Consider the following 57671-nt stretch of genomic DNA (forward strand, 5'->3'; position numbering starts at 1 on the left):
CCCAGATCAGCTTCGACCGATTTCATGTGATCGCCCTGGCTAACGAGGCGATGGATGCCGTCAGGCGCGACGAGATGCGTGACCAGCCGCGCGTCGTGCGGGCAGCGATGGGAACGGACCGTAAGGCACTCAAGGGCATGCTCTGGGGCATGCGCAAGGATCATGCTGACTGGAGCGTCGATCAGATCAACACAATGTACCGGCTGCAGCGTTCGAACCTCAAGAGCGCACGCGCGTGGCGCCTGAAGGAAGGGCTGCGCTCGACTTACGCCGCCGGCGTGACGAGCAACTGCCCGCAGCAGGCCGAGGCCGCCTTGAAGAGCTGGATCTCGTGGGCACGGCGCAGCCGGCTCGATCCATTTAAGAAGCTCGCCACCACGCTCAAGGAACGCCTGGCCGGCGTCGTGCGCGGCATGCTCGATGGGCGCAGCAACGCCTATGTCGAGGCGATGAATGGCATGCTCCAGCAGACCAAACGGGCCGCGCGCGGATTTCGCACCGTGAAAAACTTCGTCGCCATCGCCTACCTTCGCATGTCCAAACTAAAGAACTTGCCCATCAATCCGATGCAACCGGCCGCGCCGATCCGATCTACCATCTACCGCGCCGGACGTCCATTTCCACTGAAAAGGGCGTAGAGCCGGAAATAGCGCATTGGATGTTCACCTATTTGATGAAGGTGCTGCAGCGTTTTCGCCAACCAATATGAATATTTATGGGACACATGATGAGAAAGCGTTTATGGCTGCGCTGGACGCAAACAACGGTATTGTTGTGAGTTTAACCAAGGTTTCAGGTGCGGAAGGAATGACGACAATTCGATACCAACTGCCCAATAAAAATATTGCGACAAAGACTGTCTTCGATCCCGTAATTTATCCACGCGCAGAAATGACGAAAATGGCACAATCTGCCTCCCAATCCGCAATTAACCAATACATTAAGTCTGGGGCTACCGTGCCGGATTTACTTCTGGTTAATGTTGGTGGAATCCAGTGGAAAGTGGCTGTTGCGCCAGGCCCCGGCGGAATTCCGAATGTTAAAACAGCTTATCCAGCAGGAGCAGCACCATGGCCTTGATAAATTTTAAATTCGCTAACACTAATGAAAATCTGAATACCTTGTTAAATTACGCATTGAAAGATATTGTTCGAAGCGATTTTGGCCTTTTCGATATACCGGGCATGGCCTCAAACTTGGACCTTTTGTATTCGTATCGCGGGTTACGGTACGAAGATGAGGTAGAGTTTTATCTTTTGCCGCACGGCAACGGGGCGAAGGATGCACCTGTTGACTTTGTGGTCATCAGTGACCTACTGTTCAATCCTGGTGAAGCAGGCCTATATGCATATAATGAGTTTGCACGGGGTCTTTATGCAGAGCTAATGAGGCAAAGTGAAGGAAACGAAGCACGCCGAGAAAAGGCAGCAACGTTAATTCAACGTTACAACCTGCAAGAATATGCAGATATGTGACGTGTAGGACTCGGTGTTAATCGATCAACAACGACGGTAACTCGTGGGCACCTCGAAAAACCTACCCAGCCGTGGCATCATAGCGGCTTAGTGTTACCGCCCCAATTTCATGATCAAAACAAGCCTGTTTGCCAACCAAGAACGCGAAGCCAAGCTGAACAAGCTTGGTGATGCGCTGAAGGTGATGGAGCAGCATGTCGACTTCGTCGCGCTTGCCGATGCTGTTGATAAAGCGGCTCCACGCCCCAGCCGCGAACGCGGCGGCCGTCCCCCATTTCCGACCGAACTGATGGTTCGCGTCTGCTGATCCAGCAGTTGTTCAATCTGAGCGACGAGCAAATGGAATTCCAGTTGCTCGACCGCCTGAGCTTCCAGCGCTTTGTCGGATTGCGTGCCAGCAGTCAGATACCGGACCGGACGACGATCTGGACGTTCAAGGAGCGCTTGATCAAGGCAGGCGCCAGCGAGAGCATCTTTGACGCGGTCAACCGTCAGCTTTCCAGGCACGGCTACATTGCGCGTGGCGGCCAGATGATCGACGCGAGCATCGTGCAGGCCCCGAAGCAGTCGATGAGCAAAGAGGAAAAGTCGCTCGTTGGCGAAGGCGCCATGCCAGTCGACTGGAAGCCTGCGAAGCGCCGGCAGAAAGATATGGATGCGCGCTGGACCAAGAAGCACGGCAAGTCCTACTTCGGCTACAAGGTATCGGCTAACGCGGACAAACGCTACAAGCTGGTACGCAAGATCAAGGTCAGCACCGCCAGCGAGCACGACACGCTGCACTTCGAGGATGTACTCGATCCGGCTAACACGAACCGCAACATCCTGGCCGACAAGGGGTATGTGGATGGCGAGCGCGAGGACAGGCTGACCCGGCAGGGCTGGCGCATTCACATCCAGCGCAAAGGGAGCAAGGACAAGCCCATTTCGGAGGCGCAAAAGCGTCGTAACGCACGCATCGCCAAGACCCGCGCCCGGGTAGAGCATGTGTTTGCCGGCCTCGCCGAGATGGGCGGCAAGGGCCTGCGCACAATCGGGCTGGCGCGCGCCACGCTCCAGCTCAACTGGAAAGTCGCTGCGTACAATCTGCGGCGTCTGGTCTACTTGAGGGAGGCCAGGGTCGAGGCCTTCTGACGCCCGCAGTCCGTCCGGACTGCGCAAAATGAGGTTGAGCGCCTGTAAACGGGTACGAAACAGCTCGGCCTGGCATCAAAAAACGCATCCGCCGGCATCGCAAGCGGCAATTACGCGGAATTTGCCAGTAATTCGAGGTGCCCTTCAGTAGTTGAACTTCCACGTACACCTCTTTTATGTATAAGGGGACGCCTTTGGGTACGCTCCGCCACAATTGTCCGGATCGCTCGCATTTATGAATTTACAAAGAAACTTGCATTTTGATACCCGCAAATAGTTTATGACTGCGGATGAGCTTATTAATCTTCTAAAAAAGTGAGAATTGGGAGGCGTCATGTCGGATTCTGCGAGAATTATTGGGAATATATTCTGTCCAGGTTGTCACGTCAAAATCCTGAACTCGGCTCGTTTTCAGTGGGGCGCCGTATCTGGGATAACCTATGAAATTGGTGAAGATGTAATTTGGCTGCGAGACGATGGGGGAGCGATTGCTCCATCATTTAGGTTATATTCTTTGCAGCAAGGCGCTTTGCACTGGAACTGTGGCGATTCACAGGTTAAGAATGTAATTTTGTTTGATGAAGATGTTTATACGAAGAACCACATTCTTGAATGCCCACACTGTCATGAGGTATCGGCGGCCCTAGTTGCGATAGTTAAGAATGGGAAAATTGATGCTCTCACAGCGTTGCTGGAAAAAGAGGTCGATCAAATTCTTGGACACAATCGTGATAATGCACATATTGTAGTTGTCCGTGACGATGGCACCTATTGGCCGAGAGTGGACTGGTATGATCATCCAATTGAAATAATTCTGACTCCTGATTCCGTATTCCGAATCTGATCATGGATCAGTCCAGGGGAGTGCCAACAAACGGAGGCCCACTTAGCAATGATGGCGGGATTTTTTTACTGTGGCAACATAAGGTGCTGCTCTATCCCATTCGTATGCCGCCCTATATTGAAAATAGTGATTTGGCAATTCGAAATATATCATTTGGCGCTCCTCGTGTAAATATTGAGTGTGGGAGTTTAAACACGAAAATGAGGAATTTCAATTCGAAAGGAATTCCTGAGACTATTACTGGTTTGTATACGCGGTGACGCATGGTGTTTGTGAAAATATTGAGTATATCTATTAATTTGTAAATGCAATATTTTTTTGCTTTGTATGAATATGAAAAATTTGACTCCAGATCTATATGAAAAGGCTTGTTTAGTTCTTGCTCGAGATATTTCTTTATCTGAGGAGGAAAGTGTGAATTCATTTTTTGAATTCTCAGATTTAGATATCCGTGAGTTTCAGCTTCTTGGTGAAAAGAGCAGTATATTGGTAGTGTCGTATATTAGATTTAGGCTGCAAGGAAACGTTGCATTGAGTTCGGTGATGTCTTATTGTTCCTCGGTTGTCCAAAAAGGCATGCCTGTTTCTGAATGGTATGCCTTGTTAGAATAGCTTGGTTTGCTCTGGTCGCCGGAGCAAATTGCGCGCAAACTCAAGCTCCTTTGGCCGAAAATCCAGAAAAATCTGTGTCCCACGAGACCATCTACAATGCCATCTATCTGCATCCGTGTGGCAAGTTCAAACGTGAGCTGATCAGCTGCCTGCGCCATCACAAGCAAGTGCGCAAACCGCGCAGCCGGGGCACCGACCGCCATGGTCAGATCCAAGAGATGCAGAGCATCCATATCCGCCCTCCAGAGGAACGGAGGTTAGTTCTACGAAGTTTCCCGGTCCCAATGGATTTTATGAAGTGAAATATAGCCTTCTTGGGAAAGCCGAGACTACCAAAACTGTATTTGATCCCAAGGTTATACTCCGACTGACGTGGCAGGCATGGCACACTCAGCTAGAGTCCCACCGGTATGAGTTCGTTGATTGCTCCTTGGCTCGATGAGGTTTCAAATCGCGTTCCAGAAGGTACATTATCACAATTTGAAAATGAATCATTCGTGTCTGCAACAGCACAAAGCATAACTAACGGCGTCACTGAAGCTCAGATGGTCAAGGAGATTGGTGAGTGGTCGAACGCTGAGACTCTTCCAAAACAGCCGAACGCATGGAAAGCAAACAATGCGGTCTGGGGTGGCGGAATGGTATCGGAACAGAATACCGTATTGTTAGCGAATAGAGGTATTATTGGAGCGGAATTGCAAGTGCCTAGGCAAAAAGCTCATATGGTCGCTATTGAATCAATAGCTGGGGCGCTTGGTCAATTTCGTATTTTAGATGCCGGTATTGGTGCCACCTATACCGTCAACAAAGCTTGGAAAAAATACGTTTCAAAGTGATTTTCACTAAATGATTGATTTAGAGGTATTTTTTCAAAGTAAAGGAAGGGAGATTAAAAATTTTGTCTTTTTATGAGCTTGAATCTATTTCTTTTTATAGGAAAAATTGTTATTTTATAAAAATAGAAAGATGTGGTGAATATATTGAAACAATTTGTGAGGTCAAACGAGTTGAGGCAGGGCAAAGTGGACCGATTGAAGTCCTGGAATTCACCTCTGTGCAATTTAATGAACTATGTACTAGCGGGGAAATATATTTAAGGCCGATAGGTAAAGTGGTTTTTGCATTTCATGAGTGCCGCTGCTTGGCAGGTGTTAATTAATATAAACAATGTCGGAATTCGGTAGGGCTTTCTGATATTTTAAGCAAGCGCCTATTTGAACGTCCCTTGGATTGCAAGCGTGAGGTGTGGCGACTCGTGGGATCATGTACCCATCCGTAGCTGGTCAGCGTACACTTGGAAATCGTCAGGCGTAGTACGGTACACTCCAACTTGAGACCTTGTGTCAGAACCAGTTTTACTGCATCTTCCCGAAGCTCCACGGTAGAGGTTTTTGAGCGTCTCATAAAGTTTCTCCAGTTGGTGGATTAAAATATCAAATCTTGCAGAGCTTAGATATACTCAGACGCCATCGAAATTTCTGAGGCGTGGCGCTATGGCGTGGGAAATATTTGTCGATATGCATAGTCCATACTTGAATATAGACTTATAGCGAGGTGGACATTATGATTAAAGCAATTCCCAATGATTATTTTAGCTTGCTGGGGATTTCTTATTTGGAAGAGAATAAGATCTTAACGGTAGAATTCGGAGGTAAGACGGGTGATATTCACATTAGAAAATATGGGCTGGTTGATCTCTGCTTGCCCGATGTGTGGATTGTTTCTGATATGGATATACTTAATATATTTGGGGGTAGATACATGCCATATTTATGTGTATTTTTTAGGAATTTGGAGCAATTCTGTTTTGTGAATAGGATTCAATTGCCTTTGAAAAAAATAGATTTGCGTGATATTGGTAGGTATGATTTGGATGGGCGCGCCTACGATGAGCTAATCGGAGTTGTTGTAGCAGCTCGCTAAGACATTTTGCTAATCAGGTTTATCCACTTGGGGGAGTGGCTTGTCGAGGTGGGCTAATCGCTATCTGAAGAATTGATGGTTGATTTTTAACCGTTCAGCCTGAGTGGCAATGCGATTATATGCTCTGTCTCATCGCATAAGTAGCGCTCAATAGTAGTTGAGTTTGTGAATAAAGGTGGACAGCGTGCTATTGGAGCGAATTCAGAAAAGTTGCCGATTAACATGGTTATTGAAGTGAATAAGTGATGGCAAAAATCGTGTTGGATGGATGGGAACCTGGTTTCAATAAAGTCGGCTTGAATCAACTGTTAAGGCAGAGGTTCGAGTATTCGCTGGGGGCGGCAAAACGGGTTGTTGACGAGCTACTGGAGAATCGGCATATAGTTATCGAGGTGGCCGATGCAATTTTGATAGAGATCGGCCTGAGATTGAAGGTTCTGGGAGTGCGATTCAGGTATTAGGAGACTGAAGTTTTTCCGCGAGTAGCTGGAACGGTGTCAGATAAGCTAACTGTTCGTTTGCTCAAATGCTGGCTGTTTGCAGCGGCACTGTAATCAAGACTGCCGCCGGCTTCATTATGCCGGTCGCTTGCAGGGCTGAACCGGCGTAAGATGCATGGCTCTATATCGGGAATGCCGTGCCCGCATGGCGAAAGACGATGTCGAACAAACGCATGCAGTTGGTGTCCGAATGTGGTTGACGGCATTGCCGGCTACAATGCGGACGAACCAAGTCAACTCGAACGCCTCTACGAATTTCGTGCTGCGTTCGACCTATTGCGGAGAGAAGATGAGAACCTGCGAGATGTGCGGTACCGACATGGCGTCCGGACAGAGTCGCTGTCTGGGCTGTGGCGGTATCGTTTCCGATCCGCCAGCGGGAACCGACCGTTTGATCGGCAATGCGACATGGGGACGCATTATCGTGGACCTTCGCTCCGTGGGCGACAGTAAAATCCCGTTCTTGAGCTTAATCCAGGCAACATGGAAGAGCTTTGAAGAACGTTCCGCCCAGCGCTTGTATCCGGGGCAGGCAGATTCTGTCGACTTCCAAGCCGCCACCATGACGCTGTATGGCCCCCTTGAATCGTTTTTCCGGCTCAAGGAGGCACTGGAGGCGTCCGGCTATTGTCCGGCTCCCATCGTATTCGATCCGGTTGCCCTCGATGAGCTATACGCCATTCGTGACGGGAGCCCAATGGTGACACGTCATCTCGATGAGCCAGTGCCGGCGGTCGGCAATCCGGTGTGATGGGCTGGTTGTGCGGTTGCCGGATGTTGAAACATAGATGAATCGGGGGGCGACACATGTATGATTTTCTTAATGATGAATTCCCAGATGGACAAAGAATCCCCTACAAGCTGATCCGGTATCAATTTTTGCGGTGCTATTACATCTACTGTAGCAGTAAGTTCAGCGTATCTAAAAGAATTTTCGGCGAGTGGGTGGGGAATGAGCACGAAAGTGCCTTTGCTTATGATAACCTGGAATTGTCCTTTGAATTGCCGATCGAAAACCTGATGCTGGAGGTTATATCTACGATCATGGCTGGTGGGCGCCAATCTGCGCAATTCGAACAGCACACCCAAAAACGAATCGTAAAAATACTTGATGGAAGAAAGATAGGCGACTTGCTGGGAACCCTGGATGGCGATGAATTGGCGGAATTCCGGGCCGATCTTGCTTTGTTGAGGTTGATGTAAGGTGATCTGCCAAATAGAATGAAAATAGGCGAATCGCATCGAAAAAGGACTTGAATGTGTATGATTTTGCAAATGACACCTGGCCCGACGGCGAACGGGTTCCCTACAAGCTGATTCATTGGCGTTTTCTGGATCATCTGTATCAGTACTCCAGAATTCCCGGCAATTTCAACAGTGACTGGGGCACTGGCTGGGACAGATACGAGCAGCAAAGTGAATTTGCTTACGAGAAGATTGTGCCATCACTTCAGCGACCGGTCGAAAAATTGATGATCGAAATTGTGGTATTGCTCCTGGCTGCTGGGAGGCAATCGCCCAGCTTCGATGAATTCCACCGCAATAAAATTGCTGCGATCCTTGACGATTCCGCCCTGGAAGACTTAATGAGCATGCTTGGACATGATGAGCGGCGCGAGTTCAGGGATGACCTGGCCATTGTGCAAACATAGCCGGAATTGAAAAGATGAAAAACGATAAAACATGGCTGATCATGGCGAAGGAGCAGTTCGATGCCCAAGGCCTTGGCGGCGCTGACTTCTATTATTTGATCGAGACAATGTTGGACAGTGGAAAAATGTCCTTCCCCCAGCTTGTCGTTGATGCCGCCAACGGGCATGGCTGCACCGTCCGTGAAGGCTTGGGCTATGTATTGGATCAGGATTGGGAACCTTCAACCCTTTTTGATGAAGTAAGTTTTTTCATCGGCGAGATGGAAGGTCCGGGATTGAGCATCGGCGAATTCGTCGCCCTGGTACAAGTCGCATCCGAGGCGTATTGCGCCAGTTTTCCCACCGATGCGGACGCGTTGAAACGCAATGTAGAGAAATTGATTCATCGGTATCAGCGATGACAGACTTCCCGGACGATGCGCCCGACAAGTCAAAGAGGGGGCGCGCAAGGGGAACCTTGAGAAGGCCGCTTCAACGCGCCCATGGCGGGCTCGAAGCTGCCCGCCACGGCGTCCCATGCATGCGGCTCAGGACAATCGCCTCGCTCAGAACCCTTGCACCGCGCTGGTGGTATGAAAAACCCGCGGCGGCGCGCTGAAGAAACCACCCACCAAGCGGCGCCATTCCTGGAAGTCCTCGCTCTCGCGGAAATGCACCATGTGGTCCTCGATGGTTTCCCACTCGACGAACAGCATATAGCTTCCCGGCTCCTCAACCGAGCGCTCCAGGCGCATGCCATGGCACCCTTTGGCGCGCTTGAACAGTTCGACGGCTTGCTGCACGCCTGCTTCGAACTGCTGCTCCGTTCCCGCAGCGACCTTCAATTCCGCGACTTCCCTGAACATGTTTTCTCCTGTTGATGCCGGCCTTTGCCGGCGTGCCCATATTCTATCGGGTCGCACGCAGGTCTGCCTGCTGCGATAAGATGCGCTAACGGAGGAATCATGACACAGCAAATCGATTACGCATCTCAGGAAGCTTGGATCAAAGCCTGGCGCTTCGCCGCCGTGGCGCACGCACAGCAGAAATTCCCAGGCACCGAGATGCCTTACCTGGTCCATCTGGGCATGGTCGGCATGGAGCTGCTCGCCGCCCATGCGCAGGAGCCGATCGACGGCATCGGCGTGGCCATGACGTGCGCCATCCTGCACGACGCGATGGAAGACCAGGAGGTCGCGCACGCCACGCTGGTGACCGAATTCGGCCTGGCCGTGGCCGAAGGCGTGGCCGCCTTGTCGAAGGCGCCCGACTTGCCGAAAGCCGACGCCATGGCCGACAGCCTGGCGAGAATCGTGCAGCAGCCCAAGGGCATCTGGTGCGTCAAGCTGGCCGACCGCATCTGCAACCTGGAAGCGCCGCCGCATTACTGGCCGCCCGAAAAGGTCAGCGCCTACGGCAAGGAAGGAAGCCTGATCCTCGACACCCTGGGAGTGGCGCACGGCTTCCTGGCGCAGCGCCTCGCGGCCAAGATCGCCGCCTATCCGTCCTGACGGCCACCCGCCAGGTTATCGGCCAGCATATTGCAGAACATTGCACCCTGTTCGATGGCGTCGTCGAGCGCCACATGCGTATGGGGCAGGGGATCGAACCAGTGCTTGGGCATGTTGCGCTTGGTGCTGTCGCGATAACCGCGCTTGAGCACCGCCATGGCGTACGACTTGATGTCGAGCGCCGAGTGGCTGAATGGGCTTTCGCCGGTGAAGCGGATCAGGTACCAGTACACGAACAAGAAATCGAAGCCGGCGGGGTAGGCCACGAACACCGGTTTTCCGGGCAGCGACTTGACCCATGCCAGGTAGCGCTGCATGGCCGCCTGCGGCGCTTCCAGGTTGGCGCGGCAGGCGGCCCAGGCCTCGGGCTGGGTCAGCCACCACGCGGCGGTGTCCGGGTGCGCCGCCGCCTCCGGCAGGCATGCCAGGTTGGCGCTGAAGGTGGAGAGGCAGGTTTTGTCGGCCAGGTAGGCGGCCGATCCGATACTGAGCATCGAATGCGGACCCGGAATCGGGCCGTCGGTTTCGATGTCGGTGCTGATGTAGATTTCCGGTTTCATTGTTGTCCTGATTCGTCAGTGGCGCGCGCGGGTCAGGCACGCGGCGCCCGCGCTCATGGGCTGTTGTGCAGAAAATCGTCGAACACGGCCTTGATCTCGGCGCGCGTCATGGCGTCGGACTTGAGGATGGCTTGCAGTTCGGTTTTCGTCAGCGGATAGTCGCGCAACGCGCGTTTCAGTTCATGCGCTTCGATCGCCTGCGCCCGGATCGGGGTGATCCGGGTCGGATCGTCGAGCTGCTTCAATTTCAAGATGTTGTGGTCGAGGTTGACGTACACCCTGTAGCGCTCCACACCTTCCGGAAAGCCCTGGTCGTAATACAGGGTCGTGCCTTTGGGGAGCAAGTGCAGGTTCTTGTCCCTGCTGTCGGCAGCGAGCAGCATGGGGGCGTCGAGCACGTACACGTGCACCGGTTTCGCCGCGCTCCAAAAAAAACAGGCGGCGGCCAGCATCAGCGCGCCGGCTGCGGCGCCGAGCGAAAACCAGGCGACCGGTTTCACTCGCCGTGTCCCCGAACATCGCCGCGCCGGACTGCCGATGGCGCCGGCGCGCCGAACCAGTTCATGACGATGATCCGGTCCGGGCGCGGCGTCACGGCAAGGTAATGGTCAGGTTGGCGGCGCGCGGCGCCAGCTTGACCACGTCGTTGTACGCGCTCATGCGTTCATCGGTGCTCTTGTTGAGCGAGGTGCGCAGGCCGATGTAGCCGAGAATGCAGATCAGCCCGAACACCGAGCACAGCACCCACAGCGGCAGGTCGCTGCGCAGCTTGTGCACGATCTGGTCGGGACGGTCGGCGTGCGGCGCGAAGCCGCCGCGGCGGCCCTTCATGTTGGCGATTTCGTCGCCCAGGCGCGCGGTCAGGTAGTTCAGCTTTTCCGACCCTTCCAGGATGTAGCGGCCCTGGAAGCCCAGCAACAGGCACATATGGAACACTTCCAGCGCCTGCAAATGGGTGCTGCCGCGCGTGCGCAGCGATTCGAGGCGGTGATAGAAATTCTCGCCGGCCAGCTGGTCGCCGAACAGCACCAGTTGCAGCGGGCGCCGTTCCCATTCGTCGCGGATCGAAAAGTTCGAGCGCAGGATGATTTCGTCGACCGCCGCGCAGAACGCGTACTTGGAGGCGTCGATGTCGTCGGCCGAGGCGCCTTGCTTCTTGGCGCCGCGCGTGAAGTCTTCGAGGAACTGGGTGGTCTTGCGCTGGAAATCGGCGTTGTTCTGCGGGCCGCTGCCGTTCTTGAGCATGAACAGCGCGTAAAAGCCTTCGTACATCAGGTCGAGCAGCGTTTGCGGGGTCGCTCCCGCGGCGGGCGCAACAGGCCCGCCGGCCATCAGGGAGGGTGCGGTGGTAGTCATCTGGGCAATTCCTTGGGTCAGGAGGTTACGGCAATCAGTTCCAGGGACAGCTCGCGCAGGCCTTCAGGAACATAAATCGAAATCGACTGCGCCTGCATCATGCGTTCGTACATCTGGCCTTTGGCCTCGATCGTGAAGTAGACCGTGTCGGGGCGTACCGGCACCGCCGGCGGCACCTGCGGCGCGTGCTGCAGGCGCACGCCCGGCATGGCCGAGAGCACGAATTTCTCGACGTCGTCGGGCGCGCCGATCTTGAAGCGCAGCGGCACCACGTCGACCAGTTCGATGGCCGGCAGGTTGGCCGACACCGCCAGGAAAAACACCGTCTTGTCGTCGATCTTGCCGGACTCGAGCGAGCCCAGATAGTAGGACGGCTTGATTAGATCGAGCGCAATGGCGAAGTACTTCGACGAGATTACAGTGTCCAGCAGGTCGCGGATGATCATGTTCAGTTTCGCGAACGCCGGTCCCGGATCGGCATGCTGGTAAGGCGGCAGGTCGGCCAGGGTCCAGCTCTTCGAAAACGTCATCAGGGCGCCCGCCACGCCCAGCAACGCTTCGTACAGGCGTTCCGGATGCAGCGCCGGGTGATGGAAGTAGTGCGTCAGCGAGGCATACGCACTACTGGCCGTGTGCAGCAGCCAGAACGAGGACATGTCGCCGGAGCGGAACTCGATCACATTCTTGCTCGGTTCGCGGTGGTGCCCGTACAGGGCGCTGACCTTCGCCTGCAGGGCGTCGATCAGGCGGCGCAGCTGCAGGAACAGGATCGGGGCGCTGCGCACCGACATGCTCGGCGGCACGAAGCCCGGGTCCATCTCGAAGCCGCCGGTGGCCACGCGGCGCAGGCGCAGCAGCGGGAAGTGGGTGTACGAGTCGCGCGGCTCGAACTCGGAAATGAGGCGCACGCTTTTGGTCAGGTAGGTCAGCTGGGCTTGCGCGGCCTGGGTGTACAGGTCGGGCGTGTCGGCGTTGGCCTGGACGAAGCGGGCCGCGTTGGCGGTCTGGCCGAGCGGCGCGAAGTTGCCGCCGAACGGCTTGAAGGCGGGCAGGGCGGCGTAAAACGTGACGGTTTGCTGCGATTGCAGCAACTGGCTCAGGTCGACCGTCTCGGGCAGCGCATCGGCCCCCGGCGCGTCGACCAGCTCGCCATCCTGGAAGCGCAGCGACAGTTCCAGCACGCGCAGGGCGTTGTTGGCCAGCGCGTCGCGGTCAACCTGCAGCGTGTTGACGCCCCAGGCGTAGGGATGGACTGCCTTGACGCTCTCGTGCAGGCGGTGCTCGTGGTACTGGTCCTGCTGCTGGAAATGCTGGGGGCGCAGGAACAATCCTTCGCCCCAGAGGACTTTACTTGACATGCTGTTGGCACCCTTCGGAAAATTTTGCGCGAATTTGAAAAACTAATTAGCGGAACAATAACATTTATGAGAAGATTTGTCTGCCGTTCCTAATGTAACGTGCGCGCTTACTACAAAGTGAGAATGTGTGATTTTCAATTGAACGCTGTTAAATTTCAAACTCTGCTAACGTTGTTTCAGTAATAAGTGTTACAATATACACATTACTTTTTTGTCACCGCTTTTGAGGATACCGCATGACCACTTTTCCCGATTTCAAGTACCTTTGTGGCGTCCTTGCTTGCGCCGCGGCATTGGCCGGCTGCGAGACCTCGAAGCCTGTGATGCCGAAGGGCCCCGCCCCGCTGGCCGAGCTGCTCAACCAGGGTACCCAGGCCTCGGCGGCCGGACGCAAAGAAGAAGCGATTGGCTATTGGAAGCAAGCGAGCGACGCTTACAAGGGCGACAAGGCCCCGTGGGCGAATATTGCCCAGAGCCGCTATGATACCGGCCAGTATGGCGAAGCCATCGTCAACGCGCAGGAAGTTTTGTTGCGTGATCCCAACGATAAGGCCGCCAGCGCCATCATCGCCGCAGCCAGCCTGCGTCTCGCGAACCGCGCTTTGGGCGACCTGAGCCGCCAGAACGTGCTGGCCGGGCAAGTGCGCGCCGATTCCCAGGATCAGATCAAGCAGTTGCGCGATCACATGGGCGATGGCCCGGCGGCGTCCGCGCCGATCCGCAAGACCACGGCGGTGACCCCCAAGCAGAGAGACAACAACCCGCTCGGTGCGCTCAGGGACACTACCAAGGTTGACATCGACAAACCTGTACCCAAGGTCCGCGAGCCAGATGCCAAAGCGGGTCCGTTTGACGCGCTCAACAATCTCAGGGATACCGGCAAGTAGACTGCACGTCCCGCTCTCACATTATGTAGAAGGAATTACCATGTCAAAGAAACAAAGTGTCCAGAAGAAGCTGCAAAAAGTGCGGCCACCACGCATCCAGATGACCTATGACGTCGAAATCGGCGATGCGATCGAGAGCAAGGAACTGCCGTTCGTGATGGGCGTGGTGGGCGACTTCGGCGGTACTTCCGAAGTCGAGAAAAAACGCCTGAAAGACCGCAATTTCGTCGGCATCGACCGCGACAATTTCGATGAAGTCATGAAGGGGATCGAACCGCGCGCCGCTTACCGCGTGCAGAACACCCTCACCGGCGAGGGCGGCAAGTTCGCCGTCGACCTCAAGTTCCGTTCGATGGAAGATTTCCGTCCGGAGTCGGTGGTCCAGCAAGTCGAGCCGCTGCGCAAGCTGCTCGAAGCGCGCACCAAGCTGGCCGACCTGCGCAACAAGCTTGCCGGTAACGACAAGCTCGAAGACATCCTCGCCGACGTGCTCACCAACACCGAGAAACTGGCCCAGCTCGGCCAGCAAGCTACCAAGAAAGACTGACCATGTCCGCTCAACTGAACCAAGCCGCCGGCGCCGCCGCGACCCATGAAACGGCCCTGCTCGACCAGATCGTCGAACAGAGCAAGGTGGCTAAATCGAGCGTCGAGCACGCCCGTGCCAAGGACCTGATTTCGGAACTGGTGCACCAGGTGATGGACGGCACGGTGATCGTGTCGGACAACCTGTCGGCCACCATCGACGCCCGTGTCGCCGAACTGGACCGCATTATTTCGGACCAGCTCTCGGCCGTGATGCACTCGCCCGAATTCCAGAAGCTCGAAAGCAGCTGGACCGGCCTGCATTACCTGGTGAAAAACACCTCGACCAGCACCACGCTCAAGATCAAGATGTTCAACGCGACCAAGCGCGAACTGGTCAAGGACTTCCAGACCGCGCTCGAGTTCGACCAGAGCTCGATGTTCAAGAAGGTCTACGAAGAAGAATTCGGCACCTTCGGTGGCGCGCCGTTCGGCTCGCTGCTGGGCGACTACCAGATCACGCGCCAGCCGGAAGACATGTATTTCGTCGAGCAGATGTCGCACATCGCCGCCGCCGCCCACGCGCCGTTCATCACCTCGGCCTCGCCCGAGCTGTTCGGCCTGGAAAGCTACAGCGAACTGGGCAAGCCGCGCGACCTGGCCAAGATCTTCGACACGGTCGAATACGCCAAATGGAAATCGTTCCGCGAATCGGAAGACTCGCGCTACGTCGGCATCACCCTGCCGCGCTTCCTGGGTCGCCTGCCGTTCCATCCGGCCGACGGCGCCACCACCGAAGGCTTTAACTTCGTGGAAGACGTGGACGGCACCGATCACCACAAATACCTGTGGTGCAACGCGGCGTACGCCTTTGCGACCAAGCTGACCGGCGCGTTCGACGACTTCGGCTGGTGCGCGGCGATCCGCGGCGTCGAAGGCGGCGGCCTGGTCGAAGACTTGCCGACCCATACCTTCAAGACCGATGAAGGCGAAGTGGCGCTCAAGTGCCCGGCCGAAATCGCCATCACCGACCGTCGCGAAAAAGAACTGTCGGACCTGGGCTTCATCTCCCTGGTGCACTGCAAAAACACCGACTACGCGGCCTTCTTCGGCGCCCAGTCGGCCCAGAAAGCGAAGAAATACAACACCGATTCGGCCAACGCCAACGCGGTCCTGTCGGCCCAGCTGCAATACATCTTCGCCGTCTCGCGGATTGCCCACTACATGAAGGCAATGATGCGCGACAAGATCGGTAGTTTCGCTGCCGCATCGAACGTCGAAGACCACCTGAACCGCTGGTTGACCCAGTACGTGTTGCTGGACGATAACGCGAGCCAGGCCCAGAAAGCCCAGTTCCCGTTGCGCGAAGCGTCGGTGCAAGTGTCGGAAGTTCCAGGCCGTCCGGGCGTGTACCGCGCCGTGTCGTTCCTGCGTCCGCACTTCCAGCTCGACGAGTTGTCGGTTTCCCTCCGTCTGGTCGCGGAACTGCCACCATCGACCAAATCGTAAGCACGACGTAGTCCCTGCAAACCAACGAAAGGAACACTATGGCAATCGACGTTTACCTCCAAATCGACGGCATCAAGGGCGAGTCGACCGACTCGTCGCATAAAGACTGGATCGAATGCCAGTCCGTCAGCTGGGAAGTGCTGCAGCCTAAATCGGCTACCGCATCGACCGGGGGCGGCCATACCGCCGAGCGTACCGAGCACCGCGACATCGTGATCGCCAAGCTGGCCGACCTGGCAACCCCGCTGCTGTTGCAGAACTGCTCGTCGGGCAAAACCCTGGGCAAGGCCAAGATCGAGTTCCTGCGCGCCGATGGCCAGGGCGAGCGCATCAAGTACTTCGAAATCGAACTCGACAACGTGCTCATTTCCAGCGTCGCTCCCACCGTCTCGCAGGGCGACATCCTGAGCGAACACCTGTCGCTCAAGTATTCCAAAGTCAAATGGAAATACACGCAGCAAAAAGTCGGCGGCGGTGCGGGCGGTAATACCTCCGGCGGCTGGGACCTGGCGACCAACAAAACGGCGTAACGCGGCAGGTCGCAGCAAGTTAATAACGTAGCAAAGTATCGGGGTACCAATGAAGGGTTTTACGCCAGGTTTGTTTGACCGGTTGATGGATGTGCCGGTCAATGGTTCCTCCAGCGGCACTGTCACCCGGATGTCGATCGAGGACATGAAGGACTCGGTCGCACGCGATCTCGAGGCGCTGCTCAACACGCGCACCGTGATCCCGGAGCTGTTGCTGCAACGGTACCCCGAATGCGGTCGCTCGATCGTGACGTTCGGCCTGAACGATTTTGCCGGCCGCTCGCTCTCGAGCACCGATGACCGGGCCTATATCTGCCTGTGTCTCGAAAAAGCCATTGCGCGCCATGAGCCGCGCCTGCGCAACGTCAAGGCTTCGCTGGAAGTGCGCGAAGACTCGGTGAACCGCCTCAATTTCGCCATTACGGCACTGCTGGTCGTGAGCAGTTCCCAGGAACCCGTCAACTTCGACGCCATCTTGCAGCCATCGAGCCTGCATTACACTATCAGCAAGGCGCGTCGCGCTCTTGGGGGAGCCTGAGTTGGAAGACCTGTTACCGTATTACGAACGCGAACTTGGATTTTTGCGCCGCTACTCGCGCGAATTCTCCGAGCGCTATCCGAAGATCGCCGGGCGCCTCTTGATCGCCGGCGAGGTGTGCGAAGATCCGCACATCGAACGCATGATCGAATCGTTCGCGCTGCTCAATTCCCGCATCGCCAAGCGGCTCGACGACGACTATCCCGAATTTACCGAAGCCCTGTTCGAAGTGCTGTACCCGCACTACCTGCGCCCGTTTCCATCGTGCTCGATCGCGCACATGGATTTTTCGGGCGTGGCCGCGCAGCTGACCACCGCCACCGCGATCCCGCGCGGCACCCAGCTGACCACGCGCCCGGTGCGCGGCGCTTCCTGCACCTTCCGCACCTCGTATCCGGTGACGGTGGCGCCGGTGGCCCTGTCGGGCGCCTCGTTCGCACCGATCATCGACACGCCCGAAGCGATCCGCCCGCCGGTCGGCGCCACTTCGAGCCTGTCGCTGACCATCACCAGCATCTCGGACCAGGTTTCGCTGGCCAACCTGGGCCTGGCCAAGCTGCGCGTGTTCATCGACGGCGAGCCCTCGTTCTGCGCGGCGCTGCGCGATGCGCTGTTCATGCGCGGCGTGGCCGCCTACGCCGAAGGCGACAACAGCGGACGCTGGATGGCGCTGCCGGCCATTCCGATTTTGGCGGCCGGCTTCGAGGAAGACGAATCGCTGATCGACTTCGAAGCGCGCTCGCACTCGGCTTACCGCCTGCTGACCGAGTATTTCTGCTTCCCCGAAAAATTCAATTTCTTCGATATCGACCTGGCCGCGCTGACCGCGGTGCTGCCGATGGGTTGCCGCTCGATTACCTTGCACCTGGCGCTGTCGGGCATGCGCACCGACTCGAACGCGGCGCGCATGCTGGGCACCCTGACCACCAACAACGTGCTGCTCGGCTGCACCCCGGTGGTGAACCTGTTCCGCCAGCGCGGCGAACCGATCCGCCTGACCCACACCACCGCCAGCTATCCGGTGCTGGCCGACGCGCGCCGCGCGTTCGCCTACGAAGTGCAGTCGATCGACTCGGTCAAGCTGGTGCGCCAGACGCCGCAGGGCGAATCGATCGTCGACTTCCGCCCGTTCTATTCGCTCAAGCACGGGCAAACGCCGGAAAAGAAGGGCCACTACTGGGTCATGCGGCGCGACGAAATCATCGCCGAGAAGAGCCCCGGTTTCGAGACCGAGATTTCGATCGTCGACATCGACTTCGATCCGGCCGAAGTGGAAACCGACACCCTCAGCCTGGAGCTGACCTGCACCAACCGCGACCTGCCGTCCTCGTTGACCTACGGCCTGCGCGGCGGCGACCTGTTTCTGGAAGGCGGCTCCACGGTGCGCCAGGTCAGCTTCTTGCGCAAACCGACGTCCTCGCACCGCTTCGAGCGTGGCCGCGGCGCCCACTGGCGCCTGATCTCGCACCTGTCGCTGAACCACCTGTCGCTGGCCGACGGCGGCCTGGACGCCTTCCGCGAAATCCTGACCCTGTACGACCTGCCACGCTCGCCGTCTTCGCAGCGCCAGATCGGCGGCATTGCGGCGGTCGCCTACAAGGCGGCCAACACCTGGCTGCCGGGGAACCCGTTCGCCTGCCTGGTGCGCGGCATGGAAGTGCGCCTGACGATCGACGAAGAAGCCTTTGTCGGCTCCGGCATCCACGCCTTTGCCCACATCATCGACCGCTTCCTCGGCCTGTACGTGCATGCCAACAGCTTCACCCAACTGGTGATCGTATCAAATAAGAATGGAGAAGAGCTATTGAAATGCTTGCCACGAAGCGGCGATTTGAGCCTGCTGTAATCGAGCGCCTGTTCGAGGAACCGTACCGCTTCCAGTTCTTCCAGGCGGTCCGCATGCTCGAGCTATGGCTCAAGCGCCACGGCTCGCCCCAGCAAAGCGCGATCGCCAATTTCCTGCGCTTCCAGAACTCGACCTCGCTCGCGTTTCCGCCCAGCGAGCTCGAAAAGCTGGAGCCGGTCCCGCGCGAACTGCCGCGCCAGGCCAAGTCGCTGGGCGAAGCGCTGCAATCGAATACGCTCAAGTACATCCGCATCACGCCGGCCTTCATGGGCCTGTTGGGCGTGGCCGGCGCGCTGCCGGCCCATTACACCGACCGCATCTCGGCGCACATCATCTACAACAAGGATGAAGGGCCGCGCGCGTTTCTCGACACGTTTTCGAGCCGCTCGGTGGCGCTGTTTTTCGAAGCCTGGCGCAAATACCGGCTCGAACTCAAATACGCGATCGACGGCAAGGACAGTTTTTTGCCGCTGCTGCTGTCGCTGGCCGGGGTCGGCAACGACAGCTTGCGCCATCGCCTCAACGATGAACTCGGGGGCGGGGTGCTGGACGAGTCGCTCGGCTACTTTGCCTCGGCGCTGCGCCACCGGCCGCCGTCGGCGGTGCAGATCTCGCGCGTGCTGTCGGAGTATTTCGGCAAGCGCGTCAAGGCCGAGCAGTTCATCGGCTGCTGGTACGAGGTGCCGACCAGCCAGCAGACCATGCTGGGCGCGGCCAACTCGATGCTCGGCGCCGGCGCCATGGCCGGCGAGCGCGTATGGCAGCGCGACCTGCGCCTGCGCCTGGTGGTCGGTCCGCTCGACCACGACAGCTTCAACTCCTTCCTGCCGGGCGGGAAGGCGGCGCGCGCGCTCAAGAGCATGATCACCATGTTTACCGGTGTGTCGCTCGAATACGAAGTACAACTGGTGTTGCGCGGCCCCGACGTGCACGGCATGCAGATGGACGCCACGCGCACCGGCGGACGCCTGGGATGGGACAGTTTTTTGGTCACCAGCCCGCTCCAGGAAGACCGCAACGATGTCCGCTACGATATACACGCGCTGTGATTGACAAAACGAACACCAATAAAAGGAACCCTGCATGAGCATCAACCTGAAAACGCTGATCGGCAAACTCAACGAAACCAGCCGCACCGCCGCCACCCGCGCGGCCAGCATCTGCGTCTCGCTCGGCCAGTACGAAGTCGACATCGAACACCTGTTCCTGGCCCTGCTGGAGCAGCCCAAGAGCGACTTCGCGCTGATCTCGCGCCAGTGCGGCATCAGCGCCGGCATGCTCGAAGCGGACCTGCAGGCCGAAGTCTCCCGTCTCAAGGCTGGCAACTCGCGCACGCCGGTGTTCTCGGTGCGCCTGCCCAAGCTGTTCGAAAACGCCTGGCTGATCGCCTCGCTCGATATTCAATCCGGGCGCGCAGCCGAAATCCGCAGCGGCCATTTGCTGCAAGCGCTGCTGACCGATCCGGAACTGGCGCAGCTGGCCTTCCGCGGCTCCAAGTTGTTCGGCAAGTTCGACGTTGAACAGATCAAGCATAACCTCGACAAGCTGGCCGCCGGCTCGCAGGAAGCGGTGGCCGCGCAGGCTGCCGGCGCCGCCCAGGACGGCGAGGGCCACGACCCGGTCGGCGACATGGCCGCCAAGGCCGCGTCCAAGACCCCGTCGCTGGACCAGTTCACCACCAACCTGACCGAGCGCGCGCGCGCCGGCAAGGTCGACCCGGTGATCGGGCGCGACACCGAAATCCGCCAGGCCATCGACATCCTGATGCGGCGCCGCCAGAACAACCCGATCCTGACCGGCGAAGCCGGCGTCGGCAAGACCGCCGTGGTCGAAGGCCTGGCGCTGCGCATCGCCAGCGACGACGTGCCGGACGTGCTCAAAGGCGTGGAAATCCACACCCTCGACATGGGCCTGTTGCAGGCCGGCGCCAGCGTCAAGGGCGAGTTCGAGAACCGCCTGAAAAACGTCATCGACGAAGTCAAAAAGAGCCCGCACGCGATCATCCTGTTCATCGATGAAGCGCACACCATGATCGGCGCCGGCGGCGCCGCCGGCCAGAACGACGCGGCCAACCTGTTGAAACCGGCGCTGGCGCGCGGCGAACTGCGCACCATCGCCGCCACCACCTGGGGCGAGTACAAGAAGTACTTCGAAAAAGACGCCGCGCTGGCGCGCCGCTTCCAGGTGATCAAGGTCGAGGAACCAAGCGAAGAACTGGCCTGCGCCATGTTGCGCGGCATGGCGCCGCTGATGGAAAAACACTTCGGCGTGCGTGTCTACGACGAAGCGATCACCGAAGCGGTGCGCCTGTCGCACCGCTACATCATGGGCCGCCAGCTGCCGGACAAGGCCATCAGCGTGCTCGATACCGCCTGCGCCAAGGTCGCCCTGGGCCAGAACGCCACGCCGGCGCTGATCGAAAACCTGGCGCGCAAGCTCGAACGCATCGACATCGAAGCGGGCGCCTTGCAGCGCGAAGAAAGCGCGGGCGGCTCGCACGCGGCGCGCCTGAAGGAACTGAGCGCGCAGCGCACGGCCGCCGCCGAACAGCACACCGCGCTGGCGGCGCGCTGGGAACAGGAAAAGCAGCTGACCGAAAAAATCATGGACGGGCGCCGTACCCTGGAAGAATCGGGGCAGAAGGATGCCAGCAAAGGCAAGGACATCCAGGCCTTGATGACCGAACTGCGCACCCTGCAAGGCGAAACGCCGATGGTGCCGGTGCAGGTCGACGGCCATGTGGTGGCTGAAATCGTCGCCGGCTGGACCGGCATCCCGCTCGGCAAGATGGTCAAGGACGAGATCAAGACTGTCCTCAAGCTGAAAGACTTGCTGGAAGAGCGCGTGCTGGGCCAGTCGTACGCGATCGAAGCGGTGGCGCAGCGCGTGCGCACCTCGCGCGCCAACCTCGATGACCCGAACAAACCGAAAGGCGTGTTCCTGTTCGTCGGCCCGTCCGGTATCGGCAAGACCGAAACCGCACTGGCGCTGGCCGACGTGCTGTACGGCGGCGAACGCAAAATGATCACCATCAACATGAGCGAATACCAGGAAGCGCACAGCGTCTCCGGCCTGAAAGGCTCGCCGCCGGGCTACGTCGGTTACGGCGAGGGTGGCGTGCTGACCGAAGCCGTGCGCCGCAATCCGTACAGCGTGGTCCTGCTCGACGAAGTCGAAAAAGCCCACCCGGACGTGATGGAGCTGTTCTTCCAGGTGTTCGACAAGGGCGTGATGGACGACGCCGAAGGGCGCGAGATCGACTTCAAGAACACCATCATCATCTTGACGTCCAACGTGGCATCGAGCGCGATGATGCAGGCTTGCCTGAACAAGGCGCCGGAAGAAATGCCGACCCCGGAGCAGCTCGAAGACATGATTCGTCCGCACCTGATGAAGCAGTTCAAGCCGGCCTTCCTGGGCCGCCTGAAAGTGATCCCGTACTACCCGCTCGGCGACGACGCGCTGGTCAAGATCATCGAACTGAAGATGCGCAAGATCGCCCAGCGCATCGCGACCAACCACAAGGCCGACTTCACGTACGACGAAGCGCTGGTCGAAGCGGTGCTGGCGCGTTGCACCGAAGTCGATTCGGGCGCGCGCAATGTCGACAATATCCTCAACGGCACCTTGCTGCCGGAGATCGCCGAAACCGTGCTGGCCAAGATGGCCGAAGGCGCCGCGATCGCCAGGATTAAGGTCAGCGCCGACAAGAAGGGGCAGTTCAAGTACACCATCAAGTAAGCTGGCGGGCCGGGGCGCGGCAGTCGCGCGTCCTGGCCGGTGCCTGTGCGGGTCGCCTCGTCCATTCCACATCACTTCCTCGGGTAATGAATTCGCATGGCGTTTGTCAAAGATTTAACGCCCGCCGGTAACCGGCGCATGGGCAAGGTATTGAGCGTGCTTGGCGCGCTGGCGCTGCTGGTGTCGCTCTGGCTGGGCGCGCACAGGATACTGTTTTACGTGTACGCCCTGGAGGCGCAGGGCACGCTGCGCGCAGTGCAGGGCGAGACACTCCCGGCCGTCGAATTTCGCACCATCGACGGCAAGACCGTGCTGTTCAAACCGGAGGGCCGCGGCTATGACAGCCAATACATCGGCAAGCGGGTCGATGTTGTCTATTCCGAGACGCAGCCGCAATACGCGTATATCAACACCGTCACGCAACTGTGGCGTGATCAGCTGGTCAGCGCTTATGTCAGTGCCGCCCTGCTCCTGACCGGATACCTGACCTTGCGCGGGCACTTGGAGTGGTGGCGGTCGTCGTTCGACTAAGCTCGATCGTCAAGGCTTGATCGGCATGGACAGGAACTGCTTGACCGACTTGATATCGGTTAGCCGTCCTTTGCCGCCGGCTTGCGCCACCAGCTCCTTTTCCGCTTTGATCACATTCTGACTGACCGAAAACAGCGCCAGTTGGCGGCGGCCACCTTGTAGATATTCCCGCAGGAGGGAAAGCTGCCGCCTTTTTCGCTCGATAGCACATCGATATACACCGGCGCGCCGGGGCCGCGCGCCAGCAGGCCGCAGGCTTGGCCGCCCGACCCGGGCACGGAGTAGAGGAAGGGGAGGATATCGTCCACCGGCATCTTGAGCCCGGCAGGTTCTGCGTTTCCCCATTTCTGCGCGGCGCCGTATTTTTGAATGTCGCTGGCGGTGATGGCCGCCGCCGCATGCTGGCTGGCCAGCGTGAAGGTCAGCAGGAGAGCGGTGCGCAGTGTCGTCATCATGTGGTGCAGGGTAGTCAAAGAGGCGCCGGATCGGGAATGGCCAGATTGGCGCCGGGAGGGCAATCGATCAGGCAAAAAGGCGTGGCCCGGTTCGCGGCGCGCCCGGCCACGCTGTTGGCATGTTCGTCGGCGGCCATGTCCACCTCGGCGGGAACGGTGTAATTGAACGGCAGCGCCGCTTCGCCATGGCGCGCGAAGGCCGTCTCGCCGGGGCCGAACATGCGCCCCGCGTACGGCTTGGCAGGCCTGGCAGGTTCGCGATGGAGCGCCTTGATGCCGCGCCATTGCGGTTGCAGGTTGACCGCGCTGGCGCAGCTCTCGCCGGCGGCGCCGGGGCACAGCGCCTTGGGAATGCTGTGATAGTAGCTCAGGAACAGCCAAGGCTGGCGCAGGCGCCTGGCCGGGTCGTCCGGCGCCAGGTACACGCCGCTGCCGGCCAGGAACACCCGGTCGCCGGTGCGCTTGCCGGTCTTGGGACTGATGGCAAACCCGCGCTTGTCGAATTTGACGATGAAAAACACGCTGGCGAACTGCTTCGGCTTGACCAGGTAGGGCGAGCGCGGCACCGCTTTGTAGAGGTCCGAGCTTGCTTCGCTGCCCGATCCAGCGCTGGCGACGTACAGCCAGTAGCGAAACGGCCATGGTTCGACCGGCAGGATCTCGCGCGGGCCGATGAAGCTCCAGCGATCGACCCAGGTATCGGCACCGCGCACATGGCAGCGTACCCGGCCGACCGGGTCGGCCATGCTGATGCAGGCTTCCCAGTCACCTTCGCCGACATCGAGCACGCGCGCATCGGTCAGCTCGCGTACCGGCTTGGCGTCGTCCTTGTTGGCGTACATCGGCAGCCAGTTTTTACCGGGGAAGATCGGCACCAGCAGGTCGTTGCCGAAGTTGGAATACACGGCGCCGGTCACGCCGCCGGCGTTGCACATACTGGCCGCGCCGAGGAGGAGGGCGCCGGCGAGGGCGCGCGCGGGTTGGACCGGGAACTGTTCTTTGCCGGCGTCGATGGTGCTGGGGGAGCTTGGCATGCGGATACGAATGAGGTGTGTAGGGGGACGATGCGGGCCGGGCGACTGTGCCGGAATCCGCGCCGCCAACGCGTCGAGCGGGCAAGCATCGGCGCAACGGTGACGAGCGAGCCATTATACTTTTATAAACGTGCCGGCCGGCTCATTTATACTGCACGTCGTTCAAGTCGGTATCGGAAAGTTAATCGCAGCATGATCAGGCAAGGCGTCGCATGACGGAGAATGGCAAGGGCAAGGGCAAGCGCAACAAGGGGCAGGGCAAGCGGGATGGCGCCGGGACGGCGCCCGATCCGCGCACGTTCAGGGATCATCGTTTCGGCACGCGCGAAGCGACCATGATGTTCTTCCGCTGGCATGGCGACGACCCCGATTACAAAGGCAACGATGCCGGCATCGCCATGCCGGCGCTGGACGAATCGGTCAGTGCGAGCCCCGACTCGGGCGGCATGGTCTACACCGTTTTTCCGGACGGCCTGGTGTATGGCGACCAGCGCTGGAGGTTTTCTGGAATGGGCTTGTTCCTGTTGGCGATACTGGCGTTTTTCGCATCGATCCACCTCATTATCGGCGGGACAAACCCGTTCCTGTCGTTCTTTTCAACGATGACCGATGGCGGGACGCTGATGTTCATCCTGTCGCTGTTCATGGTCGTGGCGCTGCTGGCCTTTAGTCCGCTCATGCTGCTGATGATCGCCGAAGACCTGATCGATTTCCGCTTCGAGACCAGCGCCCTGTTCGACCGCAAAGCCGGCAAGGTCCATCTGTTTTCCTTGCGGCCGGCGCGCAGGGCGCCATGGGGCTATCGTATCGACAGCTACGACTGGGCCTGTGTGCGCGCCGGCATTGGCAGCGTGTCGGTGGCCGGTGAGCAGAGCACGCAGTTCGATTTTGGCGTCACGTGCCTGGTGATGGACGCGCCCGAAGGCACGACGATCGTCAACCGCTTTCTGCTGCGCGCCACCAATAGGGAGGACCATCTCCAGCCGCTGCTCGACACCTGGGAACATGTGCGTCGGTTCATGCAGTACGAAGGCCCCACCTTCGCGCATGGCGATGGGCCGAACTTCGCGCTCGGCCGCAAGCCGCTGTGGAAACACCTGTGGACGCTGCCGGAGCAGCACATGGACTTGACGGTGAAGATGGTCAACGCCGCCTGGCGCGAAAAGAATCCGCTTTACTTGTTCCCGGCTTTTCTCGGCCTGCTCACCATGCCGGGCCAGGCGCTGGTGCTGTGGTGGGGTTTGCTGCCGTGGTTCAGCGGCCTGGTCAAACCTGATCCGGTCTGGCCCCGCGATGTCCTCGCCAGCGTCGGCGGCAAGGCCTTGCGCTACGCGGCGCCCAACCAGCCCGACGCGCCCGGCCAGTGATCCTCGATCCGGCCGCCAATAACGGTCATTCAATCGCATCCATGCCGTGCCGGGTCCAGGTATAGACGCCATCGTTGCGCACCATGTACATGAAATCGACCCATGCCCGACGAACAGAGCAATAATCCTCGTAAATCGGCTTGATATGCGCGTCGAGTTCCGCTTCCTTGTATTCCGCTTTCCAGGGTATGCGCCTGAGCAATTCCTCCAATACAATCATTTTTTTGCGACGATTGCGCAGCGGTAATGCCTTTAGTTGTGAGCCGGCGAAAAAGGCACTCAGCACCTCGCGGGTGTCGACACTGACGTCGCCCACGCTGGCGGTTTCTGGATCGCGCGAGCTGGTGGCCAGTTCGATCGCCGTGCGCTTGAGCTGATCGAGCGTGGCCCGGTATCGGGTTTCGCCGGCCACGACGGTTTTTACCAATCCGGCTTGCTGTAATGCCCTCAGGTGGCGCATGGTTGCGGCCAGGTTGAGCATCGAACGGGCCGCGATCTCTGTCGGTGCGAGGTCTTCGTCGAGGATCAAGCTCAGCACCCGCAAGTGGACCGGGTCGGCAAACAGCAGCAGGAGTCTGCCGATCTTTTCTGTCGTCAGGTTCTCGGTCATGAGCGAAAACTTCCCAAACACGGTGATCGTTACATAGTCGTGTTGAAGCGGCCGCGCCGCTCGGCGCGATCACTGCACGGTTGAAAACAACACTCGCTTGCAGCAGATTTCCGAAATCCTGGCTAACAGCATTGGCCGTTCCTTGGTCAGGAAGAAATGGCCGCCCGGCAGAATATGCGTTGAGCAAGGACCGTCCGTTTCTTCTGCCCATGCCTCAAGTGTTGGCAAGGTGATGCTCGTATCCTGGGCGCCACCGAAGACCGTGATGGCGCACGATAGTTTTGGACGCGGACGATATTGATAGTGGTCGCACAGGGACAGGTCGGCGCGCAGGATCGGCATGACCAGCTTCCACAGGCTCGGATTTTCCGACAACTTCGCGTCCTGATTCATTTCCTCGACATGCGCCAGCAAATCCGGTTCGGACAAGCGCGACACAGCCGGTCCATGAGGATGTTTCGGCCCCTGATGGGCCCCGACAAACAGGCAAGCCGGAATCGCTTCGCCGCGTGAGCGCAATTCGTGAGCAAGTTCGAAGGCGATCAGGGAGCCGAGGCTGTGGCCATAAAACGCAAAGGGCATATCGAACATCGGCCGAAGCGCGTCAGCCAGCACCGGTACCAGCTCCTCGACACGGTGGAACAACGGTTCGGAATAGCGCGATTCACGGCCCGGAAGCTGGACCGCGCACACTTCAATTTCCGGCGGAAGCCCGGCCGACCAGCTGCGATACGCCGAAGCGCTGCCTCCAGCGAAAGGGAAGCAGAACAGACGAAGCCTTGCGGCTGCGCGTGCTTCATAAGCGCTCAACCAGGGTCCGTGCTTCAATCGCGCCATGAGCGATTCCAGTCCTTGCGCTGCCGGTGGGGACGATGCACCGTCCGGCACGTTGAAACGAATGCGTACGATGCCGCGCGTGTCGTCGCATGGACTGTCATTGATCCTGGCCCAGGCTGTTTTTCTCGGGCGCGCTCGCCGCACTTGGCGTCAAGGTCTCGAGATAGGCGAGCAGGTCGCCGATTCTTTCAAAACTGGTGGGATTGAGTTTTTCGTCGTCGAATTCAACGCCCAGTGCATGTTCAAGCTGGACAATGAGCTGGATGAACCTCAGTGAATCGAAATCGAGATCGACGAATCGATCGTCGAGCGAAAAACTCGAAATATACGGCGCCGTCTTGCCGATACAGCGTAACAGTACGGTTTCATTCACCTGGCACCTCCCTGATCGTCGTGCATCGTCAGCACCGCCTGGTCATCCATGCTTGTTCGGATCTACGCTGGCTGATCGGCTCGCCAGCGTCGGTCCCGGCAGGGACAGCACGGTCCCATCCCTGCCATTGTTGAAACTACTTTTTGCTGCGGTGCGCTTCATCCCGTCCCACCGCCCCGGTGAACAGTTTGTATCTGCTTTTCTTGCCGCCCACATGTGAAATCTTGAGATACACGGTGTCCTCATCGGTCGCGGTAAAGTCCGCGCGAGTACTTTCTTTGGGATCTTTCATGGCAAAGTCGCCGGGGCGCAAGCTCATTTTCTTGCGCTCTCCCTCCGCCGCCTTGTATTCGAGCACCATATGCCCCTTTATCAGCTGAATAAATTCATGGCTCGGTTCCTCTGGGAAAATGTCGGGCGGCGTGATCTGGCCGCGCACCGTAACACGGTCTATCTTGATGATTTCGTTTTCGAACAAGGTTTCGATGATCGGTGGCCGATCGAGTACGCCCTTTAATGTTTGATAAGTCATCGCACTAGTTCCTTATTATGTTAGGTCCACGCGGCGCTAACCATTTTTCCGCTATGGAAAGGGTTGGAAATGGCATGCATACTCGTCATTCAATGTTAGCGGTCATGCCGGGAAAAACAAGGGTAAGGCTTGAAAAAAAGTGCAACTCCGTCCTGGTTTATCGCGTACCGGCGGGCGCGCGATATTCATGCCGTGGGCTGCTCGCATTTGATCGACAACACGGGCACGGATTCGGCCGCCTCATTAATACAATCCTCAATTTCGCGCAGGTGTAGCGTTCCGTGCATAGTAAGGGAAATTGTGTGCGTGTCCACGCAGATCAATCCCAGCTTGTCGAGCAGCGCTAGCTTGTCGCCAAAGGCTTGCTCGACGGTGATTCCGAATTGCTCGCGAAATTGTGCGGTCAGAAACGATTTGACGCGCAGGCGATACAGGAATTCGAACTGCATGCGCTCCCTGTCGGTCATGACAAACTGCTCGACCGCCGTGGGCTCCCCGCGCTCCACCCTGTCGATGTAGGAGCGGATGTTCCGGTCGTTAAAGCGAATGACACCGTCAACGTGACTCATCGCTGACATGCCGAATCCGATCCAATTGCGTGCCTGCATTTGCCAGAGGCCATACTGGTGCCGGCAGTCGGGGCGCAAGGCATAGTGAAACGCCGTGTAGCGTTCGTAGCCGAGATCGGCCAGAACGTCCACGCCACAGACCAGCTGCTCGTATTGCGCCGCGAGACGGGGCAATTCGATGAGCCCATTACGAACCCGTGTCTTGAGCGTCGTCTGGTCATAGACCCATAAGGGATAGAACGCGAAATGGTCGGCCCCGCACCGCACCGCCGTTTCGATATCGCGCCTGGTGCTGTCGGGCGTGCTGGCGGGCAGGCCCAGGATCAAGTCAATGCCCACCGAACCGATCCGGGACGCGACGGCACGCTCGATGGCCTCCTTTGCGAGGATGCCATGATTGCGTCCGACAGCGTCGAGGCATTCGGCCTGGAATGACTGTACGCCGATGTTCAGCTTGACGTTGGGAACACGCTCGATCACGGCAATCCGATCGGCGGTGATGGTCGTCGGAAAGCCTTCAATAATGACTTCTTCCAACTCCGTGCAATCGAATTGCGCAAAGACGAAATCGAGCAATGCGTCCAGATTCTCCGCGCTGAGGGCGGTGGGGGTGCCGCCGCCAAACTGAATCAGCCTGATCTTCGGCGCGTGCTCGCATGCGTCGAGGAAGGCGCGCATTTCCTTGTACAGGGATTGGAGATAGTCTGTGACGAGTTGTTCCGTGACCTGCCGGTCTACCACGACGGCGAAGGCGCAAAAATGGCATCGTTTTTCACAGAAAGGTATGTGGACATACAGGGCGATGGGTTCGAGCCCGATCGGACGCGCCGCGCCGACCGGCAATCCTTTCGAGGTGACGGGGTGGAAATGCACCCCCAGGCTCTTGTTGTTGTTGTTCATTCCGGAACCGTCCTTTCCGCCGCCACCGCTGCCCGGTGTATCTGAGAATGTCGCCTACAAATCCACGTTGGAAATCTGGCGATGCACGCCGGGGCGCTCTACTGCCAGAGGCAATACAAACATCGGTTTTTCCTGAACCTGGAGGTTCTCGCGCTGACTTGGTAACCATCTGGCGTCGGTGGCGTCGCACACCAGGCTCAGAATGCGACCGCGCTCCCCGAAGATCAAGCGGCGCTCGTCGAGCAGCGCGATTTCTCGCCTGATCTCTTCCTCATCTGTGAGAAGGGCCGCATGCAGCTCGGCGACGCTCATCGGGCGCGCGAGCAGTTTGAGCATGTTCTGTCCCAGTGCCGAGAGCTCGTGTTCAACGGCCGTACCATCGCGCGAGTCATAGATGGCGCGTCCATTGTCGCTTGGCCTCAGTTCAGGGCGCAGCAGTCCGTCACGGACAAACCAGCGACGGCGCCACAGATCGACCACGCCTTCGATCTTGCGCTGCCAGCGGGCGACGTTAAACAGATAGCCGTTGGTGAATTCCTGGTCGGCCCAGAAATAGGCGAATTCCTCCATCTCTTCTTCTGTAAAGGGATAGAGCATGGTGTAGAAATCGAGCGGGCGCAGTTTCAGGCCATAAGCGCCAGGATCTTTCTGATAGGGGCTGTGGCGGTCGATGCGGACCGGAAACGTCGCGACCGGTGCGGGAAGATGCACAAGCGCGGGGACAATCCGGATGTATTCCGCATAGACCGACTCGTCCTCTTTCGGAAATCCGGTCAGAAGATTCCAGTGGACTTCGATGCCGTGGCCGGCAATTCGCTTGAGGAAATTGATATTCTGGAACGCCGTGCTGCCTTTCCTCATCAGCTTGAGCACCGAGGTCGACAGGGACTCCAGGCCCGGCTGGATTTTGGTCACGCCCGCTTTCGCCAGTTGCGCCATTTGCGCCGGGTCGTCGATGACCCGGGTCTCGTAGAAGATGCTGGCGCCTTGCGGCGTTTGCACGAAGGGGAAAACATGCTCGTAGTAGGAGGGCTCCAGGATATTGTCGACCGCAACGAATTGTCGGACCTGTGGATATTTTTCGAACAGTTCCTTGAACTGCGCGATGGCGTTATCGGGCGACATGGAGCGGAACTGCATCGTTGCGCCGTTGATGCCGCAGAAAGTGCAGTGGGCGCGCTCGCCCCACCAGCAGCCCCTGGACGTTTCAAAGAACAGCTCCGGCTCGATAGCGGCGCCGAAACGGCCAGCGCTGGCCAGGAAGTCATCATAATCGAGTGCGATCCGGTCGTTGATATCAGCCTCATTGCCAAGCCGGTCGTGGTTCTCCGGGAAGTTCGCTTGCATCCCTTCGCGCGAGTGCACGCCGGCGATGCGCCAGGGTGGCTCGCCGGCGTTGCTGATCAGACGTTCGACGAAATCCGGAAAGGCCCGCAACGCCGGTCCCGCGAAGGTGTAGTCGATCGCGTCGACCCGCTTGGCCAGAACCCGGCCGACCCCGGGCTCGCAGCTCGCGCCCCCCATGACCGTGGTGACGCCGGGACTGCGCAGCTTCAGGCGACGGGCCATGGCGATGGACGCCGTGGTCTGGTCGAACATGGAGGTAAAACCAACAAGCCGGGCAGTGGAAAGCTCGTAGCGATCGATCAGCTCGTCCATGAAATCGCCCAGCCTGGAGCGAAGTTCGATCAATTGCATGAGAAGGCTCGGACCAAGGCAGCAAGGGACGGTGGTTGCCACGGCCGGATTGCTGTTGGGGGTCGACGCACAGCCGTCGAGCTTGTTGCGAAGTCCGTCCGCGCAGCGGCAAGCGAGCGCCGGCATGTAGCGGGCGATGTAATGCTCGGACGTATCCGGCGAATCGGGAAACGCGAGATCGCGAAACATCCAGTCGGTCAGTCCCGTGACGGTGGTCCGGCTGTCGTCACTGAGATAGCGGTACAGGTTCAGACCGAAGAACTCGGCGAAATCATGGTTCAGATAATGAATTCGCGTCTGTACTTCTGTGGAAAAATCGCGATCGAGCACCGCTTTGAGCTGCGTCAGTCCGAGCGATGGCGTATGGACGGCGCCGAATGGCATACAGATAAGCGCAATGGGAAACATCACTCAGACCTCCAGTAAACGGCCGATGGCATCGGCATATGCGGGATGAAGTGCGCCAATGCGGCCTAGCCTGGCCTGCACGGCATGCATTTTTTCGGCGGAGTAGGTCCCGGATTGACGCAGCTTGCTCAGGACGGCGAGCAGCACGGAGAGATGGGAAGTGATTTCCGTCAATGGACTGGCAAGCGTGGCGTCGGCCAGGATCAGGTCGAGCTGACAGGCCTCCAGCTTCTTGGCGAGCAAGACTTCGCCAATGGTGAACATGAACCGTTCCGCATGCTCGGACCAGGACGCCTCACTGGCCGATGCGAACTGGAAGTCGTCGTGGAGCAGGGCAAAGGCTGCCGTTTCCTCCTCGCGCAATGGGTGGGCGAGCCGGAGCGTGTCAAGCAGGACCTGGCGCGTCAGGGCGCGCTCCTGCGCGACGAGGTCGGCGCCGTGTTGGCGTGAAACGAACAGGGCGCTGTCATCATCCATGCCGCGCGCGTTGAAGACTTTCTGATAGCTCTCGTATGCGGCTGCCATCTCCACGAAGCCGATCTTCGTGCTGCGATACAGTACGTTTCGCCCCGGTTGGTTATCGATGGTGTCAAACATGCCCTGTTGCGTGTCGTATCCGGTGACAAGGACGGTGTGGTCGCCATGCCTGGCCTGGTACAAGTCCCCATGTTGCTTGACATGAAAGCTGTCGAGCTTGACGACGCCGAGTTCGCCGCGCGCCAGCGCGCTCTTGAGCTGTTCGCAGATGGCGCTCGTCGCGTTGCTGCGGCGCACAGTCAGCCCCATGTCGGCGAGCACGTCATAGAATGCCTGGCTTTCGATATAGTCGACGGCGACACGAAGCCCATGCGTGCGGTGCGCATTGCGACGCACAATGCCGATCGACGCTGCCATTGGCCGGGTCAGGTCGCCGCCGAGGTAGCGGGTCGCCGTCAGGACCGCCTGATAGGTGCAGTCCCGAAAGAAGACATCCGAAAACGGCGCCACATCGAGGCTGACACGGTCGGGCGCGGGCGGGGTGCAGGTCGCCACCGCATCGACTATTTCGGCGAAGGCAAGCTTGAAAGTTTGCGCCAGAAATTGAAGTCGGGCGCTCACGCCAGCCGCCGCGTGGGCGCGGAACACGACCGTCGTCGAACCATCCTCGACTCCGCTGTCGATGTCGATGCCGATGCATCCAGGTGGCAACTGGACATCATCTGTTGCTGAAAAACCGGCGGCAGGCACGGCAGCGCCACGCGAAAAATGGACCAGCGCGCTGCATTCCAGCGCGGCGGCGAGCGCGTCATTATTCACGACGGTATCCCACGCCAGCAGGTTTGCTTCGGCGAGGGCGATCCCGGCCCTGACGCGCGCACGATTGTCGGCGACATTGTGGACGTCATCGATGCCGATGACAGCCGGGCCGACGCTCCGTTCGCCGGCCCCGCCTGGGGGGCTGCGAAGAAGGGCAATGCGGATACCAGCGCCTGCGGAGGACATCTTCAGGCCGACACACAGCGCGGTCAGGAGGAGTTCATCGCCGACTGTTGTGGCGTCGGCCGGGGCCAGTTCGTTCCATGCAAGGTCGACGCTCACGCGCGACAAGGCTGGCGATACGGGGGCCATGGACTCCGCTGGCGGCAGCAATGCCGCCGCATGCGCCGCGCGCACCGCGTTCCAGTACGAATTCGGCTGAGCGTCATCCTGGCGCCGCAGGCGCGCTGTGACGAGCTCGGCGATATCGCGCAGCGCCGGATGTTCGAAGAGATCGAGCAATTCGATCGGCAAGCCCTGCTTCTCGAGCAGCTTGACGACGAGGTTGGCGCCAATCGAATCGCCTCCCAGCGTGAAAAAGCTGTCCTCGGGGCCGATGTCATCGAGATGGATGCCGATGATGTCGCCCCATGTCTTCGCCATCAGTTTCTCAAGTGAATTCGTCTCACTGTCGTCCACTGCCGGCGCCGGTTCGGGGACGGCGGCCGACATGGCGAGCAGCCGTGCTTGATCGACCTTGCCGTTCGGCGTCAGCGGCATCTTGTCAAGCTGAAGGAGTCGGGAAGGAACCATGTAGTCCGGGAGACGCTTGTCGAGATAGTCGCGCATGAGCCTGAGATCCTCCTGGATGTCGGATGTGAAGAAGCCCATGAGCTGAGTGCGCCCGTCGCGCGATGCCGCCAGCACAGCGCTCTCACGGATGGTTGAATAGCTTGACATCGCCGCTTCGACTTCGGAAGACTCGACCCGGTAGCCGCGAATCTTGAGCTGCTTGTCGGCGCGGCCGAGATAGTCGATCTGGCCGTCGGGGAGCCACCGGACCAGATCGCCCGAACGGTACAGGATGCGGCCAGCCTGGAACGGATCGTCGACGAAGCGTTGCCGCGTCAGGTCCGGGCTGCCAAGATACCCGTTCCCCACCCCGAGTCCGCCGATATACAGTTCGCCCACCACGCCGGCCGGGCACAGGCCCCGCTCATCATCGAGAATGTACACATAGGTACCGGGCACCGGGCGGCCTATGCTACGGCTGCGGTCGAGAATGTCGAGACGCGACAGCATGTGGAAGGTCGAGTAGACAGTCGTTTCGGTGATGCCGTAGCCATTCACAATGGCCGGCATGTCATCGCGCCAGCTCAGGAAATTCTCGGGCTTGATCGCCTCGCCGCCAAGAATAATGTAACGTAGCGCCGTTGGCCGCTCGGCTTGCAACATGGTATCGGCGAGAAGATAGAAGGCCGATGGCGGCTGGCACAATAAGGTCACGCGGTTTTTCTGGATGAGATCGAGCAGGCCGTGGCTGTCGGCGGCGAGCTCGCGCGGAACAATCACCAGGTGCGCGCCGCTCAGGAGGGCGCCGAACATTTCCCATACGGAGACGTCGAAACACACGCTGTGAAATAGGGTCCAGACATCGTTGTGGTCCAGGCCAAACAGGCTCGTTGCACGGCGTACCAGGGTGACGATATTTCTCTGGGCGACCATGACCCCCTTGGGGACACCGGTGGTGCCGGACGTATAGAGCACATAGGCATTGCTTTGCGGGCCAGGATAGGATCCCGGATTGGTACAGGGATAGTCGGACAGGTCGCCGCGCGGATCGACCAGCGTGCCATTGAAACCGAGTGCGCCGATGTCCTGGTCCGTGATCAGTATCTTCGCGCCGCTATCGGCGAGCATGGCGCCAGTGCGCGTGGCGGGATAATAAGGGTCAAGCGGCAGATGCGCGGCCCGGGCTTTTTGGACCGCAAGTATAGCGATGACCATGTGCGTCGAACGCGAACAGAACACGCCCACCGTGTCGTTTTCCAGGACGCCCAGTTCGATCAGCTTGTGCGCGAGCCGATTACTTCGCGCATTGAGCTCGGCATAGCTCAATACCTGCGCGCCATCACTGAGCGCAGTCCTGGCGGGATGCTTGCGGACCTGCTGCTCGAAGCACAATGCAAGCGATCCTTCGTCAAACGCGTCAGTACACCCGGGCACGCGTCCCCAGGAAAGAATCTTGTCCCGTTCCGCGTCGCCCATGGAACACAGCGACAACACCGACGCTGCCGGAGACCGGACCGCGTCCGCCAGTAGCGTCATAAAGTTGTCGACCAGGCGCAGGATGGTGGTTTCCTCAAAGCGCCGCGTTGGATATTCGAATGCGAAACTGCCTTCCCCGTCATCGAGGTTCAGTTCGAGCGAGAGGTCGAATTTCGAGGTGCCGGTATGCAGCGGCCGGTGACTTGCTTGAATGCCGTCGAGGGTGATGCTGGTCACCGCGTTGTCGACCATATGCAGCAGGACTGAAAAGAGCGGATTCTCGGCGTAGGCACGTTCGATGCCAAGCGCCTTGATCAGATGCCCGAATTCGACCTGTCTTCTTCCCAAGCCTTCGAGGACATGGTTTTTGACCGTGTCGAGGTACGCGAGAAAGCCCGCATCGGTCCGGATATCGAGGCGGAATGGCACCGTGTTGAGAAAAAGCCCGACGCACGCTTCATCGTGCGCTCCGGTGCGCATCGACACCGGCGCGCCAATCACCAGCTTTGTCTGGCGCGTGAACTTGTGGAGAAGCAAGCCGAATACCGCCATGAAGAAAGTGAATTCCGTTACGTCCGCCGAACGGCACAGCGTACGGATCGCGCGCACCAGTCCTGCCGCAAAGGCGCCGCGCACGACCCGGCCTGAATTCGATCGTTGTGGCGTGTCCGGGTGGTCGAAGGGGATGCGCAGTGGCTCGGCCGCACTGTCGCTGAGGTAACGGGCGGCGGCGGCGAGCGCGCCATGGTAGCTCTCGGCAGCCTGCTCCCGGCGCTGTGCTGCGGCAAAGTCCGCGTACGTCGCCTGCGGAGCTGGTGGCAGGCGTCCGCCTGCGTAGGCGCTTGCAAATTCTCGGAGCACGATCCCGAGCGCCACTTCGTCAATGACGATGTGATGAAAATCGATCAGCAGCATCCGGTGCGTCTGCCCTTCGGAGAACAGCACCATACGAACCAAGGGCCCCGTTTGCAAATTGAACGGGACGACTGCCGCGCAGGCAGCCGCTTCCAGGCTCGATCCCGCTGTCAGCGGGCGTTCGGTGAAATCGACGCTGGCCTTGTCATCGACCCGCTGTACCCAGCGGTCTTCTTTTGCATGGAAGGTGGCGCGCAGGGCGGCGTGGCGAGCGACGACGGTTTCCATGGCGCTGAGCAAGCGGTCGATGTCGAGATTCGCGCCGACCATGAAAAGGACCGGCAGATTGTAGGAAAGAGGGTGTTCAGAAGCAAGCGCGAGCATGCGTTCCTGGGCTGGCGACAGCATCATCTCACTGGGGTGAGCAGGAACCTCATGGCTCGCCTGCGCCACGCGGCTAAGGCGATCCTGGCGCGCTATCACGCTGTGCAGGCGGCGTATGGTATTTGCCTCGTAGATTTCGTTGAGGCCAAGTGCGACGCCCATGGTTTCCTGAATGCGCGCCAGCAGCCGCACCGCGCTCAAGGAATGGCCGCCTCGTGCGAAAAAGCTCTCGTCTTGACCGATGTGCTCGGTTTCCAGGATGTCCTTCCAAATCGCGGTCAGATCGCGTGTCAGCGCGTCGTCGGGCATGCCGGGGTTCGCCTTGCTGTCGGGGCCTTGCCCCAGCAAATGCAAGGCGTCGCGGTCCAGCTTGCCAGCGGCATTGAGCGGAAGCGCCGCCACCGGAACGACGCGGACGGGTATCAGATTGGGCGGCAATTTGTCGCGCAAGGCCGAGGCGAGGGTGTCGGCCGAGACCGGAGAAAAGCTCACGATGAAGGCCGTGATGACTTCCTTGCCGGCCGGGCCGTTCGCAAGGATTGCCGCTTGCCTGATGTGCTCGCATGTAAGGACCGCCGCCCGGATCTCGTCGGGGTCGACCCGGACGCCGTGCACCTTGAGGTAAGCCTCGCTGCGGCCCTGGTATTCCAGCTGTCCATCCGGAAGCCAGCAGCCGTAATCGCCCGTGCGGTAGAGCCGCTCGCCGTCATGTTCATGAAAGCCAAGGTCCGCCGTGCCGGCATCGCCACGCGCCAGGCCCGGCCCGCCCAGGTGGATTTCCCCGCTCGCGCCAATCGGCACTGGCCGCAGGCGGCGGTCCAGAATGAGGACCTTGACATTCGATATTGGCCTGCCGATCACGCGCACGGTTTCCGCAGTCAGCTTGGGATGGCAGGTCGACACGACCGCGTTCTCGGTGGGGCCGTATTCATTGCTCAGGCGGACATGCGGCAGCAGCGATGCGCTGCGCACGATCAGCGCGGCGTCAGCCGCTTCGCCAGCCAGCGTGACGGTATCGAGTGAATCGAGGCGAACACCTGCGACATGGTCGAGCAGCGCCGCATGAATCATGGGGGTACAAATGCAATGCGTTACGCCATGATGCGAGATGGAATCGACCATCTCGTCGGGAGCGCGCAGCGCTTTGTTGTCCATCAGGATAACGGTTGAGGCGGAGCAAAGAGACGCGAAAACATTCAACACAAAGCCATCGAATTCGTAGCCAAACAATGGCAGTACCCGGGACGACGATGCAAGTTGGTAGGCGCGCTGCTTCCAGGCGATGGCGTTCATGATGCTGTGGTGCTTGATCGCCACCGGTTTCGGGGTTCCCGAGGTGCCGGAGGTAAAGATGACGTAGGCGCGATCTTGAACGGGGAAGATGCTGTGTAGCGCAGCGTCTTCGGCAGAGAGCAGGGATGCCAGTGACACCATGCGGCACCCGGGTGGCGCGATCGCTTCGCAGTCATCCGAGACAAGCAGGTCGGCGCCGACGGCGTCGAGCATCTTGCGCAGTCGGGTGACCGGTTCGCCAACGCCAATCGGGCAAAAGGCGGCGCCGGCCATCATGATCGCCAGCTCGACGACCACGGCATCGATGCCACTTGCCAACTGCAGCGCCACCGTCTTTCCGGGACCAATCCCCATTCCGGCGAGGCACGCAGCGGCTTTGCGCGCCTGGCTTTCAAGATCGGCATAGCTGAGCTGGCGTTCGCGGTAGATGAGCGCGCAGTTCGCGGGCGTTTGCAAGGCCTGGGCCGATACCATGGCGTCGAGCCGCAGAGGGGGAATGTGCGCGATCGGACCAAGCGAGAACGCTGCGATGCGCGCTTTTTCAACATCGGACAGGTAGTCGATATCATCGATGGCGAGCGTGTAATCAGCCGTCGCCGCGACCACGAATTGCGTGAAATTCGACGACAATTCGCTCACCAGGTCGGGCCGGAAGCGGCTGGCGTCGAAGCGGATGGACCAGGAAACCTGTGATGCCGATCGATCGAACCAGAACGCCAGCGGGCTCCTGAAACGCGATTCTTCCCTCTTGTGGATGGCGGTCAAGGCATACATTGGCGTGTCGGAGAGGATTTTGTCCGCTGTTTCCGGACCGTGCACCTCGGTCAAGGACGCGCCCTGGTTGGAATAGCCATCGACGATCGTCCGCCGCAACATGAGGATGGCCGAACGCATGTCCGTCCCGCTCGCGACAACGCCGGTGAAACAGACAGTATGGGCAGGCGCTTGGGCGTCGTTCGCACTGTAAGGGGGAGAAAGGAACGCTGTATTTTCCTCTCCCGTCACCCTGGCCAGGTAGGCCTTCAATAGCGCAACGAGCATGATATACAGCGATAAATCGGGCCCTTTGCAGACGCGCAGGATGCTTGCGGAGCACGCGTCGGGAAGTGCTCCATCGCAAGTTGTCCATTGTGCGCCGGGTGGCATGGGCGCGCGCCAGCGCAGCGAGCCAAGCAGGGGGTGCTGGCCGGCAGGGGCCTCACCAAGGCTTCGCCAATAGGCGATATGGCGGGCGTCGGGGGCTGTCCCGGTCTCGTCGTCAATTTTCAACATGATCGTCGAAACCAAACATTGCATCCGCCAGCAAACGGGGATCCGCGTACGCCATGCCGCTTGACGCGCCCGGCAACGCCACGTCATCCTGTACGCGGCGATTGAAGTCGCCGACAATCTTTTTGATGTCCTTGAGTTCCCACCCTTGACTCAACAGGCAGAACAGGCTTGGAAAGTCGAAGTCGTTCTGCGGCAGCCAGGTCGAGGCGAGAACGTCATTGTGGAGCCGGTCAACCCAGTCGGCCGCCTTTTTTGCGTTCATCGTCCGGTGCGACCACTCGAACTGGGAATTTTTGAGATCGTACTTCGCCGCATCCCGGTGAATGGGCGTCGTCATGTCGTAGTACCAAAGCTGTGCCCGGAAAAAATCCGGCTTGGCGGTCTCGATGAAGCGCATTGTCTCTTTGACGGTGTCATCCGTCTCGCCGGGAAATCCGACGATGAACGACGCGTAGGTCAGGATGCCGGCATCGCGTAAGTGAGCGATTCCCGTCAGATATTGTTCTGCGGTGACGCGTTTGTTCATGTTCAGCAGAACGGGATTGCTGCCAGACTCGAGGCCGAGAAAGACACCTTCGCAACCGGCTTCCTTCATCAGCGCGGTCATCCCGGAGGTCGCATACTGGCAACGGAAATTGCAGTTCCATTTGAAGGAGTAGTGGCGCTCCTTGATTCCTTGTAGAATTTCTTCGAATCGGCTCGGCGGTACGTTGAACGTGTCGTCGATGAAGGTGACGCTGTTGATGCCGCCGAGCGCCTCGATGGCGTCGAGCTCGCGCCAGACATCGGCGGGTTGCAGGTATTTGTAGGCGCCGGCGTGTTGCGGAAAGCTGCAGAACGAGCAGGCAAAAGGACAGGATCGCGCCGTGCGCGACATGACCATGTAGCGTTGCTTGCCGTCGGCCGGGGGAGCGAAGAGCGACCAGTCGACCAGGTTGTCTTCCAGCGGATTGTTTTCCTGGATAAGCGGCGTTGAAACATAGCTCTCGCCCTTGCGAAAGACAAGATTGGGGATGCTGTCGAAATCGGCCGCGCCGCGCAGCGCCCGCAGCACCCGGACCAGGGTTGATTCGCCCTGGCTGCTGACGATATAGACATTGGCGCCAATTTGCGCGAGCAGGTACCGCAAGGAACTGGCGGACAGGATCTTGTGCTGGGTATCGACGAAGGGACCACCGACGACGATACAGACGTCCGGATTGACCGAGCGCACGAACTGCACGACTTCGAGCAGCGGGAGCGGCGAGACATAGTACGTTGTCGTGATCGCGACCGAGGCCACGCGGCCGCTGCGCAGGAGGGATGCGAGTTCTGCTTTGCCTTCCTGAAACATGTTGATGTACGCACTGGAGAATCCGCGTCGTTGCAGGAACGTTGCGAGATAGGTGATCGTCGCACTGAGAATATTGTCGTAACCGATGTCGGGACGGCCGGCTGGCTGCCTTCGATTGACATAGTCGCGGCAGCTGACAATCCCGGCCCCGTCCTCGTAGTAGCTCCAGCGCAGGTCCCGATAGGCGCCCGAGCTCTTTCCCATGGCTGCAACTGAAGCGACATAGTCGCCGAAGCCCATCTGGTTGTTGCCGATGACGAGGCAATCGATCGGGCTCATGGCATGTGCTCCGCGCTGAAATCGAAAGCGGCATCGCGCGCCCAGTGCGCCATGCGGACCGTGTCGACGATCTCGCCAACGGTGCTGGCGCCATGCCCGGCCATGAGGCCAGCGATCGTCTCGCAGGTCCGGCGATCGTCTTCCTGGCTGAAGGTCCTGCCATCCTGATCGAAATGCACCGTTAGTGCGATGACCGCCTCGCCGATCTCCACGTCGAGATAGGTGTCGAAGCTCGCTGCCTGCGCATAGTCGATGTTGGTGATGGCGAACGGCAGGGCTGCACTGTGCGGCGTGGCAACTTCAGACTTGTCGATGCTGAAATTGACCACGCTGTGCATGTCATGATGCGAGAGCCCCGCGCTGGCCAGCATGTCGCCCACTGACAGGAAGGACCGGCTGCTCGCTTCCAGCACATGCTTTTGCAGCTGGGGCAGCAGGGCCGCCAGTGGGGTAGTCTCGCTGATGACAACCGGAACGGTATTCGAGCAAACGCCGGCCACAGTGTGAATGCCCTTCAGTGGCAGGCTGCGTCCGAATACGGCGCACCCCAGCAGGCAGGCGCCGGTACCCTGGCGTGCAAGGGCGAACAAACCCCACATGGCGAGCACGGCGATGTTGAGCGTGACCCGCTGTTCCCTGCGAACCTGATCGAGATGCGCGCGCGCCTGCGCCGACAGCGCGATGCGAATGGAGGTGCGCCCGCCACGCGCGTCCAGTCCCGGCACTGTCCTGGCCTTCGCCCTTGGCGCCGATGCCAGGTAGCCGGACCAGAACCGGTTCACGGCGGTCGCGTCCTGTGCGGATATGAAGCGTACATAATCGGAATAGGGCGTCGCCGGCTGCGCGATGGCGCGGCCCTCCTGGATGGCGCGATAAATGGCGCAAAAATGTTGCTGTAAAAGGTGCAGGGTCCATGAATCCGCGAGCGCGTGATGATAGGTCCAGGAAAAGACATGGTCTTGCGGAGCAAGCCGATACAGTGCGCAGCGGGACACATGTTGCGATGGATCGAGCGGGGCGTGTGCATCGGCCGCGATCTTGCGCCGCGCCGTTTCGCGTGGCTCACGTCGATCGCTAAGGTCATGGAACGGCAGCGCTGGCACACATGAGGGACGAATTTCCGCCGCCAGTCGCCAGTTGTCGCGCACATAAAAGGTGTGCAAAATCTCATGCATGCGTACCAGCTGGCGCAAGGTCTCTTCAAAGCGTGCGCGATCAAGCTGGCCGACGATATCGCACACCATGTGGTCGACATAGACGCCGTCGTCGCAATAGAAATCATGGAACAGAAGGCCTTCCTCGATCGGCGATACGGCCCGCCTGAGCCCGTCGCCGGGCGCCGTACTCACAGTGCGCCTCGCGTCGCGACGGGCGCCGAAGGCCGGGTCGTCGCCGGCTTGTTTTCCTGCATCTTCTCAACAAAAGGGGCGACGATCTTAAATACCTCGTCGATGCGCTCCTCGAACAGCGCAATGTCGCTGTCGTCAACCGCGATCGAGCCATACAAGCGGTTCATGTTCGACACCAGGATCCCGCACTCGGCCATGGCTTCGCTGGTCAGCTTCACGGCGTATTGGGCGATCATGGCCGATGAGGCACCCAGCTCGGCGCGCGGGCGAAAGTGGAAGACACCGGCCGCGTCCAGGCCTTGTATCTCGAACGTCAGGCCGTACTGCGCCGCCACATGCACAAAGATATGATGGATTTTCCGCATGTGCGTTGCCAGATGGGTATAGCAATCGCCGTTGTCTTCCGACAGGATGTCGAGCGTCGCCCTGACGGCGGCCATGCCCAGCGCGTAGCCGTTAAAGGTGCCGCCATGGACGACCTTGCGGGCAGTGTAGAGATTCATGATCTCGCGGCGACCGGCAATTGCCGAGACCGGCAGGGCGCCCCCCGCCATCGCCTTGCCCAGCGTGGTGAGATCGGGCATTACATCGACCAGCGCTTGGGCGCCCCCCAGGCCGACCCGGAAACCTGTAATCACTTCGTCGAAGACGAGGACGATACCGTGCGCGTCGCAGAGCCGCCGCATGCCCTCGAGATACCCCGCCTGCGGCGCCACGCCGCCGCCGTTGATGCAGATGGGCTCGGTCAGCACGGCGGCGATCTGGTCGCCATACGCACTCAGAACCCGCTCGAGCGTCGGCAGGTCATTCCACGGCAGCAGAAAGGCTTCCTGCGTGGCCCCGCTTGCCTTCCCGTCCGTGTCGGTGATGTCTCTGTCGAACGATTCTGCCAGGGGATAGTCGAGGTTGCCGACCCGTCCGCCGAGCAGGCTGTCCGCATTGCCATGATAATGCGTGAAGAAACGAATGAAACGGGACTTGCCTGTGTAGGCGCGCGCGAGGCGCAGCGCATTGAGGACCGCGTCCGTGCCCGAAAGGGAAAACCTGACCATCTCCGCGCTGGGGACAAAGGCGCAGATCATTTCCGCCGCTTCGGCCTCATTGGCGCCGAGGTTGACCGCGGCCGCGCCGTTCAGGATGTCGGCCAGACGGGCGTTGTAACGACGGTCGTTGTGCCCGAGGATATTCGCCCCGAACTTCGAAAAGAAATCCAGATACTCGTTGCCATCCATGTCCCGCAGTCGGGCGCCATGTCCACCGACGAAGTGAATTTGCTTCGATTCCCACGGCATCCGAAAACTATAGTGCGCGCCGCCGGGAACCACTTGTTTTAGGCGGTCATTATAGGACTTCGATCTGGCGGTGTTAAATGTCATGCTGGCCCCGCGACCGCAAGGCCAGGTGCCTGGCCACGGGGCGCGGCAAGGGAGTTTGTCCCTTGCTCAATTCATGAAAACTCCAATCGTCAGCGCGCATAAAGCATCCTCCGTAAGCGTAATTGCGTAGGGGAAAGGCGTTAGAACTGGGCGAATTGCACAAAACATTTTATGAATCTGGAATTTTGCGCGGCTCCCCTTCGCAAGTCAACTGCTAAGAGACATAATCAGGTATACATGGCGATCTGCTTCATTTTTTGCCGCTCCAGCGCCAGTGTCCGGACGTGACCATGCAGGGGAAAGTTGAGGACGAGATGTCGCAATCCACATTCGACAGTGCGCATGGCGAGAGCATGGCGGCGTCCCTGGCCAGCCTGTTTGCGATGCCGCCTTTTGCAGCGGACAAATCGTGGCGAAAACGCCACTTGGACATGATTGTGACGACGCTCACCCGGCACCACTATGAGCAGTGCAGCGCCTTCAGGCATATTCTTGACGGCCTCGATATTGATCCGAACCAGACCCGCGCCGTCGCGGATCAACCCTTTCTGCCAGTGTCCCTGTTTAAGAAAATGATCTTGCGAAGCGTACCGATAGCGCAGGTCAGTCACCGGCTTATCTCATCCGGAACGGGCCGCTCGGGCCGATCGGAAATTTTCATCGATCGCCCCACGTCGCTTCTGCAAATGCGCGCCCTGTCGCGGATTGTGCCGAGCGTGATTGGGGAGAAGTGCCTTCCACTGCTGGTCGTGGACGCGCCGACCCCGGCATCGGATCCCGCCGGCTATGCCGCGCGGTCGATTGCGATCCAGGGCTTTTCACTGTTTGCGAGCGGGCGTCCCTGCTTTGCCCTGAACGACGACATGACATTGAATATGCATGACATTTCGGCTTTCCTGGAACGTGCGGGCGGCAAGCCATTTCTCATGTTCGGGTTCACGCATGTCATATGGCGGTACTTTCTCGAAGCACTCGCGCTGACGCGCCCTCGCTTTGATTTCGCGCATGGCACCATGATTCATGGCGGCGGGTGGAAGCGGCTGGCGGAAAGCGGGGTCGATGAACGACGCATGAAGGCGGTCGCAAAGGAGTTGCTCGACCTTTCGAAAATCCATAACTATTATGGGATGGTCGAACAACCAGGCTCGATTTACCTTCAGTGCGCGCATGGGTTCTTTCATTGCAGTAATTTTTCCGAGGTTTTTGTTCGGCGTGCCGATCTCAGCATTGCGCACGATGGCGAAGCGGGAATCCTGCAAACAGTGTCAGTCTTGCCGAAGTCCTATCCCGGTCATAATTTGTTGACCGAAGACCTGGGCGTATTGCATGGAGAAGACGATTGTGCTTGCGGCAGGAAAGGAAAATATTTCAACATCTTGCGACGGCTGCCCGGGGTGCAGCCGAAGGGCTGCGGGGACGTTGCGACAAACCAATGAGAATGGCCGGACGGCGCTGTCGGGCAGCGCTGCGCATGAGCAGGCGACGATGAGGTGCGAGGAGCGTATGGAGAGTGCGGCGACGCCACACGATACAGCGGCGGCGAACCACGGTTCGCAGGCTTGCACGTTTCCGGCGGACATAGAATTTGTGGTCGGCCAGGCTGCGGATTGGGGCATCGAGCGCGTCGTCACCGTACGCAAGGCATTCGATGAGGCAATCCTCGCCCTGTTCGATACGCTTGCCCGGCGGATACTAACCAGCGCGTCCGCACACCAGTTTCCCGATGTCGTCGCCTTCGCCCAGTGGTGTCGCAAAGCCTCGCTCGAAAATTTGCGCTGCGAAATGGGTACGGGCGCCGTGATGCTCGGGCGCGGTATTGGATTTCACGTTTCCCCGTCCAACATCCCGATGATGGCCGCCTATAATCTTGCGCTTGGCTTGATTTCCGGGAACTGCACCATCGTGCGGCTGCCGTTCCGGATTTTTCCGCAGATGGCATACCTGTGCAGTGAAATCACCGCATGCCTGTCGGAAGAACGGCACAGCGCCTTGAGCCGCGTCATGGCGCTGATCCGCTACGACCGGACCCGTGTCGATATCACGCAGTATCTGAGCACGCGTTGCGACGTCCGGGTCATCTGGGGCGGAGACGCAACCGTTGACGAAATACGGCGGATACCGCTTCGGCCCCATGCCCATGAATTGACGTTTCCAGACCGTTATTCCGTCCTTGTCATCGACGCCGCCGCCTGGCTGGCCGCTGACGACAAGGCGCGCCTGATGCACGGATTTTACAACGATACCTTTCTCAACGATCAGGCATCCTGCGCGTCGCCACGGATGGTTCTCTGGCTTGGACGGCACGCCCGTGAAGCACGCGACGATTTTTGGCCGAGGCTGGAAGCATTGGTCCGCGAACGCTATCGTCCTGTTCACGCAGGCACGGTAGCAAAGCTGACCTACGCCTATGAAAAACTGGCCCGCCATCCCGGCTTGCGGATGGTCTCAAGCGATCCGCTGGTCATGCGCATCGTGAGCGACAGTCCCCTGCCGGAACTTCTGGAGGGACATCCGGGCGGTGGCATATTCATCGAGTGCGACATTGCCGATCTTTCCGCAATGGCGCCGGTTCTCGCGCGCCGCTGCCAGACCGTGGTGTATTTCGGCGTGCCTGCGCAAGAGCTGCTTGCCGTGATCTGTGGCGCAGGTGCGCCTGGTGGCGACCGTATCGTGCCGATCGGCCAGACGCTCGATTTTTCCGCGATCTGGGACGGCCACGACATTGTGCGCGCCTTGTCCAGGACGCTGACCGTCGGCGCGCGGCAGGAGGGGCGGCAATTGGCATAAGCGCCGCTGCATCGTGGGCGGCACGCAAGGGCAAGATCATCGATGTAACGTAGTGAGGTGCCATGCAGACGCAGACAGAAACACTCGGTCCGGTGCTCGCGCGGGGATCGTTCGCAACACGACGAGATGCCGTCGCTATCGATTGCGACGGGCAATTGACCAGCTATGCCGAGCTCGATGCCCAAGCGCATGCGATCGCCCGCGCAATGGATGATCTCGCAATCGCGCCCCACAGCCATATCGGCATACTCGCCCGGCGCACCGATGTCATCGTGGCGGCGATGCTGGCAATCATGGCGCGCGGAGGTGTTTTTGTCGTGCTGGAACCGGGTCAAGCCGCGCCCATGCTGAAAAGTAAGACTGAGGCGGGCGACATTCGTTGCCTCATCGTCGAACCGGGCCACATGTCCGATGCGCTGGCTGGCTTGCCCACTGTGTTGGTCGACTGGCGCATCGCCGCACGCGCGGGACGGGCCGGCGATGCGACCATCGTGCCCGGGCTCGCCGCGGCGACCGGAGTGCCCCTGTATCTCTATTTCACGTCGGGCACGGCCGGTCCTGCCAAGTCCATCCTCGGACGTTCCGATTCGCTCCTCCACTTTCTTCAGTGGGAAATCGCCACCTTCGGCCTTGAGCGGACCGTACGCGTGGCGCAGTTGACGCCACCTCAACACGACCCTTTCCTTCGCGACATTTTCATCCCACTCGTCACCGGCGGGACGATTTGTGCGCCGCGTTCACGGCAGATTGTGCTTTCCCCGCCCGATTTTGTGCGCTGGCTCGATTCGGCAGGTATCAATCTCATGCATTGCACGCCGACCGTGTTCAGGAATATGTGTAACGGGCCGCTTGAGGGCGCGCTCTTTACACACTTAAAACATATTCTCATCGCCGGGGAACAGCTGCGCGGTGCGCATGTGCGGCGCTGGTATGAGGTCTTCGGCGAGCGGGTGGGCCTGGTCAATCTCTACGGCCCGACAGAGACAACCTTGGCCAAGCTCTTCTATCGCCTCACGCCCGGGGACAGCGATCGCCGCGTGATTCCCATCGGCATGCCCATGGAAGGGGCCCGGGCCCATATCGAGGCAAGCGTGGACAACCCTGGCGACCCTGACGGTTGCGGCGAGCTGTTTATCGAAACCAGGTTTGCCAGTCTTGGCTATTTTCGGCGTCCTGACTTGAATCAGGCACGTTTTAGCGCGGATCCCTGCATTGCGCAGAACGATCCCATCTGCTTCCGGACGGGCGACATCGTCCGCCGCCTGCCGGAAGGCGTGTTCGAGTTTATCGGCCGGCGCGATCGCCAGGACAAGCTGCGCGGACAGCGCATCGACCTTGGCGAGGTCGAAGACACGCTGCTTCGACGCGCTCCAATGCAGAGTGTGGTCGTCACCGTTCTGGTGGACGAAAGCGGACGGATGCCGGATCGCCTGGCCGCATTTTATGTTGCCGATGGCGAACTGGACGAGTCCAAGGTGCGGGAGCAGCTAACGCGCGACCTGCCTGCGCTGATGATTCCCGACGTGTGGGAGCGCGTCGGTTCGCTGCCGACCAATGCCAATGGAAAGATCGATATCGCCACCCTGGCGATGGACATCCAGGCCAGGGCAGCGTTACCGGAAAGGGAGATCCGCGCCGAGGGCGAGGGTGATGCGCGATTGGTGGACGAGCTGCTGGCAATCTGGAAAGAGATTCTGCAAATTCATGATCTGGGACCGGAGGATACCTTCATGGATGCGGGTGGCGATTCCTTGAGCATCATGCTGCTGATCGCCCGCCTCGATGAACAGTTCGGCTACGAGCTCACGCTCTGGAACGTCTTCGATGACCTGACGGTGGCCAAGCTTTGTTTGCTGATGCAAAGCGAAGCGGCGTAGGAGTCTGCGCGGGCAAGTGCGTTGTTTGGATGAGGGAACGTTTGATCAAAGGGGGTAATATGGTCTCGTACGAAAAATTTATTGCAGAAATCTATGACAGCTCTCCCTTTTTTGGGCAAGGGAAAGCGCGAGAACTTGAAAAATTCAACGCACCGTATTTCCGGTATCTGAAAGATCGCTCGAAGCGCATCCTTGAATTTGGCTCGGGAACGGGCATGTTGACAGTGCCGCTCGCCCGCGCAGGCTATCAGTTGGATAGCGTCGACATTTCGCCGTTCATGCATGACGTGCTGAAAAGTAAGTTGGAACAGCAAAGTGACGCGGTCCGGCAATGCGTCAAGCAGATCGTCGCCGACGCGACCAGCTACCGCGGTGCGGCCCCGTATGACACGATCGTCATGCCGGAAGGAATTCTCATCGCCTTGCCTTCCGACGCACTGCAGATGGCATTGCTACGCAGCTGTCACCGCAATCTGGCGCCGGGCGGCCTGATACTGATCGATTGCTTCCAGCCCTATTATCAAGTGATCTCGGGCGAGAAGAAGACCGACTACTCCAGGTTCCGCACGCCTGACGGCCGTACTTACCTGATGCAAATTCATTTTACCAACGATAGTTATACCCAGATCCAGAACTGGCATGTGATCTACACCGAGATCGTCGATGGCAATGAGCTGCCAGGCATCGTGGTCAATCTCGATTTTCGCTATGTCTTCTGCTCCGAGCTGAAGTTAATGCTGGAGATCGCGGGCTTTCGCGTCGTCGAACTGGACGTCGAATTTGCCGAGCGGCGCGGCTTCTTCCTGGCGGCCGAAAAAGTGTAGATGCCTCGACGCTGGCATTGGGCCTGGGCGATTCGCCAGGCGCAAGGTGCGGATTCAGCCCGCCATCAAGGGGCCAAGGTCGATCTCGCGCTGCGCGATCCTCTCACCGCGCATGACGCCGACCCGGGCCGCCACCAGATCTTCCTGCACGCCGCGGACAATCAGGACGACCCGGTGCGCGACGCCAGCCGCGCGCTCGATCCGGAAGAAGCATCCGGACGGCATTCCGACAATGGTGAATTCGCTTTCATCGACACGTATCAGCCTGCAATGCCGCCCGCCGTCGACATACAGGCAAAGGGCCCCACCCTCGCGCCGAAGCATGGCCGATGCGCCCTTGATCATGTCGGCGAGTTTTCCATGCCGAAGCAGCGGCAGGATCGACCCCGGGATGTGGAAACGACATTCAAACGTGGCCAGGTCGTCCTGTTTTGCGTAGCGCGGACGATGCATCGACACTGGACCAAACTGGGATTGCATGTCGATATATTCTGCCGGCATCATTGCGAGGAGTGCGTCGTTGATCTCGACATCCACGACCGCGTGCAAGCGGTTTTGATTGCCTCTGTTCATGACCTCGTGCGGCTTGGAAAAATCGCCGTACCACAGTTCACCGACGTTCATGGTGACACGGCGGCCTCCGATCAAAAACTCGACATCCGGATTCGTCTGCATGGGTATGTGCAAGCGGACAAGTCCGAACTGGAAATTGGTGTCGAAGTCGACATGGCTTCTGATCTTGCCACCGACCGGGAGCCACAGGACCCTGACGACCTGGAGAACAAACCGGAGCGATTCCAGGATTTCCTTGAGATAGGGCGCAGAGTCGGCTTCAGCCGTGAATGCATAGCTGACGAGGCTGGGAAAACCGGGGTTCGGCGTCTGGACGCCACCCGAGGCATGGATGGCGACGCCCGCCCATTCTCCCGCGTGATACGGTCCCGGTTGCGGACGCCGCGCAAGGGTGTCGAGTTGCCTGGCGTCGCTGGCGAGGCGATCGCGATCGAAATGGATGGGAAGGGCGAAAGCATCGATTCCTTGCGCCAGTTGCGCGACCATAGGCAACTCCTTTTGCTTGCATGGGTACCGCAGGTACTCTAGACTCGTATTTGTCTCTTGACGAGAATGAGCCGATCATGACCGCTCAGGGCTCAAGATACTCCTCGTGGCGATGGCGCGCCCTCGACCAGCAATGCCAAACACGACCACCAGTGCGACGATCATGCCGCTTACAGACGGCGAGGTCAATATGGTCCGGGTGGCTGTGGCTTTGCCGGGTCCGCAGAGCGCTTATCAGCCATTCTCCGAGCTAATCTTAGAGGAAACAACGTGACCTATTTAATCCATGGCGCACGAGGATCGGGATCCGGAATCATTGAGGCCGCCTGTGCTGAACTGCATGTTGACTACGCGGTGCGCGATCTTGATGTGCGTGCCGGCAAGAATCATGACGCTGCGTACCGCAGGCTGCATCCCTTGGGAAAACTGCCTGCGCTGGAGTTTCCAGATGGCGAGATTGTGACCGATACGGTCGCCATCCTCCTGACGCTTGAAGAGCGGCATCCGCAGCGTGCCTTGCTTCCGCCCTGTGGCAGCAAGGCGCGTACGCGCGCGCTCCGATGGCTCCTGTTCTGTGCCACCGAGCTCTATCCCCTGGTCGAAATGATTGATTTTCCGGAGCGATTTTCGGATGCCGAGGCATGTCAGGCCATGCTCAGAAAGCGCGCCAGCGCCATGTGGAACGAGCGCTGGTTGCATGTTGAAAGCGCGGTGGCCGGTTCGCCTTATCTGATGTCCGAGGGGTTTTGCGTTACCGATGTCTACATCGCAGTGCTCTCCAATTGGGACATGGATCCGGATTGGCGCCAAAAAAACTTGCCTCGTGTCAAGGCGCTTTCCGACGCGGTGCGGAATCGACCGGCATTGGTTCCGGTTTTCGAGCGGCACAAGCCGGGAGCCGACGTCCCGGGTGAGGCCTAGGAGTCCGCGCCGACCACCACCAGCCAGCGTGGCCTCGGTCACGCGGTCCATTCTTGACAGGCCGGCGCTCAGTCCTGCGGCGGTTTCACACCCAGCAATTCTTCGATGTGGGCCATCGCGCCCGCATCCTTGACCACCGAGCGCAGCCAGACGTGCAGGTCGGTGGCGGCGGCGTCGGCCGCCTTGTCGGCGAAGTACGAGGCCGGGCTGTGCGGCTCGGTGCGGCGGAAAAATTCGGCCACATTGCGCAGCTGGGTCACGGCCTGGTCGCGCGTGCGGATCACGCCCGGCGGCCCGGACGGCGCCGCCGCACCTGGCGGGCCTTGCTCGTTGACCGGCTCGGCGTGATACACGTCGCCGCTCTCGGCCGGCGCATCGGGCGCCGCGACGACGGCGGCCGGCATCAGGGTGACCATGTTCTGCAGCGCTTCGCGCGCGTTGGAAAACCCCGGGCTGTCGTGCCCGAGCCTTGTGTCGGCCGCCTGTTCGAACAGCTTGAGCCCATCGAGGCAGTACTGGGCGTCGGCGGTGAAGGTCTCGCGGAACCTGGCGGAGGTGGCGCTGCGCGCCTTTTCCAGGTCGGGCAGCTTGAGCGGCGGCGGTCCGCTGCTGGGATTGGTGTGGCCGTTGCTGTGGCTGCCGCTGGGGGCGGGGGCGTTGGCCAGCTTGCGCGCCACTTCGAAGTCGATGATGGTGTAACCGCGCGTGCCTTCGGTGATGCGCGTTTCGCGCACCAGGGCCGGGGTGCGGCCCAGGATCCACGACAGGTTGCCGACGCGCTGGTCCTGGTCGCCGTCTTCGGCTTCCGGGTACAGCCCGAGTTCCCAGTACTGATCGATCAGGCCGGCGATGACGCGAAAACTCTCGCCCAGGCCGCGCAACTGGTGTTTTTTGGCGGCCGCTTCGGCCAGCCAGACCGCCAGGCGCAAGTCCTTGCTGCGTTTTTCCAGCAGGGCGGCGCAGCGCGTGACGACGAACTCCCAGTCCGCTTCCTTGATTTCGGTGACCCATTCACCCTGGTCGAGCGAAGGGTCGTCGGCCTTGCGCGCCAGGTTGATGGCGTCCAGGTCAGGCGAAAAAGCCAGGTCTTCGCCGGCCGGCTGGTCCTCGCTGATCGGGTTTAAAAGCTGTTCTGCTACAAACATGTTTTCCTCGTGGTGTGGAGGCGCTTACTGCGCCATCCGGAATTCGATGCGGCGGTTGCGCGCGCGCCCGCTGGCGCTGTCGTTGCTGGCGACCGGGCGGTCGGCGCCCTGGCCGGATGCGCTGAGCAGCTCGCCCTTGATGCCGGAGCCGATCAGGTAGGTCTTGACCGCTTCGGCGCGCGCCTGGCTCAGGTTCTGGTTGGTGAGCTTGTTGCCCTGGCTGTCGGTGTGGCCGATGACGTCGACCTTGCGGTCGTTGAGTTTTTTCATGGCGGCGGCCATCTCGTCGAGGATCGCGCGCCCGGTCGGGGTCAGCTCGGCCTTGCCGCTTTCGAATTCGACGATGCGGTTGGCCAGGGTGGTATCGAGCACGCTCTGGTCGGCGGCCGACACGCGCAGGGTGTTGTTGACCGTGTAGGTCGGGTTCAGGCTGGCGGCGACGTTGCTGGCGATTTTCTGGCGCGTCGCTTCGCTCGCCACTTCGCCCTTGATGCTGACGGTGCTGCCGTCGATCTTGAGCTGCCCGCGCGAGATCGACTTGAGGTCGGGCGTGATCAGTTTTTGCACATAGCCGTTCCAGTTGGCCGGGGTGGCGACCTGGCCGACGCTGATCTGGTCGACCACGAGGTCGGCGCCGTACACTTCGCGCAGGCGCGCCAGCACGGCCTGTTTGCTCGCTTCGTCGGGCACGGTGCCCGACACGAGCACCTGGCCCGGCTGGGGAGCGGCGGTTTGGGCGCCGGCATTGACTGCGCCGGCAAGCAGGATGACAAGGGCGAGGAGGTGGCGCATGTTCTAAGATCCGATAAACGCCGCGCGCAAGGATTCCAGCGCGGATTTGAGTGACAAATTGGCTTGCGCCAGATAGGTGGACAGTTTCTGGACGGCGTAGTCGGAGTCGGTCTGTTGCTCGACCCACTCGAGCTGGTCGAACGTGATGTGGCGTTCCAGGCCGGCGGTCGGGTCCATGATCGCTTGCAGCGTCTGCGGCGAGGCGCCGGAAAAGCCGATCACCAGCGCCGGCCTGGCGTTGATGCGGGCCACGAACAGGGCCAGCTCGAAGTCGGCGCGCGCCAGGAACGGGGTAATCAGGTGCATCCAGAAGGCCGCCACCAGGTTGCGGTAGATCGGGTCGACCGGCAGCGGCAACACCAGGCTCTTTTCGAGCCGGCTCGAACTGCTGGCCATGACCGGCTGCATCAGCATGCCGAGCGCCAGCAGCACCTGGCGCGCCGAGCATTCGTAGCCGGCCTGGTGCAGCAAGGCGTCGAGCGCGCCGACTGTCTGCATGTCGAGGAAGTCTTCGAACGCCGCTTCGTAGGCCGAGGTGCGCAGGTCGACGTCGATCGTGTGGGTGGCGGCGGCCTGCAGCGGTCCGGCGGCATCGGCCGCGCCGATCACGCCGGCGCTGAGCGATTCGAGCCGGTTCCACAGGCGGCTGAGCACCAGCGGCGCGTCCGGCACGAAGGTGGCCGGGTCCGGCACTTCCATCGCGCTCATCATCAGGAACGGGAAGCGCCGGTTGGACTGGTCGCTGCTGGCCACGATATGGCCGGCGATCGCATTCCTGCGGCGCGGGCCGATGAAGGCGAAGTGCAGCGGCGCGAGCGCGTCGTAGCTCAGTTTCCAGCGCGCGTCGGCGCTCATCAGGTCCATGGCCTGGGCCAGCCAGTCGTCCAGCACCTTGATCAGGGCCGGGCTGTCGCTGCCCTTGACGAAGTCGCCGCGGCTGGGAATCTTGCCGAAGTAGCCGACCGGGGTCGGGGTCGGGGTGCTGCCGCGGGTCATGGACGCGCTCCCGCCACGGCGCCCGGCGCGGCCGGCGCCGGCGCGCTCGCCGGCAGGGTCGAACTGATGATCGTGTCCGGCAGGCGCAGGCCTTTGAAGCCCCTGCCCGTTGCCGGCGCCGCTGCCGGCGCTGGCCGCGGCGCGGAGCCGGCCGGCATGATCTTCAGGTTGGAGGTGACCTTCACGCCACCGCTGTCCCAGCTCAACTCGAACGCGCCGTCATCCTTGCGTTTGCGCTGGGCCGATTCGACCATTTTTTGCAGGCCGTTGCGGCCCGGTTCATTGAGCAGCACCACCGTCTGGCCCTGCGGCGTGATGGCGGTAATGCGCGAGCCCGGCGTACCCTGCGGGTTCGGCCAGACCATCCGCACGTACGGCTGCGGCTGGCCTTTCCAGCGCAGCGACTGGCCATCGATTTCGATGGTGAACTCGGTCGCGCCGCTTGCGCTCAGCGCCTGCAGCTCGAACTGGGTCTGCGCTTCGGTGCTGGCGCTGGCGGCGGCGGTCGCGTTGGCCACGCCGCCGGCCGACAGCGGCGCGATCCAGCCGGGGAAGCTGGTCACCGCCGAAGGCGACAAGCCCACGCCCATATTGGCCCAGGTGCGGGCCGCGACCACGTCGCCGCGGCGCACCACCAGCGGGCCGATGGTGGTGTCGAAGAACTTGGCGATGGCGCCGGACGGACCGAACACCAGGCCGATTTCTTCATTGGTCGCTTCCGAACGCGAGTCGGACGAGAACGGATATTTGCCGGACAGGTTCTGGCGGAACGGCTGCAATACCTGGGCCGCCCAGACCTTGTCGATTTCGGCTTCGGTCGGACGCACGATCACGGCGAAGGTCTGCATCAGCGGACGCACCAGGATCGGGCGGATCGCCTGCTTCTGGATGTCGGTCATGCCGGTGAGCATCTGTTCATCGACATACTTGAGCGCATCGGCCAGTTCCGAGCCGCTGCCTTCGAGGGTTTGCTGCATCAGCTGCTTGGCGCCCGGACCCGGGTCGCCCTGGTTCTTGATGGTGTTAAAGCGGCTGCGCAGTTTCGACAGGTGTTCCATGTAGCCGCGCATGAGCGAAGCATCTTTTTCGCGGGTGACGACCAGGCGCGCCACGCCCGAGAACTCGCGTCCGATCGGGCCGAGCGGCAGGTTGGCCGGATTGACCGCGTTCTGGTTTTGCGGCACGTTCACCTGGATCTGCGACGGTTTGCGGCGCAGCACCACTTCCTTGAGCCAGGTCATGAAGTCGCGCTTGGCGCTGGCGATGCCGGCGTCGGCCAGGGTCGGGTTATCCCACGAGGTTTGTTCGGCCACCGTGCTGATCAGCTTGTGGATCGGCGAGGTTTGCGGGTCGCCCAGGCGGTTCATGGCCGTGACCGCCGCTTCGAAGCCATGCAAGTCGCGGATGGTGACGCCCTGCACGAACTTCTGCCATTCCTTGGCGTAGTCGTTCTTGTACATCTCGATGAGCGCCTTCTGGATCTGCTCCGGGCTGCCTTCGAGGGTCAAATCGTTGGTCGAGGCGGTGCGCAGCACCCAGTCGGCGCTTTGCAGTTCCTTGTTGGCGGCATCCTTGAAGGCGGCCTGCACATAGCCTTCCCAGGCTTCGCGCGTGAAGCTGCCCGGCACCGAGTAGCTGCCCAGCACCAGATCCTTGTCCTGTTCGCCGACGATGCGGCTTACCGTGGCCGACGGGTAACGGGTGGCGGCGCGCGCCTTGACGTCGGCGTACACGCGTTCGCGCGCCGGCATGCCGCGCACCACCAGGCGCAGGGTGTCGCGGGTCTGGTCGACCAGGGCCAGCTTGTTTTCGAGCTGCGGCCACGACACGTCCTGCACCTGGGCCAGGTAGAACGAGATGGTGCGCTCGGCGCTGCGGATCATTTGCTCGCGCGGCATGGCGCCGCGGTTGGCGTCGAGCCAGCCGCGCCAGAAGCGGGTCAACTGGTCGTTCAGGTGGCCGCCTTCGAAGCGCGATTTATCGGCCAGCATCAGGTAGGTCTTGAGGGCGTTGTAGCCGTCTTCGGTCTTGGTCGGCGAGGCATCCTGGAACTGGGTGCTGGCCGGCGCGGCCGTGGCAGCCACGGTCGCGGCAGGTGCGGCAGCCGCGGCGGGCGCGGCGGCGCCGAGCGCCCCGGCCACGGCGGCGCGCACGCCACCGCCAGGTGCGTCCGGCGCGACCGGACGCACATTGCCCTGCAACTGGCCGGCATTGGCGTTCACTTCGGCGAGGAAGGTTTCGAGCGAGCTGGCCACCGGTTTGAGCATGATTTCGCGCACGCCGTTGAAGTATTCCTCACGCAGCTTGCGGTCGAGCATTTCACCCTGGTACAGGCCGAGGCTCAGCGACAGGGGACGGTCTTCACGGTAGCGTTCCAGCTGTTCGATACGGTCCTGCAAGATCTGCAGCGCTTCGAAGCGCGATTGCAGGTCGATCTTGTTGGACTGGATCTTGACCACCTGGTCAAGGTCGGCCTGGACGTTTTCGACCAGCTTGCGGTTGCTCATGTACGACCAGCTCCAGCCGCCCAGGGTCACGCCGACCATGGCGGTAGCGAGGAAGAAGGCGGCGTAGCGCATGCGCGTCTTGTTCGGGCTGGCATATTGGGCGACCAGGTCGCGGTCGGCGAAAATCACGTTACGGAACAGATTGAGCAGGAAGAAGCCGCTCTGGGTCTGGGTTTCGGCGTGGTGCTGCGGTTGCAGTTTAATGTCGAACAATTGCGCCACGTGCTGCGAGGAGGCCGAAATCGATTCGCCTTCCTGCAGCGCGCTGGTGAAGTAAAAGCCGCGGAACACGGGCTTGAACTGGAACGGATTTTCCTCGAACAGGGTGGCGATGAAGGTGCGCAGCGGCTGCTTGATGGTGGAAAACTCGAGCGGGAAGGTGAATACGCCCGGCGGCATGCGTTCGCGCCATTGCAGCGCCATGTTGGCTGCGCTCAAGTCTTTCAGGCCGTCGTACAGCTCGTCGAAGCGGGCGTCGAACTGGGACAGGGCTTTTTCGCTGCCGGTGGTGTGGCTGTAGGGCAGGGTGGCGCCCCAGACACGGTCGCGTTCGGCGCGTTCGGTGTCCTGGAAGAATTCGTTAAAGCCGGCGATCAGGTCGGCCTTGGTAAATACCACGTACACCGGCGCGTGCACTTCGAGGCGCTCGGTCAGTTCCTGCACGCGCATGCGCAGGTTCTTGGCCAGGTTGATGGCGAACTCGGGACGGTTGCCGGTCAGTTCGGCCACGCTGACGGCGATGATGATGCCGTTGATCGGGGCTTTTTTACGGTATTTTTTCAGCAGCGACAGGAAACCGAACCATTCGGTGCGGTCTTCGTCGACCACCGAGTAGCGTCCGGCGGTGTCGAGCAGGATGCCGTCGGTGGTGAAGAACCAGTCGCAATTCCTGGTGCCGCCCACGCCCTGGACGATCTGGCTGTCGGCAAACGGAAACTGCAGGCCGGAGCTGGCGATCGCGGTGCTCTTGCCGGCCGCCGGATTGCCGATGATCATGTACCAAGGCAATTCGTACAGGGCCGCGTCACCGGACAACTGGCCCAGCTTGGAGCCCTTGATGGTGGCGATCGCATCGAGCATGCGTTTCTTGATGGTCTCGTGTTCCTGGCGCTGGGCCGGATCGGCGCGCACCGGCGATTGGGTCACTTGCTGTTCGAGCATCTCGCCCAGGTTGCCGGCGGCTTGCTGGCGCTTGTGGCGGCGCCACAGCCAGATCAGCAGGGCGAAGAACAGCGCCACGCCGAGCACGGCGAGCGCGTACTCGATGGGAATGTCCAGCGCCGCCGCCCCGATCAGCAAGATGGCGGCAAACGCCACCCATCCC

Annotated in this window: 49 protein-coding genes and 2 pseudogenes (1 of these 51 running past the window's edge); 29 read left to right on the forward strand and 22 right to left on the reverse strand. The window is 60.1% G+C overall.

Annotation, left to right across the window (positions count from 1 at the left end; translation table 11 throughout):
- From F0185_RS24760 to F0185_RS24815, 13 genes and pseudogenes are all read left to right on the forward strand, one after another.
- Positions 1-638, forward strand: a 638-nt coding sequence (locus tag F0185_RS24760; RefSeq protein ID WP_229477170.1) for a transposase, incomplete at its 5' end; no start/stop codon positions are given.
- A gap of 16 nt (positions 639-654) precedes the next feature.
- Positions 655-1080, forward strand: coding sequence for a CdiA family toxin C-terminal domain-containing protein (locus F0185_RS24765; RefSeq protein WP_167228992.1), 426 nt, complete (start codon positions 655-657; stop codon positions 1078-1080).
- A complete protein-coding gene (locus F0185_RS24770; protein WP_167228994.1) occupies positions 1071-1475 on the forward strand; it encodes a hypothetical protein in 405 nt (134 codons plus the stop codon). The genes F0185_RS24765 and F0185_RS24770 overlap by 10 nt, the downstream gene beginning before the upstream one ends.
- A 109-nt stretch (positions 1476-1584) precedes the next feature.
- Positions 1585-2609: pseudogene (locus F0185_RS24775) on the forward strand (IS5 family transposase).
- A 334-nt stretch (positions 2610-2943) separates the two neighbouring features.
- Entirely contained in the window at positions 2944-3453 is a 510-nt protein-coding gene (locus tag F0185_RS24780; protein WP_167228996.1) for a hypothetical protein, read from the forward strand.
- Positions 3454-3786: 333 nt separating this feature from the next.
- A complete protein-coding gene (locus F0185_RS35605) occupies positions 3787-4065 on the forward strand; it encodes a hypothetical protein (RefSeq protein ID WP_229477171.1) in 279 nt (92 codons plus the stop codon).
- Positions 4066-4313 (forward strand): annotated as a pseudogene (locus F0185_RS35610) (IS30 family transposase); the annotation flags it as partial. It lies immediately after the preceding gene.
- A 162-nt stretch (positions 4314-4475) separates the two neighbouring features.
- Positions 4476-4901, forward strand: a complete 426-nt coding sequence (locus tag F0185_RS24790; protein WP_167229000.1) for a hypothetical protein — start codon at positions 4476-4478, stop codon at positions 4899-4901.
- 727 nt (positions 4902-5628) lie between these two features.
- Positions 5629-5988 (forward strand): hypothetical protein, encoded by a 360-nt coding sequence (locus F0185_RS24795; protein WP_167229002.1) that lies wholly within the window; start codon positions 5629-5631, stop codon positions 5986-5988.
- A 645-nt stretch (positions 5989-6633) separates the two neighbouring features.
- Positions 6634-7239, forward strand: coding sequence for a hypothetical protein (locus F0185_RS24800; protein WP_167229004.1), 606 nt, complete (start codon positions 6634-6636; stop codon positions 7237-7239).
- Positions 7240-7295: 56 nt separating this feature from the next.
- On the forward strand, positions 7296-7691 hold the full coding sequence (locus F0185_RS24805) for a hypothetical protein (RefSeq protein WP_167229006.1): 396 nt from the start codon (positions 7296-7298) through the stop codon (positions 7689-7691).
- Between the two features lie 56 nt (positions 7692-7747).
- Complete coding sequence (locus F0185_RS24810; RefSeq protein ID WP_223164574.1) at positions 7748-8140, forward strand: hypothetical protein; 393 nt, start codon at positions 7748-7750, stop codon at positions 8138-8140.
- 14 nt (positions 8141-8154) lie between these two features.
- A complete protein-coding gene (locus F0185_RS24815; RefSeq protein ID WP_167229010.1) occupies positions 8155-8541 on the forward strand; it encodes a hypothetical protein in 387 nt (128 codons plus the stop codon).
- Positions 8542-8685: 144 nt separating this feature from the next.
- Here F0185_RS24815 and F0185_RS24820 read toward each other — a convergent pair whose 3' ends face one another.
- Positions 8686-8985 carry an antibiotic biosynthesis monooxygenase family protein gene (locus F0185_RS24820; RefSeq protein WP_167229012.1) on the reverse strand — a complete coding sequence of 100 codons (300 nt, stop codon included), beginning with the start codon at positions 8983-8985 and terminating at the stop codon, positions 8686-8688.
- Positions 8986-9084: 99 nt separating this feature from the next.
- Here F0185_RS24820 and F0185_RS24825 point away from each other — a divergent pair, with 99 nt between their 5' ends.
- Positions 9085-9630 carry an HD domain-containing protein gene (locus F0185_RS24825; protein ID WP_167229014.1) on the forward strand — a complete coding sequence of 182 codons (546 nt, stop codon included), beginning with the start codon at positions 9085-9087 and terminating at the stop codon, positions 9628-9630.
- On the opposite strand, the gene F0185_RS24830 is transcribed toward F0185_RS24825, so the two are convergent.
- The 4 genes from F0185_RS24830 to tssK form a co-directional block, all read right to left on the reverse strand.
- Positions 9618-10190, reverse strand: a complete 573-nt coding sequence (locus F0185_RS24830) for a 3'-5' exonuclease family protein (protein ID WP_167229016.1) — start codon at positions 10188-10190, stop codon at positions 9618-9620. The genes F0185_RS24825 and F0185_RS24830 overlap by 13 nt on opposite strands.
- A 53-nt stretch (positions 10191-10243) precedes the next feature.
- Positions 10244-10690, reverse strand: coding sequence for a hypothetical protein (locus F0185_RS24835; RefSeq protein WP_167229018.1), 447 nt, complete (start codon positions 10688-10690; stop codon positions 10244-10246).
- Positions 10691-10781: 91 nt separating this feature from the next.
- The gene (gene icmH, locus F0185_RS24840; protein WP_166895462.1) at positions 10782-11546 is read right to left on the reverse strand and encodes a type IVB secretion system protein IcmH/DotU; all 765 of its coding nucleotides are present in this window, start codon (positions 11544-11546) and stop codon (positions 10782-10784) included.
- A gap of 17 nt (positions 11547-11563) precedes the next feature.
- Positions 11564-12904, reverse strand: a complete 1341-nt coding sequence (tssK, locus tag F0185_RS24845) for a type VI secretion system baseplate subunit TssK (RefSeq protein ID WP_167229020.1) — start codon at positions 12902-12904, stop codon at positions 11564-11566.
- A gap of 236 nt (positions 12905-13140) precedes the next feature.
- On the opposite strand from tssK, the gene F0185_RS24850 reads away from it, so the two are divergent.
- The 9 genes from F0185_RS24850 to F0185_RS24890 all read left to right on the forward strand — a co-directional run bounded on the left by F0185_RS24850 (position 13141) and on the right by F0185_RS24890 (position 23011).
- The gene (locus tag F0185_RS24850) at positions 13141-13791 is read left to right on the forward strand and encodes a tetratricopeptide repeat protein (RefSeq protein ID WP_167229022.1); all 651 of its coding nucleotides are present in this window, start codon (positions 13141-13143) and stop codon (positions 13789-13791) included.
- 40 nt (positions 13792-13831) lie between these two features.
- The gene (tssB, locus tag F0185_RS24855) at positions 13832-14338 is read left to right on the forward strand and encodes a type VI secretion system contractile sheath small subunit (protein WP_166875647.1); all 507 of its coding nucleotides are present in this window, start codon (positions 13832-13834) and stop codon (positions 14336-14338) included.
- A gap of 2 nt (positions 14339-14340) precedes the next feature.
- Positions 14341-15825, forward strand: coding sequence for a type VI secretion system contractile sheath large subunit (tssC, locus tag F0185_RS24860; protein ID WP_166895449.1), 1485 nt, complete (start codon positions 14341-14343; stop codon positions 15823-15825).
- Positions 15826-15863: 38 nt separating this feature from the next.
- Complete coding sequence (locus F0185_RS24865) at positions 15864-16355, forward strand: Hcp family type VI secretion system effector (protein ID WP_166895447.1); 492 nt, start codon at positions 15864-15866, stop codon at positions 16353-16355.
- Positions 16356-16404: 49 nt separating this feature from the next.
- Complete coding sequence (tssE, locus tag F0185_RS24870) at positions 16405-16893, forward strand: type VI secretion system baseplate subunit TssE (RefSeq protein ID WP_167229024.1); 489 nt, start codon at positions 16405-16407, stop codon at positions 16891-16893.
- Between the two features lies 1 nt (position 16894).
- Positions 16895-18739 carry a type VI secretion system baseplate subunit TssF gene (tssF, locus tag F0185_RS24875; protein WP_166895442.1) on the forward strand — a complete coding sequence of 615 codons (1845 nt, stop codon included), beginning with the start codon at positions 16895-16897 and terminating at the stop codon, positions 18737-18739.
- Entirely contained in the window at positions 18703-19788 is a 1086-nt protein-coding gene (tssG, locus tag F0185_RS24880) for a type VI secretion system baseplate subunit TssG (RefSeq protein WP_166895440.1), read from the forward strand. The genes tssF and tssG overlap by 37 nt, the downstream gene beginning before the upstream one ends.
- Positions 19789-19822: 34 nt before the next feature.
- A complete protein-coding gene (gene tssH / locus F0185_RS24885; RefSeq protein WP_167229026.1) occupies positions 19823-22480 on the forward strand; it encodes a type VI secretion system ATPase TssH in 2658 nt (885 codons plus the stop codon).
- A gap of 96 nt (positions 22481-22576) precedes the next feature.
- Complete coding sequence (locus F0185_RS24890; protein ID WP_167229028.1) at positions 22577-23011, forward strand: DUF3592 domain-containing protein; 435 nt, start codon at positions 22577-22579, stop codon at positions 23009-23011.
- 110 nt (positions 23012-23121) lie between these two features.
- Here the strand turns inward: F0185_RS24890 and F0185_RS24895 are convergent, their stop codons facing one another.
- A complete protein-coding gene (locus F0185_RS24895) occupies positions 23122-23466 on the reverse strand; it encodes a hypothetical protein (RefSeq protein WP_223164575.1) in 345 nt (114 codons plus the stop codon).
- Positions 23467-23480: 14 nt separating this feature from the next.
- Positions 23481-24500 (reverse strand): hypothetical protein, encoded by a 1020-nt coding sequence (locus tag F0185_RS24900; protein WP_167229032.1) that lies wholly within the window; start codon positions 24498-24500, stop codon positions 23481-23483.
- 212 nt (positions 24501-24712) lie between these two features.
- On the opposite strand from F0185_RS24900, the gene F0185_RS24905 reads away from it, so the two are divergent.
- A complete protein-coding gene (locus F0185_RS24905; RefSeq protein WP_167229034.1) occupies positions 24713-25867 on the forward strand; it encodes a DUF6708 domain-containing protein in 1155 nt (384 codons plus the stop codon).
- A gap of 25 nt (positions 25868-25892) precedes the next feature.
- Here the strand turns inward: F0185_RS24905 and F0185_RS24910 are convergent, their stop codons facing one another.
- The 10 genes from F0185_RS24910 to F0185_RS24955 all read right to left on the reverse strand — a co-directional run bounded on the left by F0185_RS24910 (position 25893) and on the right by F0185_RS24955 (position 43439).
- A complete protein-coding gene (locus F0185_RS24910; protein ID WP_167229036.1) occupies positions 25893-26477 on the reverse strand; it encodes a DUF2087 domain-containing protein in 585 nt (194 codons plus the stop codon).
- Between the two features lie 69 nt (positions 26478-26546).
- Positions 26547-27314: a thioesterase II family protein gene (locus tag F0185_RS24915; RefSeq protein WP_167229038.1), complete on the reverse strand. Its 768-nt coding sequence runs from the start codon at positions 27312-27314 to the stop codon at positions 26547-26549.
- Positions 27315-27411: 97 nt separating this feature from the next.
- Positions 27412-27687: a phosphopantetheine-binding protein gene (locus tag F0185_RS34970; protein WP_167229040.1), complete on the reverse strand. Its 276-nt coding sequence runs from the start codon at positions 27685-27687 to the stop codon at positions 27412-27414.
- A gap of 136 nt (positions 27688-27823) precedes the next feature.
- Positions 27824-28219 (reverse strand): cupin domain-containing protein, encoded by a 396-nt coding sequence (locus F0185_RS24925; RefSeq protein ID WP_167229042.1) that lies wholly within the window; start codon positions 28217-28219, stop codon positions 27824-27826.
- A gap of 185 nt (positions 28220-28404) precedes the next feature.
- Positions 28405-29688 (reverse strand): coproporphyrinogen-III oxidase family protein, encoded by a 1284-nt coding sequence (locus F0185_RS24930; protein ID WP_167229044.1) that lies wholly within the window; start codon positions 29686-29688, stop codon positions 28405-28407.
- A 54-nt stretch (positions 29689-29742) separates the two neighbouring features.
- Positions 29743-31794 (reverse strand): RiPP maturation radical SAM C-methyltransferase, encoded by a 2052-nt coding sequence (locus tag F0185_RS24935; RefSeq protein ID WP_229477179.1) that lies wholly within the window; start codon positions 31792-31794, stop codon positions 29743-29745.
- 3 nt (positions 31795-31797) lie between these two features.
- The gene (locus F0185_RS24940; RefSeq protein WP_167229049.1) at positions 31798-39117 is read right to left on the reverse strand and encodes a non-ribosomal peptide synthetase; all 7320 of its coding nucleotides are present in this window, start codon (positions 39115-39117) and stop codon (positions 31798-31800) included.
- Entirely contained in the window at positions 39089-40714 is a 1626-nt protein-coding gene (locus F0185_RS24945; protein WP_167229051.1) for a radical SAM protein, read from the reverse strand. The genes F0185_RS24940 and F0185_RS24945 overlap by 29 nt, the downstream gene beginning before the upstream one ends.
- The gene (locus F0185_RS24950; protein WP_167229053.1) at positions 40711-42063 is read right to left on the reverse strand and encodes a condensation domain-containing protein; all 1353 of its coding nucleotides are present in this window, start codon (positions 42061-42063) and stop codon (positions 40711-40713) included. Before F0185_RS24950 ends, F0185_RS24945 begins: the two co-directional genes overlap by 4 nt.
- Positions 42060-43439, reverse strand: coding sequence for an aspartate aminotransferase family protein (locus F0185_RS24955; RefSeq protein ID WP_167229055.1), 1380 nt, complete (start codon positions 43437-43439; stop codon positions 42060-42062). The genes F0185_RS24950 and F0185_RS24955 overlap by 4 nt, the downstream gene beginning before the upstream one ends.
- Before the next feature lie 290 nt (positions 43440-43729).
- On the opposite strand from F0185_RS24955, the gene F0185_RS24960 reads away from it, so the two are divergent.
- The 4 genes from F0185_RS24960 to F0185_RS24975 all read left to right on the forward strand — a co-directional run bounded on the left by F0185_RS24960 (position 43730) and on the right by F0185_RS24975 (position 48927).
- Positions 43730-44875: a LuxE/PaaK family acyltransferase gene (locus tag F0185_RS24960; RefSeq protein WP_167229057.1), complete on the forward strand. Its 1146-nt coding sequence runs from the start codon at positions 43730-43732 to the stop codon at positions 44873-44875.
- Positions 44766-46226 carry an acyl-CoA reductase gene (locus F0185_RS24965; RefSeq protein ID WP_167229058.1) on the forward strand — a complete coding sequence of 487 codons (1461 nt, stop codon included), beginning with the start codon at positions 44766-44768 and terminating at the stop codon, positions 46224-46226. The genes F0185_RS24960 and F0185_RS24965 overlap by 110 nt, the downstream gene beginning before the upstream one ends.
- A gap of 62 nt (positions 46227-46288) precedes the next feature.
- Positions 46289-48103 carry a non-ribosomal peptide synthetase gene (locus F0185_RS24970; protein WP_167229060.1) on the forward strand — a complete coding sequence of 605 codons (1815 nt, stop codon included), beginning with the start codon at positions 46289-46291 and terminating at the stop codon, positions 48101-48103.
- 59 nt (positions 48104-48162) lie between these two features.
- On the forward strand, positions 48163-48927 hold the full coding sequence (locus tag F0185_RS24975) for a class I SAM-dependent methyltransferase (RefSeq protein WP_167229062.1): 765 nt from the start codon (positions 48163-48165) through the stop codon (positions 48925-48927).
- Positions 48928-48981: 54 nt separating this feature from the next.
- Here F0185_RS24975 and F0185_RS24980 read toward each other — a convergent pair whose 3' ends face one another.
- On the reverse strand, positions 48982-49986 hold the full coding sequence (locus F0185_RS24980) for an aspartyl/asparaginyl beta-hydroxylase domain-containing protein (protein ID WP_167229064.1): 1005 nt from the start codon (positions 49984-49986) through the stop codon (positions 48982-48984).
- A 270-nt stretch (positions 49987-50256) separates the two neighbouring features.
- Here F0185_RS24980 and F0185_RS24985 point away from each other — a divergent pair, with 270 nt between their 5' ends.
- Positions 50257-50907, forward strand: coding sequence for a glutathione S-transferase family protein (locus F0185_RS24985; RefSeq protein ID WP_167229066.1), 651 nt, complete (start codon positions 50257-50259; stop codon positions 50905-50907).
- Between the two features lie 68 nt (positions 50908-50975).
- Here the strand turns inward: F0185_RS24985 and tssA are convergent, their stop codons facing one another.
- The 4 genes in view from tssA to tssM are tightly spaced (at most 24 nt apart) and all read right to left on the reverse strand, a layout consistent with a single transcriptional unit that may run on beyond the window.
- Entirely contained in the window at positions 50976-52052 is a 1077-nt protein-coding gene (tssA, locus tag F0185_RS24990) for a type VI secretion system protein TssA (protein ID WP_167229068.1), read from the reverse strand.
- 24 nt (positions 52053-52076) lie between these two features.
- Entirely contained in the window at positions 52077-52844 is a 768-nt protein-coding gene (locus F0185_RS24995; protein WP_167229069.1) for an OmpA family protein, read from the reverse strand.
- A 3-nt stretch (positions 52845-52847) separates the two neighbouring features.
- On the reverse strand, positions 52848-53840 hold the full coding sequence (gene tagF / locus F0185_RS25000; protein WP_167229071.1) for a type VI secretion system-associated protein TagF: 993 nt from the start codon (positions 53838-53840) through the stop codon (positions 52848-52850).
- A protein-coding gene (gene tssM, locus F0185_RS25005; protein ID WP_167229155.1) for a type VI secretion system membrane subunit TssM crosses the window boundary here: on the reverse strand, positions 53837-57671 show its 3' portion. The gene runs 50 nt beyond the window's last position; only the last 3835 of its 3885 coding nucleotides appear in the window; its start codon lies beyond the right edge, outside the window — the gene reads right to left on this strand; the stop codon is at positions 53837-53839. The genes tagF and tssM overlap by 4 nt, the downstream gene beginning before the upstream one ends.

It is taken from the genome of Massilia rubra (assembly GCF_011682065.1).
In the GTDB taxonomy this organism is placed as follows: Bacteria; Pseudomonadota; Gammaproteobacteria; order Burkholderiales; family Burkholderiaceae_D; genus Telluria_A; species Telluria_A rubra.

Bases quoted from the DNA above. Each gene is read 5' to 3' on its own strand.
- F0185_RS24955 (WP_167229055.1), bottom strand. From the start codon at position 43,439: ATGACATTTAACACCGCCAGATCGAAGTCCTATAATGACCGCCTAAAA.
- F0185_RS24905 (WP_167229034.1), top strand. From the start codon at position 24,713: ATGACGGAGAATGGCAAGGGCAAGGGCAAGCGCAACAAGGGGCAGGGC.
- F0185_RS24960 (WP_167229057.1), top strand. From the start codon at position 43,730: ATGCAGGGGAAAGTTGAGGACGAGATGTCGCAATCCACATTCGACAGT.
- F0185_RS24975 (WP_167229062.1), top strand. From the start codon at position 48,163: ATGGTCTCGTACGAAAAATTTATTGCAGAAATCTATGACAGCTCTCCC.
- F0185_RS24850 (WP_167229022.1), top strand. From the start codon at position 13,141: ATGACCACTTTTCCCGATTTCAAGTACCTTTGTGGCGTCCTTGCTTGC.
- F0185_RS24910 (WP_167229036.1), bottom strand. From the start codon at position 26,477: ATGACCGAGAACCTGACGACAGAAAAGATCGGCAGACTCCTGCTGCTG.
- F0185_RS24865 (WP_166895447.1), top strand. From the start codon at position 15,864: ATGGCAATCGACGTTTACCTCCAAATCGACGGCATCAAGGGCGAGTCG.
- tssH (WP_167229026.1), top strand. From the start codon at position 19,823: ATGAGCATCAACCTGAAAACGCTGATCGGCAAACTCAACGAAACCAGC.
- F0185_RS24805 (WP_167229006.1), top strand. From the start codon at position 7,296: ATGTATGATTTTCTTAATGATGAATTCCCAGATGGACAAAGAATCCCC.
- F0185_RS24915 (WP_167229038.1), bottom strand. From the start codon at position 27,314: ATGGCGCGATTGAAGCACGGACCCTGGTTGAGCGCTTATGAAGCACGC.
- F0185_RS24970 (WP_167229060.1), top strand. From the start codon at position 46,289: ATGCAGACGCAGACAGAAACACTCGGTCCGGTGCTCGCGCGGGGATCG.
- tssG (WP_166895440.1), top strand. From the start codon at position 18,703: ATGCTTGCCACGAAGCGGCGATTTGAGCCTGCTGTAATCGAGCGCCTG.
- F0185_RS35605 (WP_229477171.1), top strand. From the start codon at position 3,787: ATGAAAAATTTGACTCCAGATCTATATGAAAAGGCTTGTTTAGTTCTT.
- F0185_RS24890 (WP_167229028.1), top strand. From the start codon at position 22,577: ATGGCGTTTGTCAAAGATTTAACGCCCGCCGGTAACCGGCGCATGGGC.
- F0185_RS24965 (WP_167229058.1), top strand. From the start codon at position 44,766: ATGGAGAAGACGATTGTGCTTGCGGCAGGAAAGGAAAATATTTCAACA.
- tssB (WP_166875647.1), top strand. From the start codon at position 13,832: ATGTCAAAGAAACAAAGTGTCCAGAAGAAGCTGCAAAAAGTGCGGCCA.
- F0185_RS24930 (WP_167229044.1), bottom strand. From the start codon at position 29,688: ATGAACAACAACAACAAGAGCCTGGGGGTGCATTTCCACCCCGTCACC.
- tagF (WP_167229071.1), bottom strand. From the start codon at position 53,840: ATGACCCGCGGCAGCACCCCGACCCCGACCCCGGTCGGCTACTTCGGC.
- F0185_RS24980 (WP_167229064.1), bottom strand. From the start codon at position 49,986: ATGGTCGCGCAACTGGCGCAAGGAATCGATGCTTTCGCCCTTCCCATC.
- F0185_RS24945 (WP_167229051.1), bottom strand. From the start codon at position 40,714: ATGAGCCCGATCGATTGCCTCGTCATCGGCAACAACCAGATGGGCTTC.
- tssC (WP_166895449.1), top strand. From the start codon at position 14,341: ATGTCCGCTCAACTGAACCAAGCCGCCGGCGCCGCCGCGACCCATGAA.
- tssK (WP_167229020.1), bottom strand. From the start codon at position 12,904: ATGTCAAGTAAAGTCCTCTGGGGCGAAGGATTGTTCCTGCGCCCCCAG.
- F0185_RS24770 (WP_167228994.1), top strand. From the start codon at position 1,071: ATGGCCTTGATAAATTTTAAATTCGCTAACACTAATGAAAATCTGAAT.
- F0185_RS24995 (WP_167229069.1), bottom strand. From the start codon at position 52,844: ATGCGCCACCTCCTCGCCCTTGTCATCCTGCTTGCCGGCGCAGTCAAT.
- F0185_RS24825 (WP_167229014.1), top strand. From the start codon at position 9,085: ATGACACAGCAAATCGATTACGCATCTCAGGAAGCTTGGATCAAAGCC.
- F0185_RS24795 (WP_167229002.1), top strand. From the start codon at position 5,629: ATGATTAAAGCAATTCCCAATGATTATTTTAGCTTGCTGGGGATTTCT.
- tssA (WP_167229068.1), bottom strand. From the start codon at position 52,052: ATGTTTGTAGCAGAACAGCTTTTAAACCCGATCAGCGAGGACCAGCCG.
- icmH (WP_166895462.1), bottom strand. From the start codon at position 11,546: ATGACTACCACCGCACCCTCCCTGATGGCCGGCGGGCCTGTTGCGCCC.
- F0185_RS24815 (WP_167229010.1), top strand. From the start codon at position 8,155: ATGAAAAACGATAAAACATGGCTGATCATGGCGAAGGAGCAGTTCGAT.
- F0185_RS24800 (WP_167229004.1), top strand. From the start codon at position 6,634: ATGGCGAAAGACGATGTCGAACAAACGCATGCAGTTGGTGTCCGAATG.
- F0185_RS24820 (WP_167229012.1), bottom strand. From the start codon at position 8,985: ATGTTCAGGGAAGTCGCGGAATTGAAGGTCGCTGCGGGAACGGAGCAG.
- tssE (WP_167229024.1), top strand. From the start codon at position 16,405: ATGAAGGGTTTTACGCCAGGTTTGTTTGACCGGTTGATGGATGTGCCG.
- F0185_RS24790 (WP_167229000.1), top strand. From the start codon at position 4,476: ATGAGTTCGTTGATTGCTCCTTGGCTCGATGAGGTTTCAAATCGCGTT.
- F0185_RS24935 (WP_229477179.1), bottom strand. From the start codon at position 31,794: ATGTTTCCCATTGCGCTTATCTGTATGCCATTCGGCGCCGTCCATACG.
- F0185_RS24900 (WP_167229032.1), bottom strand. From the start codon at position 24,500: ATGCCAAGCTCCCCCAGCACCATCGACGCCGGCAAAGAACAGTTCCCG.
- F0185_RS24780 (WP_167228996.1), top strand. From the start codon at position 2,944: ATGTCGGATTCTGCGAGAATTATTGGGAATATATTCTGTCCAGGTTGT.
- F0185_RS24895 (WP_223164575.1), bottom strand. From the start codon at position 23,466: ATGATGACGACACTGCGCACCGCTCTCCTGCTGACCTTCACGCTGGCC.
- F0185_RS24830 (WP_167229016.1), bottom strand. From the start codon at position 10,190: ATGAAACCGGAAATCTACATCAGCACCGACATCGAAACCGACGGCCCG.
- F0185_RS24925 (WP_167229042.1), bottom strand. From the start codon at position 28,219: ATGACTTATCAAACATTAAAGGGCGTACTCGATCGGCCACCGATCATC.